Source organism: Phycisphaerales bacterium (genome assembly GCA_035627955.1).
In the GTDB taxonomy this organism is placed as follows: domain Bacteria; phylum Planctomycetota; class Phycisphaerae; order Phycisphaerales; family UBA1924; genus JAEYTB01.
Window position 1 is genome coordinate 230,687 of sequence record DASPKU010000013.1, and the last position, 57,671, is coordinate 288,357.

47 protein-coding genes (2 of these 47 running past the window's edge) are annotated in these 57,671 nt (G+C 68.1%); 18 read left to right on the plus strand and 29 right to left on the minus strand.

Features of this window, described 5'->3' with window-relative positions:
* The 5 genes from VD997_12100 to VD997_12120 form a co-directional block, all read right to left on the minus strand.
* On the minus strand, nucleotides 1-2,507 hold the 5' portion of the coding sequence (locus tag VD997_12100; GenBank protein ID HYE62728.1) for a hypothetical protein. Its footprint begins 82 nt before the window's first position; the window shows 2,507 of its 2,589 coding nt (coding positions 1-2,507); its start codon is at nucleotides 2,505-2,507; the stop codon falls past the left edge of the window.
* 144 nt (nucleotides 2,508-2,651) lie between these two features.
* The gene (locus VD997_12105) at nucleotides 2,652-4,274 is read right to left on the minus strand and encodes a hypothetical protein (GenBank protein ID HYE62729.1); all 1,623 of its coding nucleotides are present in this window, start codon (nucleotides 4,272-4,274) and stop codon (nucleotides 2,652-2,654) included.
* A gap of 149 nt (nucleotides 4,275-4,423) precedes the next feature.
* A complete protein-coding gene (locus VD997_12110; protein HYE62730.1) occupies nucleotides 4,424-5,713 on the minus strand; it encodes a hypothetical protein in 1,290 nt (429 codons plus the stop codon).
* Between the two features lie 100 nt (nucleotides 5,714-5,813).
* Entirely contained in the window at nucleotides 5,814-7,037 is a 1,224-nt protein-coding gene (locus VD997_12115) for a hypothetical protein (GenBank protein ID HYE62731.1), read from the minus strand.
* 133 nt (nucleotides 7,038-7,170) lie between these two features.
* Nucleotides 7,171-9,639 (minus strand): serine/threonine-protein kinase, encoded by a 2,469-nt coding sequence (locus VD997_12120; GenBank protein HYE62732.1) that lies wholly within the window; start codon nucleotides 9,637-9,639, stop codon nucleotides 7,171-7,173.
* 169 nt (nucleotides 9,640-9,808) lie between these two features.
* Between VD997_12120 and VD997_12125 the strand changes: the two genes are divergently transcribed.
* The 3 genes from VD997_12125 to VD997_12135 all read left to right on the plus strand — a co-directional run bounded on the left by VD997_12125 (nucleotide 9,809) and on the right by VD997_12135 (nucleotide 17,114).
* Nucleotides 9,809-15,496, plus strand: a complete 5,688-nt coding sequence (locus VD997_12125; GenBank protein HYE62733.1) for an FG-GAP-like repeat-containing protein — start codon at nucleotides 9,809-9,811, stop codon at nucleotides 15,494-15,496.
* 83 nt (nucleotides 15,497-15,579) lie between these two features.
* A complete protein-coding gene (locus tag VD997_12130) occupies nucleotides 15,580-16,644 on the plus strand; it encodes a hypothetical protein (GenBank protein ID HYE62734.1) in 1,065 nt (354 codons plus the stop codon).
* Nucleotides 16,645-16,739: 95 nt separating this feature from the next.
* A complete protein-coding gene (locus VD997_12135) occupies nucleotides 16,740-17,114 on the plus strand; it encodes a hypothetical protein (GenBank protein HYE62735.1) in 375 nt (124 codons plus the stop codon).
* A 180-nt stretch (nucleotides 17,115-17,294) separates the two neighbouring features.
* Here the strand turns inward: VD997_12135 and VD997_12140 are convergent, their stop codons facing one another.
* The 3 genes from VD997_12140 to VD997_12150 all read right to left on the minus strand — a co-directional run bounded on the left by VD997_12140 (nucleotide 17,295) and on the right by VD997_12150 (nucleotide 20,013).
* On the minus strand, nucleotides 17,295-17,888 hold the full coding sequence (locus tag VD997_12140; GenBank protein HYE62736.1) for a hypothetical protein: 594 nt from the start codon (nucleotides 17,886-17,888) through the stop codon (nucleotides 17,295-17,297).
* Nucleotides 17,889-18,669: 781 nt separating this feature from the next.
* Nucleotides 18,670-19,152, minus strand: coding sequence for a hypothetical protein (locus tag VD997_12145; protein HYE62737.1), 483 nt, complete (start codon nucleotides 19,150-19,152; stop codon nucleotides 18,670-18,672).
* A 339-nt stretch (nucleotides 19,153-19,491) separates the two neighbouring features.
* Nucleotides 19,492-20,013 carry a hypothetical protein gene (locus tag VD997_12150; GenBank protein ID HYE62738.1) on the minus strand — a complete coding sequence of 174 codons (522 nt, stop codon included), beginning with the start codon at nucleotides 20,011-20,013 and terminating at the stop codon, nucleotides 19,492-19,494.
* A 531-nt stretch (nucleotides 20,014-20,544) separates the two neighbouring features.
* Here VD997_12150 and VD997_12155 point away from each other — a divergent pair.
* Both VD997_12155 and VD997_12160 read left to right on the plus strand, forming a co-directional pair.
* A complete protein-coding gene (locus VD997_12155; protein ID HYE62739.1) occupies nucleotides 20,545-21,402 on the plus strand; it encodes a site-specific DNA-methyltransferase in 858 nt (285 codons plus the stop codon).
* Nucleotide 21,403: 1 nt separating this feature from the next.
* Nucleotides 21,404-22,111 carry a hypothetical protein gene (locus tag VD997_12160; protein HYE62740.1) on the plus strand — a complete coding sequence of 236 codons (708 nt, stop codon included), beginning with the start codon at nucleotides 21,404-21,406 and terminating at the stop codon, nucleotides 22,109-22,111.
* A gap of 22 nt (nucleotides 22,112-22,133) precedes the next feature.
* On the opposite strand, the gene VD997_12165 is transcribed toward VD997_12160, so the two are convergent.
* From VD997_12165 to VD997_12185, 5 genes are all read right to left on the minus strand, one after another.
* On the minus strand, nucleotides 22,134-23,204 hold the full coding sequence (locus VD997_12165; GenBank protein ID HYE62741.1) for a Gfo/Idh/MocA family oxidoreductase: 1,071 nt from the start codon (nucleotides 23,202-23,204) through the stop codon (nucleotides 22,134-22,136).
* Entirely contained in the window at nucleotides 23,201-23,536 is a 336-nt protein-coding gene (trxA, locus tag VD997_12170; protein HYE62742.1) for a thioredoxin, read from the minus strand. Before trxA (VD997_12170) ends, VD997_12165 begins: the two co-directional genes overlap by 4 nt.
* Before the next feature lie 243 nt (nucleotides 23,537-23,779).
* Nucleotides 23,780-24,118 carry a thioredoxin gene (trxA, locus tag VD997_12175; protein HYE62743.1) on the minus strand — a complete coding sequence of 113 codons (339 nt, stop codon included), beginning with the start codon at nucleotides 24,116-24,118 and terminating at the stop codon, nucleotides 23,780-23,782.
* Between the two features lie 165 nt (nucleotides 24,119-24,283).
* Nucleotides 24,284-25,174 (minus strand): dihydropteroate synthase, encoded by an 891-nt coding sequence (gene folP, locus VD997_12180; GenBank protein HYE62744.1) that lies wholly within the window; start codon nucleotides 25,172-25,174, stop codon nucleotides 24,284-24,286.
* Nucleotides 25,175-25,328: 154 nt separating this feature from the next.
* Nucleotides 25,329-26,771, minus strand: coding sequence for a Glu/Leu/Phe/Val dehydrogenase (locus VD997_12185; GenBank protein ID HYE62745.1), 1,443 nt, complete (start codon nucleotides 26,769-26,771; stop codon nucleotides 25,329-25,331).
* 276 nt (nucleotides 26,772-27,047) lie between these two features.
* Here VD997_12185 and VD997_12190 point away from each other — a divergent pair, with 276 nt between their 5' ends.
* On the plus strand, nucleotides 27,048-27,476 hold the full coding sequence (locus VD997_12190; protein ID HYE62746.1) for a hypothetical protein: 429 nt from the start codon (nucleotides 27,048-27,050) through the stop codon (nucleotides 27,474-27,476).
* Nucleotides 27,477-27,624: 148 nt separating this feature from the next.
* Here the strand turns inward: VD997_12190 and VD997_12195 are convergent, their stop codons facing one another.
* The 3 genes from VD997_12195 to VD997_12205 all read right to left on the minus strand — a co-directional run bounded on the left by VD997_12195 (nucleotide 27,625) and on the right by VD997_12205 (nucleotide 31,633).
* Nucleotides 27,625-29,181, minus strand: a complete 1,557-nt coding sequence (locus VD997_12195; protein ID HYE62747.1) for a hypothetical protein — start codon at nucleotides 29,179-29,181, stop codon at nucleotides 27,625-27,627.
* Between the two features lie 440 nt (nucleotides 29,182-29,621).
* Nucleotides 29,622-31,235 (minus strand): SLC13 family permease, encoded by a 1,614-nt coding sequence (locus VD997_12200; protein HYE62748.1) that lies wholly within the window; start codon nucleotides 31,233-31,235, stop codon nucleotides 29,622-29,624.
* Complete coding sequence (locus tag VD997_12205) at nucleotides 31,232-31,633, minus strand: DMT family protein (protein ID HYE62749.1); 402 nt, start codon at nucleotides 31,631-31,633, stop codon at nucleotides 31,232-31,234. The genes VD997_12200 and VD997_12205 overlap by 4 nt, the downstream gene beginning before the upstream one ends.
* A 298-nt stretch (nucleotides 31,634-31,931) precedes the next feature.
* On the opposite strand from VD997_12205, the gene VD997_12210 reads away from it, so the two are divergent.
* The 4 genes from VD997_12210 (at nucleotide 31,932) to VD997_12225 (ending at nucleotide 35,424) form a co-directional block, all read left to right on the plus strand.
* A complete protein-coding gene (locus tag VD997_12210) occupies nucleotides 31,932-33,278 on the plus strand; it encodes a hypothetical protein (GenBank protein HYE62750.1) in 1,347 nt (448 codons plus the stop codon).
* A 125-nt stretch (nucleotides 33,279-33,403) separates the two neighbouring features.
* Nucleotides 33,404-34,558 carry a lysophospholipid acyltransferase family protein gene (locus VD997_12215; GenBank protein ID HYE62751.1) on the plus strand — a complete coding sequence of 385 codons (1,155 nt, stop codon included), beginning with the start codon at nucleotides 33,404-33,406 and terminating at the stop codon, nucleotides 34,556-34,558.
* A 119-nt stretch (nucleotides 34,559-34,677) separates the two neighbouring features.
* Nucleotides 34,678-35,106 (plus strand): response regulator, encoded by a 429-nt coding sequence (locus VD997_12220; GenBank protein HYE62752.1) that lies wholly within the window; start codon nucleotides 34,678-34,680, stop codon nucleotides 35,104-35,106.
* The gene (locus VD997_12225; protein ID HYE62753.1) at nucleotides 35,107-35,424 is read left to right on the plus strand and encodes a hypothetical protein; all 318 of its coding nucleotides are present in this window, start codon (nucleotides 35,107-35,109) and stop codon (nucleotides 35,422-35,424) included.
* A gap of 21 nt (nucleotides 35,425-35,445) precedes the next feature.
* Here the strand turns inward: VD997_12225 and VD997_12230 are convergent, their stop codons facing one another.
* Entirely contained in the window at nucleotides 35,446-36,561 is a 1,116-nt protein-coding gene (locus VD997_12230) for a hypothetical protein (protein HYE62754.1), read from the minus strand.
* A 126-nt stretch (nucleotides 36,562-36,687) separates the two neighbouring features.
* Here VD997_12230 and VD997_12235 point away from each other — a divergent pair, with 126 nt between their 5' ends.
* From VD997_12235 to VD997_12250, 4 genes are all read left to right on the plus strand, one after another.
* A complete protein-coding gene (locus tag VD997_12235; protein ID HYE62755.1) occupies nucleotides 36,688-37,509 on the plus strand; it encodes a hypothetical protein in 822 nt (273 codons plus the stop codon).
* A gap of 906 nt (nucleotides 37,510-38,415) precedes the next feature.
* The gene (locus VD997_12240; protein ID HYE62756.1) at nucleotides 38,416-38,718 is read left to right on the plus strand and encodes a hypothetical protein; all 303 of its coding nucleotides are present in this window, start codon (nucleotides 38,416-38,418) and stop codon (nucleotides 38,716-38,718) included.
* A gap of 262 nt (nucleotides 38,719-38,980) precedes the next feature.
* Entirely contained in the window at nucleotides 38,981-40,858 is a 1,878-nt protein-coding gene (locus VD997_12245; protein HYE62757.1) for a cytochrome c peroxidase, read from the plus strand.
* A gap of 72 nt (nucleotides 40,859-40,930) precedes the next feature.
* On the plus strand, nucleotides 40,931-43,765 hold the full coding sequence (locus VD997_12250; GenBank protein ID HYE62758.1) for an immunoglobulin domain-containing protein: 2,835 nt from the start codon (nucleotides 40,931-40,933) through the stop codon (nucleotides 43,763-43,765).
* 177 nt (nucleotides 43,766-43,942) lie between these two features.
* Here the strand turns inward: VD997_12250 and VD997_12255 are convergent, their stop codons facing one another.
* Complete coding sequence (locus tag VD997_12255) at nucleotides 43,943-44,380, minus strand: hypothetical protein (GenBank protein HYE62759.1); 438 nt, start codon at nucleotides 44,378-44,380, stop codon at nucleotides 43,943-43,945.
* Nucleotides 44,381-44,653: 273 nt separating this feature from the next.
* On the opposite strand from VD997_12255, the gene VD997_12260 reads away from it, so the two are divergent.
* A complete protein-coding gene (locus VD997_12260) occupies nucleotides 44,654-46,216 on the plus strand; it encodes a PQQ-dependent sugar dehydrogenase (protein ID HYE62760.1) in 1,563 nt (520 codons plus the stop codon).
* A 506-nt stretch (nucleotides 46,217-46,722) separates the two neighbouring features.
* Entirely contained in the window at nucleotides 46,723-46,998 is a 276-nt protein-coding gene (locus VD997_12265) for a hypothetical protein (GenBank protein ID HYE62761.1), read from the plus strand.
* Between the two features lie 3 nt (nucleotides 46,999-47,001).
* Here the strand turns inward: VD997_12265 and VD997_12270 are convergent, their stop codons facing one another.
* The 3 genes from VD997_12270 to VD997_12280 form a co-directional block, all read right to left on the minus strand.
* Nucleotides 47,002-47,568 (minus strand): hypothetical protein, encoded by a 567-nt coding sequence (locus tag VD997_12270; GenBank protein ID HYE62762.1) that lies wholly within the window; start codon nucleotides 47,566-47,568, stop codon nucleotides 47,002-47,004.
* Nucleotides 47,565-48,047, minus strand: coding sequence for a hypothetical protein (locus VD997_12275; protein HYE62763.1), 483 nt, complete (start codon nucleotides 48,045-48,047; stop codon nucleotides 47,565-47,567). Before VD997_12275 ends, VD997_12270 begins: the two co-directional genes overlap by 4 nt.
* A 75-nt stretch (nucleotides 48,048-48,122) precedes the next feature.
* A complete protein-coding gene (locus VD997_12280) occupies nucleotides 48,123-49,052 on the minus strand; it encodes a CPBP family intramembrane glutamic endopeptidase (protein HYE62764.1) in 930 nt (309 codons plus the stop codon).
* A gap of 129 nt (nucleotides 49,053-49,181) precedes the next feature.
* On the opposite strand from VD997_12280, the gene VD997_12285 reads away from it, so the two are divergent.
* Together VD997_12285 and VD997_12290 are read left to right on the plus strand one after the other, a co-directional pair.
* A complete protein-coding gene (locus VD997_12285) occupies nucleotides 49,182-49,745 on the plus strand; it encodes an NADH-quinone oxidoreductase subunit B family protein (GenBank protein ID HYE62765.1) in 564 nt (187 codons plus the stop codon).
* Nucleotides 49,746-49,956: 211 nt separating this feature from the next.
* Nucleotides 49,957-50,118: a hypothetical protein gene (locus VD997_12290; protein HYE62766.1), complete on the plus strand. Its 162-nt coding sequence runs from the start codon at nucleotides 49,957-49,959 to the stop codon at nucleotides 50,116-50,118.
* Between the two features lie 7 nt (nucleotides 50,119-50,125).
* Here the strand turns inward: VD997_12290 and VD997_12295 are convergent, their stop codons facing one another.
* From VD997_12295 to VD997_12330, 8 genes are all read right to left on the minus strand, one after another.
* The gene (locus VD997_12295) at nucleotides 50,126-50,884 is read right to left on the minus strand and encodes a hypothetical protein (GenBank protein ID HYE62767.1); all 759 of its coding nucleotides are present in this window, start codon (nucleotides 50,882-50,884) and stop codon (nucleotides 50,126-50,128) included.
* A gap of 36 nt (nucleotides 50,885-50,920) precedes the next feature.
* On the minus strand, nucleotides 50,921-51,865 hold the full coding sequence (locus VD997_12300) for a cytochrome C oxidase subunit IV family protein (protein ID HYE62768.1): 945 nt from the start codon (nucleotides 51,863-51,865) through the stop codon (nucleotides 50,921-50,923).
* Nucleotides 51,866-51,949: 84 nt separating this feature from the next.
* Nucleotides 51,950-52,723, minus strand: coding sequence for a cytochrome c oxidase subunit 3 (locus tag VD997_12305; protein HYE62769.1), 774 nt, complete (start codon nucleotides 52,721-52,723; stop codon nucleotides 51,950-51,952).
* A 54-nt stretch (nucleotides 52,724-52,777) separates the two neighbouring features.
* Nucleotides 52,778-54,538: a cbb3-type cytochrome c oxidase subunit I gene (locus VD997_12310; GenBank protein ID HYE62770.1), complete on the minus strand. Its 1,761-nt coding sequence runs from the start codon at nucleotides 54,536-54,538 to the stop codon at nucleotides 52,778-52,780.
* A 51-nt stretch (nucleotides 54,539-54,589) separates the two neighbouring features.
* Complete coding sequence (locus tag VD997_12315; protein HYE62771.1) at nucleotides 54,590-55,900, minus strand: cytochrome c oxidase subunit II; 1,311 nt, start codon at nucleotides 55,898-55,900, stop codon at nucleotides 54,590-54,592.
* On the minus strand, nucleotides 55,897-56,880 hold the full coding sequence (locus VD997_12320; GenBank protein ID HYE62772.1) for an SCO family protein: 984 nt from the start codon (nucleotides 56,878-56,880) through the stop codon (nucleotides 55,897-55,899). The genes VD997_12315 and VD997_12320 overlap by 4 nt, the downstream gene beginning before the upstream one ends.
* A gap of 5 nt (nucleotides 56,881-56,885) precedes the next feature.
* Nucleotides 56,886-57,332, minus strand: coding sequence for a hypothetical protein (locus VD997_12325; protein HYE62773.1), 447 nt, complete (start codon nucleotides 57,330-57,332; stop codon nucleotides 56,886-56,888).
* 47 nt (nucleotides 57,333-57,379) lie between these two features.
* A protein-coding gene (locus tag VD997_12330) for a hypothetical protein (GenBank protein HYE62774.1) crosses the window boundary here: on the minus strand, nucleotides 57,380-57,671 show its final stretch. The gene runs 1,040 nt beyond the window's last position; 292 of the gene's 1,332 nt are visible here — the last part of the coding sequence; its start codon lies beyond the right edge, outside the window — the gene reads right to left on this strand; it ends in the stop codon at nucleotides 57,380-57,382.

The window sequence follows — 57,671 nt, forward strand, 5'->3', positions numbered from 1 at the left end:
CTGCCCTGGCAGAAGCAGGTGTCGCAGCAGTTGCCACCCAGGCATGCGAAGAACGCCTCGATGTCCTGGTCGGTGCCGGCGTCGCCGTCGCCGTTGTAGTCCTGCGGGCCGCACTCGTCGCCCGGGCACCCGCCGCCGGGCAGCGGGATGCGGACGAAGACGTCGCCCAGGTCGGTGTTCGCAGTCGCGCAGCCCACGGCGGTGGCGCCGTCGCGGACCTGCACGATCAGGTACAGGTCGGTATCAGTGACGAACCCGCCCGCGGCGACGAAGGCACGGATGTAGACGTTGTCGTCGAACACCCCGTTGTTGTTGAGATCGACGGGGTCGTTCTCACGGGCGACGACCGTGGTGCCGTTCAGCACCACCACGCTGTCGGTGAGCGTGTTGGCGGAGTCGGTGAAGCCGCCGACCACGTAGTTGCCGTTCGGGCTGCCCGAAGCGAGCACGAAGCAGTTGGCGGTCACGGCGTCGTGCCAGTTCTCACCCGCACCGGGGAAGATGGGGGCGCCCTTGTTGGTCAGGAGCGCGCCGTTGCGGACAACCCAGTCCATGGTGTCAGCATTGCTGCCGTATGCGAACCAGTCGCCATTGGCTTCCATGAACGCGTAGTGGATGGCGAGGATGGGCGACTCGAGGGAGGTGTTGGGAACGCCCGCGGCCTCCTGGAGCACCACGGCGTTGTCGACGACGATCACGCGGTCCTGGGTGGTCGCGTCGTTCACCGTGCCCGTCCACAGGTAGTGCTGCCCGTCGGCGCTGGGGAAGAAGCCCTGGCCGTCGGTCGCGCCCGTCTCGAACGCCTTGACCGTGAAGCTCGCGCCGGCGATCTGGCCGGTGGGCACGGTCGTGCCCTCCTGCGCGAGCATCGAGGCGGCCGTGCGGCTGAAGAGGGCCGTGTCGGTGGTGGTCGTCGCGCCGGTGAAGTTGGACAGGAACGACACCGTGCCGTCGTTCTGGATCGTGGCGTTGGAGCTCGTGGACCCGAAGACGAACGCCGTGTTGGGCACGGCCTGGCCCTCGATCATCGAGAACTCAAACGCGGTCCCGTTCCACTTCACCACGGCCTCGTCGGCGGTGGTGGGGCCGGTGGTGTTGGTCGAGAAGACGAAGTGGCCGGCATCGGTGATGCCCAGCACGTCATCGAAGGCGCCAAAGGCGGAGAAGTCCGGGGCGGTGTCGCCCTCGCGCACGCCCACGGTGATCTCGTTGTTGGCATTGCCGATGAGAAGGACCTCGTCAGCGCTCGTGGTCGCGAAGTCGGTGTCCGCGGCCATGATCCACAGCTGCCCGTTGGGGCTGCGCTGCGGACGCTCGAACACGGTCGTGCTGAAGAGGGTGCCGGGGATGCCGGGGACCTCGCGGTTGGCGGCGCCGGTTACGTTGGAAACCAGCCCGCGCGCGGCCGCGGAAGTCGGCTGAGGCGCGGAAACCAGGGTGCCCCGGGAGGACGTGTTGTTCAGGGCCCGCTCGTCAGTCTCGGAGATGGTGACCGTGGCGGAGCCGGTGGCGACGCCCTGGCTAGGGAGCGTCACCGTGACCGAGAGGGTGGCCGAAGCCGCGGGCGCGAGCGAGCCGAGGTTGACCGTCACGGTGCTGCCCGAGGGCGTCGCCGTGGGGGTCGAGGACACGAACGACGAGCCGCTGGGCATGGTGAAGGTGACGGTGGCGTTGGTCACGGGGTTGGTGCCCGAGTTGACGACGGTGGCCACCCAGGTGCCGGTGCCGCCCGCACCGACCGAGCACTGCGCCGGGCCCGAGAGCGACACGCGGGCGTCGACCGCCGGGGGCGTGGGGCAGGTCGTGGGCACCCAGGCCAGGCCCAGCCAGTTGCCGGAGCCAAGGAAGCCAACGACGGTGGCGGTGCCGGTGTCGACGTTGATGGTGCTCAACGTTTGCGTGTTCGAGCACGCGACGTAGAGCGTGTCGTTGTGAGGCACGTACGCGACGCCGTGGGGGTTGGTCGGGCCGTTGAGGGGACCGACCAGCGTGCCGGCGCCGGTCGCACGGTCGACGATGTACAGCGAGTCGTCGGCTGAGGTCAGGCCGTAGAGCAGGCCGCGCCCGGAGTGGTACCCGAGGTTGAGGAACGAGGTGGTGCCCGCGTTGCCCAGCACGGTCGCGGCGCCGCTGACGGGGTCGATGGTGTACAGGCTGCCGCCGCTGCCGCCGAAGAGCTGGCCCGAGTCATGGTCCCACTCGAGGCCATGCATCACAATGGTGGAATCGCCGTAGCTGCCCACTGGGGTGGCGACGAACGTGGTGAGGTCGAGGCGGTAGAGCATGTCCTCGCTGGTGGAGGTCATGTACATCGTGCCGGTTGCGCAGTCGTAGGCGAGGCCGGCGACGGTGCCACCCGCGCTCACCGTGCCCGCCAGTGTCGTAGCGCCGGTGGCGATGTCGACGGTGTAGATGTTGCGGTTGCTGTTGAGCAGGTACATCGTGCCCTGGCCGTAGCAGGTAGCGGCGAGGACAGTGGCGGCCGTAGCCGCGAGGAACGTCTTCATGATTCAACCTCTCTTTTCTCTCAATGGAGCATCCCCGGGCCCGCCCCGCCCGGCACGCCCATAGAGTAACGAAAACGCCCCGGCTCACAAGAGCCGGGGCGGGGGAAGTCCAAAAGATCGCTCAACGTTCGATAACCTGCCCGATCAGCAGGGGTTTCCGCCGAGGACACGGAAGAAGGCCTCGATGTCCTGATCCGTGCCGAAGTCGCCGTCGCCGTTGAAGTCAGAGCCCTGGCAGAAGCAGGTGTCGCAGCAGTTGCCGCCGATGCAGGCGAAGAACGCCTCGATGTCCTGGTCGGTGCCGAAGTCCCCGTCGCCGTTATAGTCGCTGCTGCCGCAGGCGTTGCCAGCGCAGCCGCCGCCGGGGGAAATGCGTAGCAGTGCGTAGGGCACGCCCGCTGGAGCCAAGTCGGCGCCCGCGGCGGTGCGCAGGTTCGCGATGATGTACGCGGTGCCGTCGGGGGCGAGGCCGGCGCTGCTGTTGGCGCCAAACGCGGCGAGCGTGTTGTTGGACCGCCCGATGAACACTGTCTCGGGCGAACCATCGCCGTCGGTGTCCACCGACACGGGGTCGCCCTCGCGGGCCACGACGTTTCCGTTCACCACAACCACATCATCAACGGCGGGGTCTGGGTTCGTGGTCTTGCCGGCGACCAGCCAGTCGCCGCTGCTGTTGCCGGTGATGGTGAAGAAGGTGGGCGCGCCCCACGTGTCCGAGCCCACGGCGTCCCCGGTCTTGGCGATTACCGTCCCGTTCTTGACCGCCCAGGCGCCGCTGCTGGTCGTGCCGCGGGCGTACCAGTCGTTGTTGCCGGCGATAAAGATCTGGTTGATGGCGAGCACCGTGAGGCTCGAATCGCCCGGGAGCGGCTGGCCGGCCTGCACCCTGATGGCTCCGTCAACAACGACGATGTCGGGGTCGCTGGCGGCGTTGTAGGCGTTGTTCCCGTCCAGGTCGGCGGCGCCGCGGACGACGACGCGCGTCCCGTCGGCCGAGGTCTGCAGGACCGTGAGCGTGCCGAAAGACGCGATTCGGCTCAGGCCGACGGGCCCCGATCCGTCGAGGCGCGTCACCGTGTCGGCGTTGCTCTGGAGGTAACGCACGCCGTCGAGGGCGGCGATCGGGTAGCGCGTCGAGCTCAGGTTGCTGGGGTTGGGGTCGTGCCACAGGATCGCACCGTTATTGCGGAGCGAGAGGTTGCCCGGCGAGTTCCCGATCGTCTCGTTGCCCGCGTTGCCATCGGGGTTGTCGGTCAGGCCGGAGTAAGCGTCGCCCTGCTGGAAGCGCAGCACGCCGGCACCCGCGCTGGTGTACCGCACGATTTTCTGCTGGTTGGCGGCAACGCCGCCGCGGGCGCGGAACGCGAACGCCCAATCGTTCTGTGCGTTGAAGGGGTAGCTGACGGTACTGGAAAAAAACTCGATGACCTCGGACCCCACCGCCCCCGGGAAGGGCCGCCCCTCCTGGAGAACGACCGAGCCGCTGGTGCCGCTGCCCAGCAGCAGGTAAGCGTCCGACTCGGCCGTGGGCTGGCTGGTGGAGCCGCGGAGCAGCCACTTCGAGCCGTCGGGGCTGAGCCAGAACTCGAGCATCGAGTTGAAGCTGGCGGTGGCAGGGTTGCCGGAGAGGTCCACCGCGCCGGGGACGGTCGCGGTCGGCCCGCCCGAGGCACGGCTGTAGATCACCTCGATGGTGGCGGCGTGGCCCGCCAGGGCCGTCAGAACACAACCCGCGGCGAGCGCGGCGACAGCGGCCGTACGTGACATCTCAAGCTCCTGTTGACCCTGGCAAGGGCGGACATCAAAGGCGCCGGTCACCGGACCCGCGCGTACCCACCCCGCACACCCGCCAGTCTGGGAATTTGCCTGTCGCTGTCAATCCCGAACAGCATCCGCCCGGTCAGGCGCGAGGTGGCTCAGCAGGGATTACCTCCGAGAACGCGGAAAAAGGCCTCGATGTCCTGATCAGTCGCGGTGTCGCCGTCGCCATTGAAGTCGGCGCCATTGACCCAGCAGGTGGGGCAGCAGTTGCCGCCGATGCAGGCGAAGAACGCTTCGATGTCCTGGTCGGTGCCGCTGTCGCCGTCGCCGTTGAAGTCCGAGGTGCCGCAGGGGCTGGTGCCCGGGGCGGGGAACAGCGTGGCGATGTAGCCCTGGGTCTCGCCGAGCTCGTTGATCGCCTGGCCGACGACCACGCGCCCGTCGGCGCTGATGTCCCACGCGTGCGTGAGGAACCAGTCGGCGGGGATGGTCGCGCCGCGCGCCACCAGCACGTCCTGCAGCCGACGCATGCCGGTGTTTACGTCGTAGATCATCGCCTCGGGCACGAAGATGTCGTGCCACATGTTGCCGACGATGATCGTGCCGCTCGCGTTTGACCCGTACGCGACCGACCCGTCGTACCCAGCCGGCGCCGGCAGGATCTCCATGCCCGCTTCCAGCGTCCACATCACCGCCTGCTCAGAGAAGAAGTCGGTGCCGAAGGCGGCGCCGAAAACGACCTGTCCGTCGTCGGACACCCCGAACGCCTGCGCTTCCTCCGCGCCCATCGCCAGGGGCAGGGGCTGGATCCCCGAGGCCGCGGTCCACTTCCACGCCCGCAGGTAGTCGTTGCCGTCGTAGCCCGAGCCGACGATCACGCTGCCGTCGTTGCTCACGCCCATCGCCCAGGTCTCGTAGCCGCCCGGGAAGTTGCCAATGACCGTGAGCGGGCCGTCGCCCACCTTGCGCCACGCGACCGAGTACCACACGGGGTTGTCGCCCTCACCCACGATGGTGTTGCCATCCCCCGAGACTGCGTTGGCCATGCAGTACTCCGAGCCGCCGGGCAGGCGCCCCAGGTTCTGCATCACGCCGTTGCGGTAGCGGAACGCGTAGCCATAGTCGAAGAAGTCCATGCCCGAGGCGCCGACGATCGTGCTCCCGTCGCCGCTCACGCCGAACGCGACGGAATCGTCCGTGCCCGGGAGGTGCCCCAGCTCCTGGGCTGTGGGCGTGGGGAGCTGCCAGCGGCACGCCGCGTCCCAGGCGTCGGGGTTGGTCGAGACGATTCGCCCCGCGGCCGTGGTGCCGTCGTTGCTCACGGCGAAGGCCTGGGTGTACCAGTTTTCGAGCGGATAGAACGCGGCCTGCTGGGCGGACACTGATGAAGCAAGGACCAAACCAAACGCCATGCCGGCGGCAGTGGACAGCGTCACAGGGCGCATCACGGGTTCCTTTCCATTCACACGCTACCACCCCCGGCAACCACCTCATGCGCCGCTGCGACGCGGCGCGCCTCACCGGGTCAGCGAAATCTCAGCTCTTTCAGCAGGCGTTCCCACCCAGCACGCGGAAGAACGCCTCGATGTCCTGGTCGGTTCCGGCGTCGCCGTCGCCGTTGAAGTCGGCCCCGCCCGGGAAGCACGTGGCGCAGCACGTCCCGCCGATGCACGCAAAGAACGCCTCGATGTCCTGATCGGTGCCCGAGTCGCCGTCGCCGTTGAAGTCCGACGACCCGCAGCCCCAGCCGATGGGCGTGTACAGCACGGCGGCGTCGCCGATCTCCGGCGAGTAGGCCCGCCCGATGATCTGGCCGCGGTTGTTGATGTCGTGCGCGATCATGATCTGCGTGAGCGGCGGCGTGGTCTGCACGAGCGTGAAGTCAAACCGCCCCTTGCCCGGCAGCCACAGATGCGGGGTGTACAGCGGCGTCGATTCGGTGCCGTCGGCGCCGATGACCTCGTCGCGGTCGTTGATCCCCAGCGGCCTGCTCTGGTGAAACCCGCTGCCCGAGATAATCTCGGGCGCACCGCCCCGCCACAGGGCCGAGTCGCACGGGTCGCGTCCCGGGCGCTCGTCGATCACGCGCCCAGCCACGTGCCCCTGCTGGTTGATGCGCAGGCCCTCCGACCCATCCCACCCCGCGGGCCACGGCAGCAGTTCCAGCCCCGTCGCAAGCGACCACCGGTAGCCCTGCAGCGACCCCGTCATGCCCACGACGAAGCCCGCGTTGTTGATGTCCCACGCCGAGCCCTCGCCCGGTGCGATGTCGAGCACGCCCGTGGCGTCCGAGTAGTAGAACTCTCCGCCCAGCTGCCCCGCGCTCTGCACGATGAGGAAGCCCACCATCTCCCCGCTGTTGTTGACGCTGTACGCCTCGATGCCCCCTGAACTCGGCGGCGGCGTCACGATCACGAACTCGCCGCCCTGGTAGCGGAACGCGTGCGGCGGGCTCGTGAAAGTCGGGCGGATGGACCCGCAGATGATCCCGTTCTCGCTCAGCCCCTCGACGCGGATGTCGGTGTAACCCGGCGGGGGCAGCAACTCCACCATCCCACTCTCGCGCGTCCACACCCACGATCGGACCTCGAGCTGCGGGCCGCGGGCCTGGCCGATGATGGTCTCGGCGTCGTTGATACGCACGACCTGCGTCGCGTACGTGCCGGGCAGCGAGCCCAGGGGTTCGACGCGGTAATGGGGGGGCTCAGTCGCGATCGTGTGTGTGGATGCGAGCGCCAGAACCCCCAGACTGAAAAGACAGTTACTCATCACATCACCCCTCGGACGTTTGAACGGTCCCGAGAGATATGCGACGTACAAGCCCGATGTCCCGCATTCCATGCCCAAAACCTGCTGTGGTGGTGCGCGTCTAAACGCGGCCTCACGCGGCAGCGGGGACGCGTCAGGTGTCCGGTGCCGCCGGGAGTTTGGCCAGCAGCGACCTCAAGGGCTCCTCTTCCAGCCCTTCACCCTTCAGCCCATGCGTCTTGATCAGGTCCAGCGACGCGCCCAGGCACCGCCGCGCGGCCACGTCATCTCGCCCCGCTGCCGCCATGCCCAGGTCCCTGTACTGCAGCGCCAGCGCGCGCCGCTGCGACTTCGTCACACGCTCGAACCGGCTCCAGTGCGCCGCGGCCTGCTCATGCCGCTTGATCGTCGCCTGCGCCTGCGGCAGCTGCCCGGTCAGCAGTTCCAGGTATCCCAGCTTCCCCAGCACGCTCCAATACGTGAACCACAGGCGAGCATCCTCCGGATCGTTCGCCGCCAGCGGCGCGAGAATTCCGGCGGCCTTTGCATACCAACTCACCGCCTCGTCGAACACCTGCTGCTCGGACTTCACGTCACCCATGAAGTCCTGCGTCACCGCCAGATCGCGTTGAAAGGAGACGTCCGCCTTGTCGCTCGCCGCCAGCCACTCGCGGTGCTCCAGCGCTTCCGCCGCGAGCTCGTTCGCGCGGGCAAGGTTGCCGGCCTCCAGCATGCGTTCCGCCCGCCGCAGCTCCGCTACCGCGCAGTCCCGCCGCGCGTCTGCCTTGCCATCGAACTCGCTCAAGAGCTCCCGCCGCCGCTGCGCGGAGAGCTCCAGCGCCTCCGTCGACTGCTGCATGTACCGAGCTGCGCCCTGCTCATCGGATGTCAGCGCCCCCATCCGGTGCAGGATGTCAGACCGGGTTAGCAGCCCCCACGGACGCACCCGCAGCCCCTCGTAGCTCTTTGGCTCCGCCTCGAGGGTGTCCGTCACTGCGAGCGCCGCGTCCACGTGCGCCAGCGCCGGGATGTTCTGCCCGCGCTGCATCTCCAGCACCGCCATGTCCAGCCGCAGCGTGCACCACTCCAGCAGCTGGTCCTTGCTGTAGGTCCCGGGCTCGCCCACAACCTTCCACGCCGCCAGCGCCTTCGCGTAGCACGCCGCGGCCTCCAGTAGATCCTGTTGATTTCCTGACCTCGCGCCGCCGCGCACGTTCCCTAGCAGCCGATAGCCCTCGGCCAGCCGGGCCTGAAGCTCCGGATCGCTTCCTCCGAGCTCCTCGCCCGCCAGTTTGTCCAGCACCTGCACCGCCGAGCTCATCAGGACCAGCTGCGCTGTGGTGGCGCCCTCCAGCCGCCGGACGCTCCTGCTCAGCTCGGGCACGAAGGTGGCTGCGAACTCGCGCAGCTGCACCAGCCGGCGCGCCGCCTCCTGCTCCGCCGCGATCCGCTGCGTCTCCTGCTCACGCGCCTGGCCCCAGTACCACGCCGCGGACAGCCCGCCCGCGCTCAGTGCCAGCGCCACCACCGCCGCGGCCGCCACCCCCACCCTGTTCCGCTGCACGAACTTGGCGAAGAGGTACCCCAGCGTCTCGGGGCGGGCCTTCACCGGCCGCCCCTCGAGGTGGTTGGCCAGGTCTTCGGCGAAGGCCTGGGCCGACGCGTACCGCCGGCGCGGGCTCTTGCGCATCGCCATCAGCACCACGTTGTCCAGGTCCCCCGACAGCGTTCGCTTCAGGCGCGACGCGGGCGCCGCCCGCCGCTTCGCGATCTCATCCGCGGAGTACGTGCGAGTCGTGCCGTCGCGCGTGATGACCTCCGCCGGGCGCGTCACGGCCGTGGAGGGCCGCTCCGGTTCCACCTCGCACACCACCCGCACCAGCTCGTCGTGCAGGCGGCTCATGAGCTGGTACGGCTGCCGCCCGGTGAGCATCTCGTACAGCAGCACGCCCAGCGAGTACACATCGCTCGCGGTCGTGATCGGCAGCCCCTGCACCTGCTCGGGGCTGGCGTACTCGGGAGTCATCAGCCGCTCCCCGGGGAGCGTCGCCATGGCCTGCCCCATCAGGTCCGCGTTGAGCAGCTTGGCGATGCCAAAGTCCAGCAGCTTGGGCTCGCCCTGTGCGTTCACCAGGATGTTGCTGGGTTTGATGTCGCGGTGCACGATCAGGTTCTGGTGCGCGGCGTGCACCGCCGCGCACACCTTTTTGAACAGCTCCAGCCGCTCCTGCGTCGTCAGCTGCTGGGTGTCGCAGTAGTCGGTGATGGGCTGACCCTCGATGTACTCCATCACGAAGTACGGGCGGCCATCGTCGGTCTGCCCCGCGTCCAGCACCCGCGCGATGTTGGGGTGGTTGAGCGAGCTGAGCACCTGCTTCTCGACACGGAACCGCGTCAGCAGGTCCTCGGTGTCGAGTCCCTTCTTGATGAGCTTGAGGGCAACGTGCTTCTTGAGCTGGTCGTCGTCGCGGACGGCCCGCAGCACCGCGCCCATGCCGCCGCGCCCGATCTCGCCAAGGACCCGGTACGGCCCGATCTGCGGTGGGATCGGCCCGGGACCGCTCGAGGGCGGCGCGATCAGCGTTGGTTCCAGTCCTGCGGTGTGTGCGGCCGTCTCGCCCATCGGGTCCCCCCGGGGGGTTCGCCCCCGCGTCCTGCGTCGCCCAGTCTACCGCAGGGCACCGCCCCCTCAAACACTCGGTTGTCCGCCGCCCCGGACGACTTTCAAACAGTTAGGAGTTTTCCTCTCGGCCTGCTACGCTGCCCGTTCGAGTCCAAGACGGGGGAGAACAATGCTGAACCGATTCCGCTGGGTCATGCTGGCCGTGTGGTTGATGTGCGCCTGGTCCGCGCCCGCTCTTGCGCAGAGCATCGTTTACGTTCGCGCCAACGCGCCTGCTGGTGGGAACGGGCAGAGCTGGGCGACGGCGTACAACGACCTGCAATCGGCCATTAGCGCCGCGGCGGCCGTCCCCGCGGTCAGTCGCAATATTCAGATTTGGGTCGCTACTGGCACCTACTTCCCCGGCCCACCCGGTGCCCCTCGATCAACGTCGTTTTCCATGCTCAATGGTGTGACCCTCCTCGGCGGTTTCGCCGGAAACGAGTCAGCAGCCACCCAGGCCAATCCGCGCCTAAACACCACCACCCTCAGCGGTGACCTGGGCCGCAATGACGTGGGCCCGGTGACGGATCCCACACGCGACGACAACTCCTACCACGTCGTCACCGCGGGCGGCGTGGATAACACAGCTCGGATAGAGGGTTTCCTGATCCGGGGCGGCCAGGCCACGCTTCCTTATGGAGGGGGAACCCCCCAGCCCGACTCCGACGGCGGCGGCCTTACCACCAGGGGCGGCGGCAGCCCGGTGATTCATCGCTGCACTTTCATCGGCAACCGTGCTGCCAACTCGGGCGGCGCGATTTTCCTGGGTCAACCGGGAACTCCGGAAGTGACGGGCTGCACATTCGTAGGCAACCACGGCATGTGGGATACGGGCGCCGTCTGCGTCGGTGAGTACTTCGGCACCAACACCCTTCTCGCGGCGACCATCGAGAGCTGTTTTTTCTCAGGCAACTATGGGCGGGACGGCGGCTCGGCCATCCTCGTCGTGGGGACCAGTCATGCCGCGCCGGCCGTGCAGGTCACGGCCAACATCGTCGGGTGCACGTTCTCCGGGCAGACATTCACTCCGCCATCCAACTACGCCAGCTCTGTGTGGGCCCACCGCCGCTCGCTGGTCAGCATCCGCAACTGCATTTTCTGGAATGAACCAGCGACCCCGGTTCATGCTTTCGCCGGCGGATCGGTGAGTGTCCGCCGCTCGCTGGTGCAGAATGGGGCCGCGGGGGTGACCGCCAACAACGGCACGGCGACGTACGGCACAGATAACATCAGCGTCAACCCTTTGTTTCAGGCACTCAACGGTCCGGACGGTGTTGCCGGAACCATCGATGACGATCCCACGCTGACCCCCTCATCTCCGTGCATCGACCTCGCGGACGAGTCATACCTGACTCCCTGCACGGTTGCAGACGTGCTCGGGAACAGCCGCTGGCACGATGGAGATTCCAACGGCACGGTGCTGAGCGACCTGGGCGCAGCCGAGCGCGGCGCAGGTTCAGCGCATCGCCGTCTGTACGTCCGGCCGGGCGGCAATGGGGGTGGCCGCTCGTGGGCGGATGCGCTGGGCAGCCCAAACGGCGCGTCCGCCCAATCAACTTGTCGCGACCCCTGGGAGGTCTGGGTCGCCGCGGGAACGTACAGACCAGCCCCCCCGGGCGGAGATCGCAACGCGTCATTCCAGTTGCGGAGCAGACTCGCACTGTTCGGCGGATTCGCTGGAACCGAGACCACGATCAACCAGCGCGACTTCAACGCTCACCAGACCATCCTCTCGGGCGACCTCCAGGGCGACGACGTCGGCTTCTACAACCGCGCGGACAACGCCCACCATGTCGTCACCGGTGAGAACCTCGCGGCCTCCGCCATCCTCGACGGCTTCATCATCGAGCACGGCGGCGAAGGCATTGCCGACATCGGCGGGGGCGGGATTTATCTCAATGGCGGCGGCGCGACCATCCGGAACTGTCTGATCAGGGACAACGTCGCCGATGCGGGCGCCGGCGTGCAGGCGATCAGTCCGACAGGCTTGCGTTTCGAGAACTGCACGTTCCACAACAACCGCACCGACCGGGTCGCCCCGGATCAGACCCACGCATGGGACGGGGCGGCCTTCCAGGGAAGCGGCGGCAATGGACTGGTGTTCGATGGCTGCATATTTCAAGAGAACCACTCCGACTATCGGGCGGGTGTGATGTACATCACTTCTCAGACCGGCATCCTCATTCAGAACTGCCGGCTGATCCGCAACCGCTCCGAAGACGTCGCTGGAGCTGTCCTCCTTTACCAGTCGCAGGCGTCGATCTACAACTCCGAGTTCTACGGGAACAGGTCCGCCCTCGACCACAATGTGCTCGCTTGGGCCAGCAACACCACTATCGCGGGCTGCGCGTTCGTGGGCAACACCGCTCGATACCACTCTTCTATCACAGGATCCAGCGCTTTCGAGACGGTCAACACCCTTCGTGTGATCAACTCCACTATCGTGGCGAACGAGGGCCTTGAACCCGCTCAGTATCCCGGGGCCATCAGCGCGACGGGCAACGGCACCCAGAACACGCTGTCACTTCAAAACTGCATCGTCACCGGGAACACCAACGCAGGCGTCGAGAGCGAGCACACCAACATCAGCGTGCTTAGCGGCGTGTATGCATGGTCAGTCGACTATACAATCCATCATCAGAGGACCGCCGCAACGCCCGGCACTGGCTCGCATGGCGGAGCCCCTCTCTTCCGCCGTGCCCCCTCGAAGGGACCTAACGGAAGCTGGGGCGACCCCGACGACGACTATGGAGACCTGCGCGTTCAAGCCGGCTCACCCGCGCTGGACTCGGGATTTCTTGGAGCGCTGCCGCCCGACATCGGAGACATGGACCGAGATCAGAACCTGACCGAGGTCCTCCCATTCGACCTCGCTCGTCAGCCCCGCTTCGTCGACGACCCCAACGCTCCCAACACCGGCCCGGGCTCCGCACCTCACGTCGACCGCGGCTGCTACGAGAACAACCTCTCCACCACGGTCTGGTCCAACCCCGCCGGCGGCCAGTGGACGCTCGCGGCCAACTGGCTCAACAGCGTGCTCCCCAACAGCAACACCCGCGTGCTGTTCGACAGCACTGCCGGCGGCAGCAGCAACTCCTACTCTGTTCAACTCCCCAGTGATCAGCACGCCTACTCGATGGAGGTTAGTGCCAACCAGGTCACGTTCAACGCAAGGTCGGGCAGCTTCAACGGCGACCTCTTTCTCGATGCGCCCATCGCCGACCCCAACCCCTCGCTGCTTATCTCGCGAACCGCCCCCGCCGGGGTCAGTCCCGCACTCACCATCACCAACTCCGGCGGCTCGACAACCACACGCCGTGGCCTGAGCGCCGGCAGCACCACCGTCGCCAACGAAACCGGCTCGCGCGGAGCCCTCATCATCGGCGACACTAACCCCACCAACGGCCAGCGCACCCGCTTCACGGCCTCCGGGCGCACACAGATCGGCGGCGCCGGCGCGGGCGTGCTCACCATTCAGTCCCGCGCGCTGGCGCAGGTGGAGTCGCTTGTGCTGGCAGCGCAGCAGACCGCCTCCGCCACCGCATCCATCACCGGCGCCTCCTCCATCCCCTCCACCCTCGCCTACGGCGGCCTCAACGCCGACCTCGTCATCGCCCACCGCGGTCAGGCCACGCTCACCGTCGGCGGCACTCTCGCGAGCGGCCTGCCCGACGCCACCAAGCCCGGCCTGCTTACCAGCGAGGGCAACCCCGCCGACGACGTGATCCTCGGCGAGGTCGCCGGCTCTTCCGGCACGGTCCGCATCCTCGGCCCCGGCTCCGCCTGGGTCAGCGAGCACAGCAACTTCATCCTCGGCAAGGGCGGGCACGCGCACCTCACCATCGATGCCGGACAGCTGCTGACCACCACCTCCAACAACATCATCTTCGCGCAGGAGCCCGGCTCTTCGGCGCTGCTGGAGCTCAAGAACGGCGCATCATGGATTGAGAACTCCGCCGGAGCCGTGATCGGCGGCGCCGGGTTCGCGGAGCTGCGCATCGATTCGACCTCGACGGTGTCCATCAGCGGCGGACCGCTGCGCATCGATCCCGCCGGCACCATGACCGGCAACGGCGCCGTCAGCGGCGATGTCCGCAACCGCGGCACCATCGTGCCCACCGTGGGCACGGCCCCCCTCACCATCGACGGCTCCTACGAGCAGGTCTCCAGCGACCCCGCCAACCCTTACGCGGGCAACATCATCCTCGGTGTCAACGGCACGGCCGCGGGCCAGTACGCCAGCATCGAGATCAACGGCGCCCCCAACCAGATCAGAATCGGCGGGGGCCTGATCGTGCACGCACCTGCCGGCTTCGCGCTCGACCAGCCGCTTCGGCTCATCAGCACGCCCGGCACGCCCGCGCCCTTCGACGTCGCGCTGCTGCCGCGCCTGGTCACCACCCTGGGTCTGCCCACGAACCAGTACCTGCGCATCGAGTACAACGACGGCGGCGCCGACCTGGGGTTCGGGCTCTTGCAGGGTGGCATCGGCTTCGATGCCCCGGTCGACTTCCCCGTGCCCGGCACCGCGACCGACGCCGTGCTTGCCGACATGGACAACGACGGCCTGATCGACCTTGCTGTCACGATCCCCGCCCCCAGCGGCGGCCCCGGGAGCGCCTTCATCTTCTTCAACGCCGGTGACGCGGACAACGACGGCGACTGGGACGGCTTCGCCTCCAGCACGCAGATCACCACCGGGATCAACCCCCTCGCCCTCACCGTCTGCAACTTCGACGGTCAGCGCGGCCTGGACCTCGCCGTCGCCAACCAGGCCAGCAGCAGCGTGAGCGTGATCTACCACCTGAATGACCGCACCTTCGGCAGCACGCAGACGCACAGCGTGGGCGTGAGCCCGGTGGCGATCGCCAGCGCCGCGCTCAACGACCCGCTCGAGCTGCCCGCGATCGCGGTGGCGCTGAGCAGCACGCCCGCCGCGCGCCTCATGCTCAACAACCAGGACCCGCTCAACAACAGCTTCCTACTGCAGCCGCCGATCGTGCTGCCGGTGCCCCCGCGACGGATCCGCCTGCCCGACCTGGATAACGACAAGCGGATGGACATCCTGCTGATGGGCGACGGCAGTGTCATGCCCTTCCACAACGTGGGCAACTCGGTCATGGGGCCGCTGCCGCCCATCCCCGTGGGCGCGGGCACGTTCGACCTGCGCACGGCGGATCTGGACAACGACGGCCGCACCGACTTCATCACCAGCAACCAGGAGGGCGGCTCGGTGTCGATCATCCTCAACCGCACGGCCGACAGCGGCCCGGCGTTGCTGCCCGCGGTCGAGCTGCCGGTGGCCGCTGGCGCAACGAGCCTCGCGTCCATTGATCTGGAGGGTGACGGCGACAGCGACCTGGCGGTCATTGCCGAGGGCGCCGGCGGCACGCGCCAGGTGCGGCTGCTGCGGAACGACCTGGACAGCTCCGGCCTGCTGGTGTTCTCGCAGCTGCCGGCGCAGCCCAGCGGCGAGGACCCCCTGTTCGTGCTGAGCGCGAACGTGGACGCCCGCGGCCTGGACGAGCTCGTGACCGTCAACCAGTCCGGCGGCGGCGGCTTCGTGCCCGGGCCGGCGGTGATCGTCAACCCCAACGCCGGCACGCCGCCCCCGCCCCCCTGCGGTGACCAGGACTTCAACGGAGACGGCGACCTCGGCACGGACGCCGACATTGAGGCCTTCTTCGCGTGCCTGGGCGGCAACTGCTGCGAGACGTGCTACGCGGGCGGGGCCGACTTCAACGCCGACGGCGACTGGGGCACGGACGCGGATATCGAGAGCTTCTTCAGGGTCCTGGGCGGCGGGCCGTGCTGAGCGGGCGCGGTCGGGACGGGTCGCAGAACCGTGGCCCCGCACACGCCGTACTCTGCGGTGTCCTCTCAGTGTCCCAACGCCGCATGGACGCACCCAGCCGCACCAACCTGACGCGCCTCTCCCCCGTTGCCGTTGCCAGCGCGGGCGTGCTCACAGCCATCGCCGCCCTGGTCGTGCTCCCCGCGTGCAGGTCCAAGCCCGCGGCCGCTTCCGGCGTCGCAGCCGCCACAGTGGCCGCGCCGGGCGTCGATGACAACGCGCCCCGCGACTACCGCGGCCTCCACAACGTCGTCGCCTTCCACGACCACTACTACTCCGGCTCCGTGCCCGAGGGTGACGCCGGGTTCGACTCGCTCCAGGCCCTGGGCGTCCGCACCATCATCAGCGTCGACGCCATGGAGCCCGACGTGGCCGCGGCCCGGGCCCGCGGGCTGCGCTACATCCACCTGCCCATCGGCTACAACGGCTTCGACGACGAGCGCCGCCTCGAGCTCGCCCGCGCCACGCGCGACGCCCTGCGAGTCGGCCCCGTCTACATCCACTGCCACCACGGCAAGCACCGCAGTGCCGGCGCCGCCGCGGCCGCCATCGCCACGCTGGGCCTGGCTACCCCCGAAGCGGCCGTGCAGCGCATGAAGGTCTCCGGCACCAGCCCCGCCTACCCCGGCCTGTACCAGTGCGCCCTGGACTCGCGCCCCGTGAGCCCCGAGGCCCTCGCGGCCGTCAACGCCGACTTCCCCGAGGTGAGCAGGCCCGCGACCTTCGTCCGCGCCATGGTCGAGCTCGACCACGTCTTCGACCACCTTAGCGACGCCGAGCGCGCCGGCTGGCAGACCCCCGCCGACCACCCCGACCTCGTCCCCGCCGCCGAGGCCGCGCGGATGGTGGACCTCTTCCGCCAGCTCCAGACCTCCGACGAGGCCGCCCACAAGCCCGCCGACTTCGCGGCCATGCTCAAGGCCGACGAGGCCCGCGCTCAAACCCTCGAGGACACGCTTACCGAACTCGCCACTGCCCGCGCTCACACAGCCACGAGCACCGACAGCACCACCGCCGCCCACAAGGCCACCCTCTCCGCCACCTTCAAGCAGATCGGCGCCTCCTGCAAGGAGTGCCACGTGAAGCACCGCGACAGGGCCCCGTGGTAGTCCCGCGCGTCGATCGCAACGTGCCACCGAGATGTCCTCATCTTGGTGGTCCTCCCGGTGGATGGCGGATCACCCTCGCTCGGTAGACTTCCCCCATGCGCCCCCCGCGCTTCAACGACTACCAGCGCACCGCCCTCGGGCTGGGCGCGTGGCTCGTTGCGGTATTGGTAATGGCCCTCTGGCGCAACCCCTCCCTCGAAGCCCTTGGGATGTGGGCGCAGATCTTCCTGCCCATGGGCGTTGTGTGGGGCCTCTGGATCTACATCGTCTACCGCCACCGCTCCCGCCGCCCCGCGCCGCCCGAGCCGCCGCCGACGGTCCCCGCCGAGTGCCCCGCCTGCCGCTACCCGCTCCAGAGCGACTGGTGCCGGTGCCCCGAGTGCGGCCGCCCGACACTCCCCATCGTGGTGAAGCCGCCCGAGCGCATCCTCGTCAAGGACCCGGGTCACGCCACGAAAACTCACGATTGATCGTGAATGCGGCCCGCCGGTGGCGATCGTCGAGACAACGACTCCCCGGGTACCCGAATGCGTCGCGGACGCGCCCGTCCAGAGCCCCGGCAGGGGCGGCACTCCCGATCACGCCCTACACCACAACGCGACACGCGTGCGCGCACAAACCACTCCACCTACAACCACCGGCTCCCGCGACTATGAACGCCGACGCCTTCCCACCACCCCCAGCACGCCCACGCCCAACGCCAGCGTCCCCGGCCCCGGCACTGTCACGCGGAACGCGGGGTAGTACGCCTGCGGGTGGTCGAAGTACGTCCACGGCCCCGCCCCGATCCACGCGGCCTGCGGGCCGGGCAACTGCGGCGGACCGTAGAGCTGCCACCGGGCCTCCGCGAACTGCGGCAGCTGCAGCGACAGGAAGTAGTCCTGCCCGGGCGCGAGGGTGATCCCGCTCACGGCCGCCGTGACCGGCGCGGAGAACTGCCCGAAGGGCAGCGCCACGCTCGCGCTGCCCAGGCTCGCGCCGACCTGCGTCCCGTTCGCGGCGTAGAGCACGACCGTCGCCGGGGTCGTGGAGCCAGCGATTCTGTACGCCGCGAGCGTCACCGACGCCACCTCGCCGCCCGTCGCGGCCGTGAACCGCCATGCCAGGCGCGTCGGAAACTGCGAGCCGCCGCCCAGCCAATAGGTGCTCGGCAGCGGCGAGCCGTTGAACGTATCAAACGCGACCTGCCCCAACGCCCCCGCGCCGGGCATGCACAACGCAACGACACACGACAGACGCAGCATGCGGTCCCTCCCGGCCCCAGCATACCGGTGGTCCGCCGTGGGACAACTGATTCGTGCCGGGTGCTATAGCCGTCGGGTGCCAGTTGCCGGCTTCCAGCGGCAACTGATGGCGTGATGCGGGTGCGCGCACAAACCGGAGACACAACCCGCGGCCCTCCGGGCTGGGAGTCGCAAGAGGGGCGGCAAGCCCCTTTTGCACGCGCGGAACTTCTTATGCCCAGGGCGCGCCCTGCGCGTCAAGGCGCACGGCATCGCGCCACCGAGAGGGTTTGAGATGGAGGTCGACCGCTCTGGGCAGTTCCTCCGTGCGCTACTCAGGCTTCTGCCTGTACGCAACGGGGATGGGTGGCGGCCGGTCCGGATCGATGGCCCGACGTTTGTGGGGGGACCGCCTCTGTCAGAGGGCGCCTTCGGCCCACGCGGCCGCGCGCCGTCGTAGAAGAACCCGAAAACCAGGTCGGTTCCCGCGTCCATCCACTCCACATGATGGTCGGGGTATCGCGGGTTCCCGGCGCGGAGCTTCGCGAGCATCCGGTCCCGCACCTGCTCGTTGAACACCGTCTCACCCGGCGCGAGCCCGACGTCCCACCGACCCTCATAGCCCTTGAGGCCGTAAACCTCGACGTACATCCGCTGCCATGGTGCGGGCATACGGGCAGCGTACCGGGTTCCGGGCAGGGAGTCGCAAGAGGGGCGGCGAGCCCCTTTTGCACCCGCGGAACCTTCACACGCGCAGGGCGTGCCCCGAGTGACACAAACACGTGCCAGGCGCCAGGCGCGGCTAGCCCTTCCTGATGGTACTTGCGCTGTATCCCTCAACGTACCGCCGGAACGCCGCGCTGCTCATGTGGGCGTGGCGGGCGTCGTATACATCGGGCAATGTGAGGTAGAGTGAGTATTCCGAACACACGAGGAGAGGAGAATCAGGGAGCGGGTGGGCAGCACCCCGAGGCTCCGGTGCGGCGACCTCAATCCAAAGAAATGACCACACCAGGTCCTCATCGATCCGGTGGAACTCGGCACGGGTCGGGCGAAGGACGTATTCGATTCCGGTGTTGAGCCAGAGGTGGTCTCTTTCGAGTGCCCGGGCCTCATAGATGCTCAGGCCGCCGCCTGAAGGGAACAACAAGTGCGATGCGTTCGCGGTCGCAACGATCAGGGCCACGGTCTGTTCCGCGGTGAGTTCGGCACGATCCGGCAGCGGTGTGCCAAGGCACGACCGAAGGCTCCCCACCCACCGCTCATGAACCACTTCGTCTGGCATTCATAGGAGTCTACCCCGTTGTGATCGGTTGCCGGTCCTTGGTGCAATCTGATCGTGCGCAACGCGTGAAGTCCGCTCGCCTGGCCGAGGCCCCTCCGGGCAGGAAGTCGCAAGAGGGGCGGGGAGCCCCTCCTGCACGAGCGGACCTTCTGTCGAGCCAGGCGAGCTCTATGCCCAAGTGCGCACGGGCTCGCACCTCCGAAAGGGCCTCAAGGCCGGCCCTCTCGGGCTCTCCCTGGCCACTCAGTGCTGCGTCAGGTGGCATCACATTCCGTGACGTGCCATCACCTTCGGCTCTGCGAAGGTGATGGTTCCACGCGGTGACCGCGCAAGCCGCTCTCATCGATTCCACCGGGCCGGGTTGCCGCACTCGGGGCAGGATTCGTCTTTGGGCAGCCCGGCGCGGCTGTATCCGCACGCAACGCACGCGCCGGCGGCAAGCCGACGTCGCCGTGGCGTCATTCCCCTGAGCTCGGGCCACCACGCGGCGACGCCGATCGACGCCGCCGCAAGGAGGCCGTACCAGGTGGGGATGCCCCACCCGCGGACCCAGCGCCACGACGGGGCCCCGGTGCTCGCGAGAAACGTGTCGTGCGGCGGCCAGCGAAGGCCGAAGCGAGCACGTTCCGCAACGAGACCGGAGGGGATGTCCGTGACGGGGTGCGCACGCGCCCAGGCGCCGTTCGGGCTTGTCAGCATGAGACGGCCATTGCGCAAGCCGACCTGGTACTGGTTGTCGGGCGCCGTCCAGCGCAGCTCCCACGACAGCGTCGCGAGCGTGCCGAGCAGGGACATCCCGCCGAGCACGCCCGCGAGCAGCTTCAGGACGCGGCGGAAACAGATCACCTTCGGGCGGTGCACACTTTGAGTCTACCAGCGGCCGACGCCTTCCAATCCCGTGCGTGCAAGCGCGGGTATCGAACGGGGCTCGTCCGGGCAGGGAGTCGCAAGAGGGGCGGCGAGCCCCTTTTGCACGCGTGGGACTTTCGGCAGCGCAGGGCGCGCCTCATGCGTCAAGGCGCACGGGCATCGCGCAACCGAGAGGGCCTCAAGGCCGGCCCTCTCGGGCTCTCCCTGGCCCCTCCGTGCTGCGCGGGGCCCGCCGTGCGCACACGCGGAGCGCCGGACACGCCCCAGAGCCGAGCCCGCGGCCAAAGTCAACGGCCGACCTGCTGGTGTGGCGCAAGCGCCCCTCGAACAACGGAGAGCTCTCACGCCACACTTGGGCGAAGCCTCCCGAATGGTCTTTGTGTTCTTCTGCGCAGCCGCGGCCCCCACACTGGCGGGCGAGCCGCCAGTGGCACAGGAGAACCGCCGCCCGTGCCACCCGACCGGTGGGCGCAACCGACAGGCTGTTGCGGATGCGGGCAGGCTGCGCTAAGCTGCCCGCTAATGCTCACGAAGCACGCCGTCTATCTTGGGGATGCCCGCAACCTCTCCTTTATCGCATCGGAGAGCGTGCACCTGGTCGTGACGTCGCCGCCCTATGCCGCGCTCATTCATTACTCCGATGGTCAGAACCAACTCGGGAACATTCAGTCCTACGAAATGTTCCTGGATGAGTTGGACAAGTGCTGGGCCGAATGCCTCCGAATCCTGGTCCCGGGCGGGCGCATCTGCTGTGTAGTTGGGGACGTCTGCCTCTCACGGAAGCGCGCCGGGCGTCACCATGTTCTTCCGCTCTCTGCCGACATTCAGGTCCGCGCCCGCCGCATCGGGTTTGACAACCTCACCCCTATTCGCTGGATGAAAGTCGCCAACATCAAGCTGGAAGCGTCGACTTCGAGCGTGTTTCTTGGGAAGCCCAACCTCCCCAATGGCGTGGTCAAGAACGACGTCGAGAGCATTCTCTTCCTCCGAAAGCCCGGCGGATACCGCAAGCCGACCGCTGCGCAAGAGAAGGCGAGCTTCATCCCCACGGACGAGTACCGCAAGTGGTTCAGTGCGGCATGGTCCGACGTGAAGGGCCAGATCCGCCGCGACCACCCAGCCCCATACCCGCTCGAAATCCCGAACCGTCTCATTCGCATGTTCAGCTTCACAGGCGACACGGTCGTGGATCCCTTTGCAGGGACCGGCACCACCGCGCTCGCGGCAATGCAGGCGGGCCGTAACTCAATCTCAGTAGAGATCGAGACAAAGTACGTGGAGCTCATCAAAAAGCGGCTGGACAGTGCGCCCCTCGGCGCGAACGTCGAGTACAAGCTCCCGGCCTCGAAGCGTCCCGCTGCCACGACTCGGAGCGCGTGACGTGGAATACCAACTGCTCAACGCGTTCCGCGGCGTTTTCGAGGGCAAGAAGTACCTCCATCGGAACGCCAACCTCGGGGACCACGTCGCGGCCTTTCTTTACGAAGACCTGTTGGCGCTCGATCGCTCGCCGAAGCTAATCGCTCGGATCAAGTCTGGGCGTGCGGCCGTCAATGCGGCGAACAAGACCGTCGGCAAAAGGGCTCGGCGGGGGGATGGCACCTTTGGAGAGGTAGTACCCGGAACGCCGGTTGTCGGGGTCGCGGGCTTCCTCGTTCCTCGGGGTCAAATCGCGGCTGTGGAGGTCGGTGCTGAGACGAAGATCCTCGCAAAGGCGATGATGAAGCAGATCGAGCGCGTTGAGACCGCTTTGATAGGGCAGACAGCTCAGTTCAAACGCTCCAATCGCAATGCAATCACGGTTGCCTTCGTGGGGATCAACTACGCTCCCCAGTACCTGTCGTTCGAGGGGACGCGCGAGTTCCCGACCGACGGCAAAAAGTACAAGCATCCAATCCAGGAAGCGAGCGAGGCCGAGAAGCGGCTCATGACGGTGGTGCAGCCGCACTTCGACGAATTTGTGCTACTGAAGTACCGCGTGTCCAACCAGCCGCCGTATCCGTTCGAGTGGATGAACGAGGCGGCGACGAAGCTCGAGTACGCGGCTGCACTCGCCAGGATCAGCAAGGAATACGAGGCGCGCTTCTAATCTGGTCCCCCGAGCATGATCGCTACAACCCCTGCTTGATCGCGTCCACGATCCGCTGCGCCGTCCGCACGTTGGCGAAGCCGGCCTCGGCGTCGATCGCGGGCCTTCTCCCCGTCCGCACGGCCTCTAAAAACTCCTGGATCTCGGCGACGATGGGCTCGGCGTCGTCTACTACTAGCTCTTCGATGTTGACGAGCTGGTCCCACTTGAGGCTGGTGAGGTCGGCGCCCTTGGCCAGGGCCTCCTGCATTTCCCGCCGCTGGATCTCGTTGGCGGTGCGGCGGATCATGTTGCCCTTCTTGGCGCCGTAGTCGATCTTGATGTAGGCGTTCTCGCCGGTGATGCGGGTGACGCGCTCGGTCTTGAGGGCGAGGCGCGAGGCGGTGACGTTGGCGACGCAGCGGCCGTGGGGGGTGTTGAACTCCAGCCAGGCGTTGCACAGGTCCTCGTGGGGGGTGATGACGGAGACGCCGGCGGCGCGGATGAAGTCGGGCTCGCGCCCGCCCATGAGCATGAGCACGACGTCCAGGTCGTGGATCATCATGTCCATGACCACGCCCACGTCCACCGAGCGGAAGGTCATGGGGCTGACGCGCACCACCTGCATGAAGCGGGGCACGATCTCCATGCCGGTGGAGTACGCCCGCTGCACGGCCCGCATCACCGGGTTGAACCGCTCGATGTGGCCGACCATGAGGCAGGAGCCGGTGGCCTCGGCGAGGTCGCGGATGGCGCGGGCGGTCTCGACGTCCCCGGCGAGGGGCTTCTCGATGAGGCAGGCGACGCCGGCCTTGAGCAGCGGCTCGGCCACGGCGCGATGGTAGGTGGTGGGCACGGCCACGGACACGGCGTCAACGCCCGCGTCCAGCAGCTGCTCGACGGTCTCGAAGGCCCCGCAGCCGAACTGCTCGGCGAGGTTGCCGCGGCGTTCCTCGGAGGAGTCCACCACGCCGACGAGCTTGCAGCCCGCGAGCTGCGAGTAGACGCGGGCGTGGTGGCGGCCCATGCGGCCCACGCCGACGACGCCGCAGCGGACGGGGCGGCCGTCGAACTTGTCCGGGGTGCTCGTGCTCGCCTGCACGGAGGTGGTCACGCCGCCCCCGCCTGCTGGAGCGCGGCCACGAGGTCGTCCTTCTTCTTGAGGCCCACGAGCGTCTTCACGGGCTTGCCGTCCTTGAAGATGATCATGGTGGGGATGGCGGTGATGTTGTACTGCATGGCGATGCGCTGGCTGCGCTCGGTGTCCACCTTGCCGACCTTGGCCTTGCCGGCCATCTCGGTCGCGAGGGCGTCGATGACGGGCAGGAGCATCTTGCAGGGGCCGCACCACTCGGCCCAGAAGTCGACGAGGACGGGCTGCTGGCTGCCCAGGACCTCGGAGGCAAAGTTGTCTTCGGTGAACTCAAGCACGTGCTCGCTGGCCATGCCGCAATACTCCGTCGAAGGCTGGAAGGAACCGGACGCCGCCGCCCGGCGGGCGGGGCAAGTGCTCATCCTACGCGGGGTGAGGGTGGGTGCAAAACGGGGGAGGGGAGGCCCACCGCGGAGTGTGCGGAGGGGGCGGAGTTTCGCGGAGACAGACCGGGAGTGGGGGACCAAAAACACAGCCGCCCGCAACGCACGGGCGGCCGCTGACTCAACGTTCGGTTTGATCGAAGGTGTGGCGGGTTACGCCGCGGCGGAGAGCTCGTTGACCGCGCTGAGGAACTCCTCCTTGCGCCGCAGCCCGATCAGCTTCTTCACCGGGCGCCCGCCCGAGAAGATCATGACCGTGGGGATCGAGGAGATGTTGTACTGGGCCGCGAGGATGCGGTTGTCGTCGGTGTTCACCTTGCCGACCTTGACCCGCCCGCCCAGCTCGTCGGCCAGGCTGTCGATGATGGGCGACAACGCCCGGCACGGCGGGCACCACGCCGCCCAGAAGTCGACGATCACGGGCTTGTCGGACTTGAGCACCTCGCTCTCGAAGTTGCTGTCCGTAAACTGGTTCACCAGAGCACTGGCCATCACAGACTCCTTTGGCTTGGCCGTTTCCTGCCGGTGCCGTCGCTCGCCTGCGCGGGCTGTGCACCGGCTCACCAATGACTTCGCCGCCGGCCGCTCACCCGATGCAGCCACCCGGCGCGGGGAATCGTCCTCCCCGCGCTCAGATAGGTACCGCAAACCTCTGGATCACTTAGGGTTCAGGTGAGAAGCTGCCAACCGGCTTGCCGCGTTCAGGGCGGCCACATGCTCCGGCACATCGTGGACCCGGAACACCGAGGCCCCGTGGTGTTGGTGCAGCACGCTCAGCGCCAGCGTTCCCGCCAGCCGCTCCGATGGCTGCGAGTCGCGGTTGAGGCTCACGCGCCCGGTGAAACTCTTGCGCGAGAGGCCGCTGAGCACGGGGTAGCCCAGCGCCGCCAGCGCGCCCGTGCCGCGGATCAGCTCAAGGTTGTGCTCCACGCTCTTGCCGAACCCCAGCCCGGGGTCGAGAACGATCTGCTCGCGCCCGATCCCGGCCGCGAGCGCCGCCTCCGCCCGCCCGCGCAGGAACCCAGCCACCTCGGCGACCAAGTCGTGGTAGTGGGGGGGCTGCTGGTACTGGTCCGAGTACGAATCTTCCGCCGCCCTCCGCGCTCGGTGCATCAGCACGATCCCGCACCCGCGGGCCGCGCACAGCTTCAGCATCTCCGCGTCATCCAGCCCGGCCGACTGGTCGTTCACCGCGTCCGCCCCCGCGCTGAGGGCCGCCTCCGCGACCGCCGCGCTGGTGGTGTCCACCGTGATCGCCACCTCCGCCAGCGCCCCGCCGCGCCCGCGGATCGCCATGATCGCGGGCACCACCCGCTGCATCTGCTCATCGGCCGACACCGGCGCCGCACCGGGACGCGTCGACTCCCCGCCGATGTCCAGCACCCGCGCCCCCGCGCCCACGGCCGCCGCCGCCGCATCCGCCGCCTGGTGCGGCACCATCAACCGCCCGCCGTCACTGAAGCTGTCGGGCGTGATGTTGAGGATCGCCATCACGCAGGGGGCAGTGAGGTCGATCTGTTTGGAGGGGGAGAGTCGCCAGAAGGCCATGCGATGACTCTATCAGCCCATGGCGGCTCATCTTGTCCACGCGAGCACCGTGCCTCAGCCCACCAACGAAAGAGGCTCATCGCCCGTGGTGGGGTGATGAGCCTCTGATGGCACGGGACGAAAGCCCAGGGATCATGATCCCTGGGCTTTGTTGTTACGGGAAGATGCCGCGCACGAGGTACGCCTGCTTGAGCCGCTCCAGCGCCCCGATGTACGCCGCCGTGCGCAGGTCGCACTTGTACTTCTTGCGGGCGTCACGGCAGCGCCGCGCCGCCGCGATCATGTGCTTGTTCAGCTCGCGGTCCACCGTCTCCAGCTCCCACGCGTGGCTGGTCTTGTTCTGCACCCACTCGAAGTAGGACACGGTCACGCCGCCGGCGTTGCACAGGATGGCCGGCAGCACCTCGATGCCCCGCTGCTGCAGGATCCGCTCGCCCGCGGGGGTGGTGGGGGCGTTGGCGCCCTCGGCCACCACCTTGCAGTTGAGCAGCTTGGCCTCGGGCTCCTGGATCATCTGCTCCAGGGCCGCGGGGATGAACACGTCGACCTTGGTCTTGTAGAACTCGTCCTTCGCGATCGCGGTCGCGCCCTTGAACCCCGCCACGCCGCCGGTCTTCTGGCAGTGGATGGCGAGGGCGTGGGCGTCCAGCCCGCCGTCGTTGCGGATGGCGCCGGTGTGGTCCATCACCGCGATCACCTTGGCGCCCTTGTCCTGCACGATCCGCCCGCTCCACGAGCCCACGTTGCCGTAGCCCAGGATGCTCACCTTGCAGTTCTTGATGTCAACGCCGATCTCGGGCAGCATCTCGACCAGGGTGTCAACGACGCCCTGGCCCGTCGCCTTCTCGCGACCCAGCGAACCGCCGATCTCGACGGGCTTCCCGGTCACCACGGCCATGCCGTTCTTGCCGCTGCCCTCGCTGATCGACGAGTAGGTGTCGGCGATCCACGCCATGTGCTGGCTGTTGCTGCCGACGTCGGGCGCGGGGATGTCGTAGTCGGGCCCGATGTCGTGCGCGATCGCCGCGGTGAACCGCCGCACGATCCGCTCCATCTCCGCCTTGCTGTGCTTGTAGGGATCGACCTTGATGCCGCCCTTGCCGCCGCCGTAGGGCACGCCCACCAGGCTGCACTTCATCGTCATCAGGAACGACAGGCTCTTGACGTCATCAAGGTGCACGTCGTGGTGGAACCGCAGCCCGCCCTTGTACGGGCCCAGCGCGTTGTTGTGCTGCACCCGGTAGCCCTTGAACAGACGGAACTGCCCGTCGTCCATGCGCACCGGGAAGTGCACCATGATCTCGTTCTTCGGCTGCGCCAGGATGATCTTCAGCTCGTGCGGCAGGTTCATCAGGTCCGCGGCCTGCAGCATGCTGCCCACCGTCTGCCGGTACAGGTTGTTGGGGTCGGTCGGGAACGCGAGCTCATCGAACACCGAGTGCCGCATCAGCTGCTCAGAGCCCTCCGGCGCCTGCTCGGGCCGCGCGCCCTTACGCGCCTTGGCGGGCTTGGCCGCGGCGGGCTTGGCCGCCTTCGCGGGGGCGGGCTTGGAGGTGGCGGCGGTCCCGTTCGCGCCCTTGGAGGGCTTGCTCATCATTCTGGTCATGATCTCGCCTGAATCCCTTGCAGGGAAGGTTGAGAGGAGAAAAACCCCGCGGCCGCGCCGTGGGAGGGATCACCATAGTACCTCAAACCCCCACAAATCCCACCCACACCCGTGCCACCGAGATGCCCTCATCTCGGTGGTTTCCCACCCACACCCGTGCCACCGAGATGTCCTCATCTCGGTGGTTCCCCCTCACCGGCCGCTGCACTCCCGCTTCCCCCGTTGCCCACTCCCCATTCCCCATTGCCCCTCCCCCTAACCTGCCCCATGCTCCTCTACCTCGCCGCTGACCTCATCTGGGGAACCAAGATCAAGGCCACCGCCCAGGCCGTGGGGGTCACCGCGCGGCCGGTGCGGAACCTGGAGATGCTCGAAGCCCGCCTCGCCGACCAACCCCCAGAAGACCCGGTCCGCGCCGTGCTGCTGGACCTCGAGGTCCCCGAGGTCGCCCTCTCCATGCTCGCGCGCCTCAAGGGTGCTGCCCATGGTGGCACCGGTGTCCCGACCGGTGCGTCCTCTGTCTCTGGTGGCACCGGTCTCCCGACCGGTGTCCCCATCCGCGTCCTCTGCTGGGCCCCCCACGTCGAGCGCGACCTCATGGACCAGGCCCGCAGCGCCGGCGCCGACGCCGTCATGACCCGCGGCGCCTTCGACGCCCGCATGGAACTGATCCTGAAGGAGTGGGACGGCAAGTAGCGCCGCGCGCACACCTCCCGACGACGCCGGGACTGAGCCGCTCGGGGCGAAGTCCCGGGTTGGCGGTGACGCCGCAGCGCGCCCTTCGTGTGTGCACGCACAGACGTCGCGCAACCAAGAGGGCCTCAAGTCTGCCCTGTCCGCGCCACTACCTGCACGGTCCGCCACCCAGCACGCGGAAGAACGCTTCGATGTCCTGGTCGGTGCCGGCGTCGCCGTCGGCGTTGAAGTCCGAACCGCCGCGGAAGCAGGGGCCGCAGCAGTTCCCGCCCAGGCACGCGAAGAACGCCTCAATGTCCTGGTCGGTCCCGCTGTCCCCATCACCGTTGAAGTCCGCGGTCCCGCAGGCGGGGGTGATCACGCAGGCTCCATACATCGTGATCACGTACCTGCCGAGATGGTGGATGTTGTGCGAGTGCTGCCAGTGGTGCAGCGGCAGGGCCGCGCCCGGCCCGTCGGGCGCGCGGAGAGGCGCGCCAGGCCCGCTGAACAAACGCTGCCCGTTCGCGGCCACCGGCTCGGCCCGCGGCTCGCTGATCGCCAGCAGGTACCGGCCCGGCCCCGGGATGTAGGTCGAATCAATGAACGACTGCACCTCGGGGGTGCTGTTGTCTGAGTCGCACAGGGCCACGCCGTCGGGCCGGAAGAGGAACAGGCGCGTGTCAAGTGGGGCGCTGCCGTAGGCCGACGGGCGCGTAGTCGCGATGAAGTGGGCGTTGGAGTCGCACACCTCCACCTCGTACATGTCAACGTCCACCCCCGTGGCCAGCGAGCCGTAGATCGCATCGACCCGCGGCGACACCACCGGTACCTGGTGCTGTCCGGGCAGGTGGCCCGCGTCGTAGTGCTCGAGCCACCCGTAGACGCCCTGCGGCGTGGGCGTCGGCGGGGTGAAGTCCAGCAGCAGCTGGCTCCAGTACTCGCGCATCATGCGGCGGTGCAGGTGCCCAACCTGCACGTAATAGGTGCGCCCCTGGATCACCTGCACCGCCGACAGGCTGCGGGTCTCCGTGCTCGCCAGCTCCACCAGGCTGTTGCAGGTCCCGTCCAGCGATTCGTACCACGTGACGCCCATCTCCTCGGGGCGGCGCGGATTGTCCTCGGTGGTCGCGCTCGCAATCGAGAGCGTCCCCGATCGCGCGGCGGTGTGCTTGTACCACACCGTCGCCATCGCCCGCACCGAGGTCGGCCACTCGGGGTCGTCGTCGCACCCCAGCAGCTCGGCCGCAGTCATGCGCACGGGGCCGCCATCGGGGATCTCGATGGCCCCTTCGCACAAGTCGTTCACCGGCGGCGCAGGGCGCGGGGCCGCGCTGGTGGTCAGGCGGTAGGCGCGGCAGGCGGCCTGCATGTACACGCCCACCGCGTACTCGCCCGCGGGAAGGTAGTTCCGGTAGGTGGAGGTGTTGCAGCTCAGGCCCAGCCCGAGGGCGATGTGCTCCAGGCCGCCGGCCTCGGGCGCGCAGGGCCGCTCCGCCGGGCCCACCCTGTCGATGAAGATTTGGATCGTGTCGTGCTGCCCCGTGGAGGACGCGGTGAACGCGACCTGCAACAGGGTCTCCTGCGGCAGCATGAACCTGTAAAAGTCGCCGGTGTAGGCTCCGTTCCCTCCCCCCATCCCGCACACCGTGGACGGGAAGGGGACCGCCTGCGCGTAGAACGGCCCAGTGGGGTCCGCGAGGCGGTCGACACACCCGCTGTTCACCCCGTCATGGAACGGCGCACTGCACGCCGCCTCCTGCTCCACCATGGACCCGGCCGGGCACGGCGGGATCGTGCATTGAGCAGTGGCGGAGCCGGCCGAGAGAGAAAGGCTCAGGCCAGCGCACGTTTGAAGGAACCAGCGCATCGATATCTCCCGGTGTGCAGAGCGGGAGGGGGCTCCGACCCCCGTGGGTTCAATGTACACCCGGTCCCGCATACTGCTCATGAAACCAAGGGGGGCGTCGGGCACCAGAGGGCCGGGTGCGGCGCTCGCGGTGGACTCGTGTCGCGCGCCATCGGCAGTGAGCACACGGCGAGGTGGGTGACGAGCCCCGAACGCAGCGAGCGGGCCTCTCGGGCACCCGGCGCTCACCGCATCAACGCAAGGCCCGTCACTCACGTTCCGGGCTCGTTACCAACGGCGACTGCGCGCGACAGCGCTCAGCGCCACCCCAACCCCGGCAACCACCCCAGCGCGCGCAGAACCAAAACCAAACCCACCACCACCACCGCGCACGCAAGGTTCATCCACAGCCCCGCCCACGCCATTTGCCGGATGGTGATCAGGCGTGAGGAGAACACCACGGCGTTGGGCGGCGTGCCGCCCGGGAGCATGAAGGCGAGGCAGGCGCCCAGCACGCCGGGGATCAGGACCACGCCCGCGGGGGCATTGACGCTCTGGGCGAAGGCGGCGCCGACGGGGAGCATGATGGCGGTCTGCGCGGTGTTGCTGGTGACCTCCGAGAGGAACGTCGCGGCCACCACGGTGAAGGCGACCACGAGCTCGCTGGGCCAATCGGTGAGTGCGCCGCCGAACCCCGCGAGGTACTTGTCGAACCCCGTGACCTCGATGGCCTTCGCCAGTGCAAGCCCGCCGCCGAACAGCAGCAGCACACCCCACGGCACCTGCGAGCCCTCCGCCCACGTGAGCAGCGGGCGGGGCGGGGCCACGTCGGCGCGAGTGGCCGCGTCGCCGCGCCTCTCGCGCGAGCCCGCAGGCACCCCGGCAGGCACGATGAACAGCAGCAGCGCCCCCGCGATCGCGATGGCGGTGTCGCTCGCCCGCGCCCACTGGGCGATCACGGTGCCGTCTTTCGAACTCTCGACCCACACCAACGCCGCGCGGAACGGCTCCACGCTCTCCAGCATTGGCACCGCGATCCACGCCGCGGCCGTGGCCGCGAAGATGACGAGCACCCGCCACTCCGGCGAAGACATCCGCCCCAGCTCCCGCCGCCGCTGCATCAACACCGGGTGCACGCTCGCGAGGTTCGCCCCGCGCACGGGATAAAGAAACCGCGTCAGCAGCACCCACGCCACCCCGCAGCACAGCACCACCGCAGGCACACCCACCACCAGCCACTGCGCGAACGTGAGCGAGCCCGCGCCGTAACGCGAGTTCGCGAACGCGGCGATCTGCGCCGTGGGCGGCGTGCCGATCAGCGTGCCCACCCCGCCGATGCTCGCCCCGTACGCCACCGCCAGCACCAGCGACAGCCCCAGGTTCCGCGTCAGGCGCGGGTCGGCGTCACTTGTCTCCGCTTTCACCGCGCTCACAACGCTGGTCGCGATCGGCAGCATCATCACCGCCGCGGCGGTGTTGCTCACCCACATGCTCATAAAGGCGGTCGCCGCCAGGATCGCCGCGACCAGGCGCGACGGGCTGCTCCCCAGCAGCGCCACCGCGCTCAGCCCGATCCGCCGGTGCAGCCCCCAGCGCTCCAGCGCCTGCCCCAGCAGCATGCCGCCCAGGAACAGCAGGATGATGGGGTCGGCGTACGCGGGGGCGACGCGCTTGAGGTCCATCACGCCCAGCGCCGGCAGCAGCACCAGCGGCATCAGCCCCGCGACCTCCAGCGGGATCACCTCCGCCAGCCACCACACCGTCATCAGCACCGCCACCGCGGCCGTCGCCCGCCCCGCGTGCGTCAGCGCCTCGGAGTGGGGGAGCAGGAAGTAGACCAGCAGCGCCAGCGCCGGCCCGAGCATTAGGAACAGCGCGTGACGGAGCCGCGTGGGCCGCCCTCCCACCGGCCCGCCCACGGGCGAGTTCACTGCCCCGCCCCCACCCCATTGATCCACGCCAGCCCCTTCCAGTGCGGCCCCATGAACGCCACGATCACGGCCGCGAAGATCAGGCAGAACGCCAGCAGGTCCGTGTTCCGCAGCTTCTCATTCAGTACCGTGATCGAGAAAATCGCGAACACCACCAGCGTGAGGGCCTCCTGCAGCACCTTCAGCTGCGGGGCGGTGAAGGGCCCCCCGAAGTTGACGTGCCCCAGGCGGTTGGCCGGAACCTGCAGGCAGTACTCCACCCCCGCGATCGCCCAGGAGATAAGGATGGCGGTCCACAGGGCCCACTGCTTCTGCTTCACGTGGTAGTACCACGCGTAGGTCATGAAGATGTTGGAGGCGGTCAGGAGGAGGACGGCCAGGAGCCAGCGGGGTGCCATAAGGGCTGGAAGATAGCGGGATTGGGTGATGCCGGCCCCACCCGCCCCCCGCCCCCTCGCCCGCCCGGGCGGGCCGGTCCCCCGATGGCGGGGTCTTGGCTTGACGGCGGCGCTGCGATCGTGGACACTGATCGACCCGTCCGGAAACCCGGGCGGGGGCGGATGCGTACCGTCGGTGCCGGCGCGGCGTGGAGTACCACCACGTAACTCCCACGCTCGGGGCAGTTTGCCCCCCGCCGCACCCCCAACCTTTGGAGCGTTTATGGCCGGTCGGACCAGCACAAGTGTCGGAATGGGCGTGGCTGTCACGATTCTCAGCCTCACCACGGTGGGGTTTTTCGTGGCCTTCGCCGTGTACTTCGGCAAGCACAGCGACAAGACCCGCCTGCTCGCCCAGGCCAACGACACCAACAGCGAGATCATCCGCGACATCGAGCGCAACCGCGATGACATCCGCAACCTCGTCGCCGACGCCAAGAAGAACAACAAGTCGCTGACCCAGCACCTCCTGGACAGCCAGGAGGCCTCCATGCAGCTCGTGACGGGTAACCGCCGCGAGAAGGCCTCCGACCTCGCCGAGAAGATGAAGGCCGCGGGCCTGGAGAACACCAACCTCATGGCCAAGCTCAACGAGCGGGCCACCGAGATCACCACCCTCCAGACGCAGCTCGAGCAGGAGCGCAACGCCAAGGCCAAGGCCATGGCCGACCTCAAGAACGAGGTCGACCGCGTCACCCGCCTCCGCGACGACCACCAGAAGACGGTCGACACCCTCACGGCCGAGCTCAACACCGTTAAGGGCGAGTACACCGAGTACCGCGCCGGCATCGAGCAGTACAAGAAGCAGCTCGACGCCCAGCGCGAGCGTCAGCTCACCGAGGCCGCCGAGAAGCTCAAGCTCGCCCAGGACAACCTCACCAAGACCAGCGAGCAGCTCCTGATCGCCAACAACCAGCTCGCCGACCTCCGCAAGCAGAAGTCCGGCGAGATGTTCCGCGCCGACGACGAGTCCGCCCTGGTCGACGGCAGCGTCCTCAACACCAACCCCGCCGACCACCAGGCCTTCATCAGCATCGGCTCCCGCCAGAAGGTCGTCCTGGGCATGACCTTCAACGTCTACCCCACCAAGGCCGCCGTGCAGCCCGACAAGGAAGGCAACTACCCCCGCGGCAAGGCCCTCCTCGAGGTCGTGCAGGTCGGCGAGAACTCCGCGACCTGCCGCATCGTCTCCGAGGTCAAGGGCAACCCCGTCGTCAAGGGCGACGTGATCGCCAACCCGCTCTACGACCCCAACAAGTCCTACAAGTTCGTCGTTTTCGGCAACTTCGACGCCAACCGCGACAACGTGGCCACGGCCACCGAGCGTGACGACGTCGTCGTCATGATCCAGTCCTGGGGCGGCGGCGTCGCCGATGACCTCACCGGCGATGTCGACTTCCTCGTGCTCGGCGAGCGCCCCGTGGTGCCCCCGCGCCCGACCGCCGACTCTCCCATGGAGATCGTGCAGGAGTTCATCCGCCGCCAGCGCGAAGTTGAGCGCTACGACGAGCTCTACAAGCGTGCGAGCAGCACCAGCGTGCCGATCATCAGCGAGAACCGCCTCTACACGCTGATCTCCAAGAGCCCCCGCCGCGCCGGCCGCTAAAGCCCGCGACAACCCTGCCCTTCAACGGCCGGCCCCCACGGGTCGGCCGTTTTCTTGCGCTCACCCCTATGAGTCCCATGACTCGTATGACTCCTATCAACAGCACCCCAACTACCATCCCACCCTTGCCCGACGCCCCCCCCAAACACCGCCCCCCGCGCACCCGCAAAAGGAAGCCCCGCGCCATCCAGGTCGCGCAGGCCGTGGTGGCCCGCTCCGCCATGGGCCTCCCCCTCATCCTCGGCCTCAACCCCTCGATGAACGCCGCCCGCGCGCTCGGCCGCTGGATCCCCCCCAACCTCCTCAAGAAGCACTTTGGCCGCGCCGTGCAGAACCTCTCCGAGGCCTTCCCCGACTGGCCCCAGGAGCGCGTCCACCAGTACGCCATCCACAGCTACCAGCACCTCGCGCAACTCGGCGTCGAGATTGCCTTCGCCCCCCGCCTCATCACCCACGAGGGCTTCGCCCGCCACCTCGTCTTCACCCGCATCGAGTCCGCCCTCGCACACCTCCTCCGCGATGGCCCCGTCATCCTCATCACCGGCCATGTGGGCAACTGGGAGCTCATCGGCTACGCCATCTCGATGCTCGGCTTCCCCATGCACGCCGTGTACCGCCCGCTCGACTCCGAGCCCCTCGACCAGTGGCTCCGCGACACCCGCGAACGCCGCGGCCTCACCCTCGTCAGTAAGTTCGGCGCCGTCCGCGCCCTCCCGCCCGTCCTCCGCGCCGGGCACCCCGTCGGCCTGGTCGCCGACCAGTCCGGCGGCGACCGCGGCCTCTTCACCCCCTTCTTCGGCCGCCTCACCTCCACCTACAAGTCCGTCGGCCTCCTCGCCATGCAGACCAACGCCACCGTCGTCTGCGGCATGGCCCGCCGCATGCGCCAGGGCGAGCCCCCGCCCCCCGGCTCATGGCTCGAAACCCCCGGCCAAGGCCGCCAGTTCACCTCCACCCCCGAGCAGCCCAGCCTCCGCTACAGCGTCGAGCTGGTCGACACCTTCAGCCCCAAAGACTGGATGTCGCAGCCCGACCCGCTGTTTTATCTGACCGCCCGCTACCGCAAGGCCATCGAGACGATGGTCCGGATGGCCCCCGAGCAGTACTTCTGGATGCACCGCATCTGGCGCAGCCGCCCCGCCCACGAGCGGCTCAACAAGCCCTTCCCCGCCAACCTCCGCGACAAGCTCCTCAGCCTCCCTTGGATGTCCCAGGCCGACGTCGACGCCGTCATCGACCGCAGCCGCCGCGACACCCTGGAACTCCACCCCAGCTCCTGAGCCCCGAACCTCCCACCATGTGGCCGCGTCATAGCATCCGCCCGCCGAATCGCGCGGTACATTGATGCAGCGCCCGCAAAACCGCCGGGCCGACCACCAACGAGCCCGGGAGGGCAACCATGATGACCAAGGACCAGGAGACCGGACGCCTCACCGATGTGAAGGTCCTGATCGTCGACGACGACCGCGACATCCTCGAGTCCATCGACGCGGCCTTCCAGGCCGAGGGCGCCCTCACCCAGTGCGTCATGGACGGCAACGAGGCCGTCCGCGTCTGCCGCGAGGAGCCGCCCGACATCGTCATCCTCGACATGATGCTCCCCAAGCGCTCCGGCTTCCTCGCCCTCGAGAAGATCAAGGGCTGCGAGGACAGCCCCATCGTCATCATGGTCACCGCCAACGAGGGCAAGCGCCACCAGGCCTACGCCGAGAGCCTCGGCGTTGACCGCTACCTCCAGAAGCCCGTGCCCCTGGGCAAGCTCCTCGACACCGCCGTCGAGCTCCTCAAGGCCGTCGAGGAAGAAGAAGGCACCGAGGGCGCCGAGTAAGTGGCCCGCAAGCGCCGACAACTCGTGATCATGGCCGAGCAGGCCGGCGCCCCGCGCCCCCTCGGCACCCGCCGCGAGGTCAGCGCCGCCCTCGCCTGCTTCAACACCGCCCCCGACGGCGCCCTCACCAGCAACTCCGGCACCGAGTTCCTCTATGGCCCTGGCATGACCATCGAGATCCCCACCTCCACCGAGCAGGTCAACCAGGCCATCGCCAACATCTCCGACGACGAGATCGCCCTACCGGTCCTGATGAACATGTGCAAGAAGCTCTCGTGGAAGCTGATGGACATCGAGAGCGGGCGCGTGTTCGGGTAAGCGGTCGTCCCTGAGTGGCGGTCAGCGGCGGCGTCGTGAGGCGAGAAGAGCCCCCAAGGCGAGCGGGACGATAGCGCCGGGCGCAGGGATCACCGCGTAGAAGCCTTCGATGCGGCCCTCAGGGTTGACGCCCGTTCCAACGATCACGCGCCCGTCATCCGACACGTCGAAGTTGTCGTAGAGGGTCCACCCTGCGACCTGCGAGAGGCCCAGCTGCAAGAAGTAAGACTTCATGTCGGCGACGCGGCCCGCAGGGGTCCAGATGAAACCGAAGTCACCTGCCGCGGTTCCGACGATCACATTGCCATCGGCACTGACGCCGGTTGCGACTGTCCCGCCGCCGCTCGGGTGTGCACCGAGCGCGACCATGCCATCAGCTGCGGTCCAGCGGAATGCGACTTCGGCAAGACTCGAGTGGCTGACGGACCCAACAACGATGCTGCCATCCGTCGTCACGCGATAAGCCACAGAGCCTCTGGGGTGACCACTAAGCGACCCAAGATTGACCATCCCCCCCGATTCAGTCCAACGGAAAGCTTCCGTGAGGACGCCTGGACTCGACGGCAGTACCGAGGAGCCAACGATGACCGATCCATCGCCGTTGACCCCTCGGGCAGTCGCGCTCTGACTGCCATCGATGAACCCGAGTTCCTGCAAGCCGCCCGCCTCAGACCATCGGAACGCCCGGCGCGCAAACGGCAACTGAGTGTCCGTCACTTCTCCTACGAGGTACTGACCATTGCCACTCACGCCCCAAATGTTGCCATTCAAGGTGCCGGGAACCGACTGAGTGCCCGTCGACGAGGTCCAGCGGAAGCCATCCGCGAGAGTGATCCCGCCGATCACAGAACCATCCGCGCTCACTCCTTGAGCCATGCTCCGAAACCTTCCGTCTGGAATGCCAAGTCCGGTCATGCCTCCGGCGAGCGTCCATGAAGTTGCCTGTAGAACGGGCCCGTCTTGGCCTGTGTACACACTTTGTCCGACCACAACGCGTCCGTCGCGCGAGACCGCAGCGACCTGGCTAGGCCGCCCGGACTCGAGAGCGCCGATGCCTACGAACACCGGCTCGGCGAAGGCCTGCGCCGCGATCGTGACAGCGGCCAATCCCAGCATCAGTGAACGTTGCAAGTCCATCAGCGTGGCTCCCTTGGCTATTCCAAGGTAACGCATCTTTTCAGTCGGATACAGCAAACTCCGCAAGCGGCTGACGGGACCGCGTTTATCCAATGTGACTCGGCCACCTCCCGCTAGACTCCCCCCTTGCCCGCCCACCGCCTCCTCAAGTGGCTCCGCCACCCCAAGGTCTTCACCCTCGACGACCGCGGCCGCGCCGTCCCCCTGTGCGGCACACCCAGCCCTCATGAGTTCCCCAAGCTTCCATGGTGGGCGACCTCATCCACAGTCGCTCGCATCGGCGACCCCTGGGTCACCGAGCTGAAGTTCCAGAGCAGGCACCAGGTGTGGGACCAGGTCGCCTGGTGGGCCGTGTTCATCCTTGTCGAGCTGTGCTTCACACTCTGGTGGCCCGGGCGCGAGTGGTGGATGCGCCTCCTCACGGCCATCCTCGTCTCTCTCCCTGTCGGCCTCGTCGTGCACGCCCGCCTCGAGCGAACACTGCGACGCAAGGCCCGCCGCACCATCCGCGAGGCATACCTGATCGCGAGCCGCTGCCCCTCCTGCCGCGCTTTCATCGACATCAACCCCGGCGCGGACGGTTGCAGCGAGTGCGCCTGCGGCGCCGCATGGCGAGTCCCTGACGATGCCCGTCGCGACGCCGCGCCCGAAAACCTCCCGCTGCTGCCCAGCAGCGCCGACACCCGCCTCCTGCGCGGCGAGTGCCCCTGGTGCGGCTACTCACGCATCGGCCTGCCCGAGGACACGCTCTGCCCCGAGTGCGGCAGCGCCAAAGAGGGCCAACTCGCCGGCCCGCCGCGACCACCCGTCGGCCGCCCGGTCTGCGCACGCTGCCGCGCCAGCATGCGCGGCCGCGAAGTCGGCCGCACCTGCCCCGACTGCGGCGCAATGTACGGCGTCGAGTGGGCCCCCGAAGATGAGGAAGTCACCCCGCAAAGGGCGCCGTGACGGGCGCGCACTTCAACCATCGCGCAACCAAGCGCAATCGTTGTCACCCAAACCACGCACACTCCCGCCCCCACAACACGCCGCTCCACAACCACTTCCAACCCATCGGCGACGTTTGTGCGCACAACTCCGCCCGCGCACCCAACCCACCCCGCCATTTTCGCAAGTTTTTTCATCACGAGAATCACAGCCCCAACCCACCACCATCCCCGCGCACAACCCTGAAAAGCGCGCACAAACGTGACCCACCCCGGAAGAGGTAGAGGGACCCCCACATGCCCGACACCTCATCCACCCTTCCCCAGACCTCCCACGTTGATCACTCCCATGCCTCCCATGACTCCCATGAGTCCTATCGCTCCACCGCTCCCCCCACATCTAACGTCCCAAATCCCACATCCGACATCTCCCCCCTCCCGCCTCAGGACCGCGCCACCCTCACCTCTCTCCTCCTCAACGACTTCGACCCCCTGACCACCGCCAGCGACACCCGCTCCACCCCGCTCGACATCGTCGCCTTCAGCGCCCGCGCCGACATCCAGCCCTACATCTGCGCCCACAAGGAACTCACCTACGCCCGCCTCGAGGCCCAGGCCCTCGAGACCCTCGCGCGACTCCTCACGCCGCCGCTGCACACCACCAAGCAGCAGGAGCACCACAACACCGAGTCCCGCCGCGCCGCGAGCACCATCCTCCGCGCCATCGCCCACGCCCGCGCCGCCCTGCAAGCCGCCGACCTCCGCAACCCCCAACCGCCCCGCCTGCTCCGCCGCACGCGCAGGCCAAACCACCCCATCCCCACGCCCGCCCCTCTCCCCGAAAAACCCCCGCACCGCCCCACCGATAGGCACTTGTCCCCACGCCCGCCCGCAGCGCATCACCACGCCCCCGACGTACCATCACCTCATGCCGACCTACGTCTACGAAGTGCTGGACAAGCAGGGCAAGCCCACGGGCGAGACCTTCGAGACCGTGCAGTCCATGAAGGAGGACGCACTGACCAAGCACCCCCAGACGGGTGCCCCGGTCCGCCGCGCGATCGTGGCCCCGGCCATCGCGGGGGCGTGGTCGCCCATCAAGGCGAAGTCGACCCTCAGCAACAAGAACCTGGAGCGCATGGGCTTCACCAAATACGAGCGCAAGGGCAACGGCTACATGGAGCGGGTGGCGGGCAAGCAGGGCCCCAAGACCCTCGGCGGCGGGGAGTAACTCCCACAGCCCCCCCCGCACCTATAGGACCTCCCGCCCCAACCACACAACCCAGACCGCACCCCGAACGCTCGCGCTAACGCTGACTTGCTGGGCCCCGGCGCCGGGTGGTTGTACGTTCCCGCTGTCCTCGCGCTGGCCTCGCACCGCTGCGCGAAAGCCGGAACCCGCCGTTGCCGCGTCCGAAAAATCTGGTACTTTCCTGCAATCGTTTCTCAAGCTGGTACGTTCACACCCCCCGACACCGGGAAGGAATCTACAAATGACAAAGTCGCGGCCGGGGCGTGTGCTTCTCACTTCTGTCTTCGCTGGTCTCCCGCTCGCCGCGGCCGGCCTGGTCGGCGTCGCCTACTACGCCTTCGCCGCCGTGCCGCCCGTGCCCGTTCCGCCGCAGAACCTCATCACCGAGCAGAAGCGCGTGCTCGGCAAGATCCTCTTCTTCGATGAGCAGCTCTCCACCAGCAATACCGTCGCCTGCGCGACCTGCCACGTGATGAGCTTCGGCGGCAACGACCCTCGTATCGGCGCGACCAACCCTGGCCCCGACAACATCATCCCATCGCCCGACGATCGGCGCGGCTCGCCCGGCGTCGCCCGCATGGACGCGTCCCTGAACTACGTCCGCGACCCCCAGTTCAACTTCGCCGCGCAGGTCACCGGCCGCAGCGCCAACTCCCCGGTCAACGCGGCGTACAACATCGACAGCTTCTGGGACGGCCGCGCCCGCAGCACGTTCCGCGACCCCATCACCAACGCCGTGCTGATCCCCGCGGGCGGCAGCCTTGAGAGCCAGGCCGTCGGCCCCATCATGAACAGCGTCGAGATGGGCCACGACGGCATCAACTGGGACCACATCGTCACCAAGCTCCCGCACGTGCAGCCGCTCCAGCTCGCGACCAACCTGCCGCAGGACGTCGCGGCCGTGCTCGCGAACAAGCCCAGCTACCCCGAGCTGTTCGCCGCGGCCTTCGGCGACGGGCAGATCACCCCCGCCCGCATCGGCATGGCGATCGCCACCTACGAGCGCACGCTGATCTCCAACCAGGCCCCGTTCGATCTTGGCACGATGACCGCGCAGCAGATCGCCGGTCGCCAGACGTTCGTCAACAACTGCGCCGTGTGCCACGACATCCAGAACGGCCTGTTCACCGACAACACCTTCCGCAACATCGGCCTGCGGCCGCCAGCGGAGGACCTTGGTCGGCAGGCCGTGACGAATGCGCCCAACGGCGCCGACCGCGGCCGCTTCAAGGTGCCCGGCCTGCGCAACGTCGGCCTCAAGCGCTCGTTCATGCACACGGGCCGCATCGCGTCGCTCACCGATGTGGTGCGCTTCTACGTACAGGCGCCCGGTTCGGCGCCGCGTTTCCTTGACAACATCGACCCCGCGGTGCTGCAGATCACCCCGCAGAGCCTGCCCCAGCAGCAGGAGGCCGGTCTCGTCGACTTCCTCGCCAACGCCCTGACCGACCCGCGCGTGGCCAACCAGCAGTTCCCCTTCGACCGGCCCACGCTGTTCACCGAGCGCCCTGCCGACCGCGCGAGCCTCGAGGGCGGAACGGGCGTGGCCGGCACCGGCGGCGTCATCCCGGGTGTGCTGCCCGCGGCGGTGCAGCCCCCCGCGTACGTGGGCAACTCGGACTACCGCTTCGCGGTGTTCAACGCCCGCCCTGGCGCAACCGCCCACCTGTACGCCTCGTTGACACCCCCGATCGCCGGCCGCATCAACACCGACATCCTGGTGGGCACGACCGTCACCGGGACCGCCGGCCAGACTTCTGGCGTGGCAACCGTTCACTGGCCCCTGACGCCGCTGAATGTGTCCAGCGGACAGGTCTACTACCTCCAGTGGGTTATCGAAGACCCCGTGGCTGCGGGCGGCCAGGCACGGTCGGTCGCCACCCGCGTCCCGATCTTCTGCGGCGCCCAAGGCTGCCCGCTCGCCTGCGGCACCAGCGACTACAACGGCGACGGCGACTTCGGGACCGACCAGGACATCGAGGCCTTCTTCGCATGCCTGGGCGGCACCTGCTGCCCGACCTGCTACTCCATGGGCAGCGACTTCAACGGTGACGGCGACGCCGGCACCGACCAGGACATCGAAGCCTTCTTCCGCGTCCTCGGCGGCGGCAGCTGCTGAACGCCTCATAACCGAGGAAACCGCTCTTTTTAGACTTGAAAACCCCGGTGGGCCCCGTGGTAGGCTCTGGTCATGATGACTCCACGGGGGCGCTGGGCGGCGGTAGTGAGCGGGGCGGTGGCGGCGGGCGCAGCGCACGCGCAGTGCCTCCAGTTCAACCCGACCTCCGGCGAGGCCGGCGTGGCGGGGACCGTGACGAGCATGACCCTGCACGACCCCGACGGCGGTGGTCCGATGCCCGCCCGGCTGGTCGCGGCGGGCGCGTTCGATTACGCGGGCAGTACCCGGGTGGACCGGTGCGGGCTGTTCGACGGCATCGGGTGGGAGATGGTCGGCCCGGGGCTGACCACCAGCTTTACGGGGCCCACGAGCGTGTGCTCGCACGACTTCGATGGCGACGGGCCACTGCCGGCCCGCGTGGTGGTCGGCGGCTCCTACAGCGACGCGCGCGTCAAGTACTGGGACGGCGCGTCGTGGGCGGGACTCGGACCCGGGCTGCCGGCGGGCGTCGGGCCGTCGTCACTGGCGTCTTTCGATGCCGACGGCGACGGCCCGGAACCGGCGCGGCTGTACGCGATCAGCGGGCAGCTGTACCGCTGGGAGGGTACAGGCTGGGTGCAACTGGGAGTGTTCAACTTCTCCGCGACGACGCTGCGGGTGGTGGATGAGGACGGCCCGGCGCCCATGCCGGCACGCCTGTTTGTGCTGGGAACGTTCACGACCATCAGCGGCCAGCCGCACGCGCGGATCGCGGCGTTCGACGGGAGCGCGTTTCACGCGGTAAACCCGCCCACTGGTACGGCAGTAAACGACGTGATCGCGTTTGACCCGGACGGGCCGGGGCCGCTGGACACCAGGCTGTACCTCGCCGGCGCCTTTACAGACGGGGCCGTCACGCGTCCGATCGTGGTGCGCGAGGAGGCGGGCTGGCAGTTCATGGGCGAGACCGGGACCGGGAGCGGGCTCGCGGTGGCGGATCATGATGGAGCGGGGCCGGGCCTCGCGCGGTTGTACCGGGCCGGGACCACGACGGGCGGCGACACGGTTCGCGTGTGGACGGTGAGTGGCTGGCAGAGCACGGGGTTCATCTCGGGCGCGCCGAAGCTCACGGCGTTCGATCCGGACGGGGCAGGAGCGGGCGGCGACCTGCTGATTGCGGGCGGCGGTTTCATGGCCGTGGGGCCGACGAGCCCGGACACCCGGAAGGGCAGCCGCGGCGTGGCGGTGTACGACGGGGTGTCGTGGCGTGCCCCGAACCGTGGCGGCATCGGGGTGCAGACCTTCCAGTCAACGGAGGTCATCCGCTGGGACCACGACAGCAACGTTGCGACGCCGCCGCAGCTGCTGGCGGTCGGGGACGCGTTCACACTTGATGGGGACGAGTGCGCGTCGATGTCGGTGGTTGGGGCGGACGGGCACTGGCAGGGCGTCGTCAGTGGACGGGGTTCGAGCTACAACGGGCGGATCATCGCGTTTGATCGTGATGGGGCGGGGCCGCTCACGGGTCAGCTGATCTTCGGGGGCAACTTCAGCACGTTCCTGGGGGTGCCGGCGCGGAGCGTGGCATTCTGGAGCGGGTTCGGGATCGCTCAACTGGGGACTGGGCTGCCGGTGGGCAGTGGCAACTCGCCCGCGCAGGTGTTCGACATGGTGGTGTACGACCGGGACGGGCCCGGCGTGGTGCCGCCGGAGCTGGTGTTCGCGGGGGTGATCGGGAGTGCGTCACAGCTGCCGTTCAACGGCGTGGTGAAGTGGACGGGGAACTCGTACGCGGCCCTGGGCCAGGGGCTGGACGGGACGGTGACGCGGTTGCTGGTATGGGACCGCGACGGCGCGGGGCCGGGTCAGTCCCTGCTGGTGGCGGGCGGGTTTTTCCTGACGTCGGGGAGTGTGTCATTGCCGCGGGCGGGCCTGTGGAATGGGTTCGCGTGGTCGCCGCTCCCGCCGGGGCCGCCGACGAACAACCAGATTTACCTCCTGACGGTGTGGGATCGCGACGGCGCGGGGCCGGAGACGCCCTCGCTGCTGGTGAGCACGCCGGGAACGAGCGGCGGGTCCGCCATCTGGCGGCTCAACGGCGACACGTGGTCGCAGATGAGCACCGTGCAGAGCTTCAACCGCTTGTTCGTGATCGACGAGGGCGGCGGGCGGGCGCCCTCGCTGTGGCTGTACGGGAGCAACCCCAGCGGGAGTGTCACGCCGGACCGGCAGTTCGCGCGCTGGAATGGGCAGGTGTGGGTGTGGAGCGACATCGGCGTGCGCGATGAGTTCCAGGCTGTCGCGGTGTCGGGCTCTGGCGCGGATACGGTGATCGACGTGGTTGGGCAGATCATGTACGGGCCCGACTCGGGCTCTCTGGCGAGCGGGGTCTCGTCGGTGACGATCGCGGGGTTGTCGCCGTGGGGTGTGCCGCAGCAGGCGACGCTGAACGTCACCCGCGGAGCCGATGTGCAGCTGGGCGTGGAGGTGACCGGCGGCGCGCCGGTGTTCTACCAGTGGCGGCGCAACGGGGTGGCGGTCCTGAACGGGCCGGGCGGGGCGGCAGACGGGGGCGGTTTTGTGGCGGGCGCGAGCGGCGTGCTGTCGAGCGCGGGGCCGGTGGTGCTGACGATCACGGGCGCGGGTGTTGCGGACAGTGGCGTGTACACCTGCGGACTCTCAAGCGCGTGCGGGGAGTCGGAGAGCTCGGGCGTGATGCTGGGCGTGAGCGGGTGCGGCACGAGCGACTTCAACGGCGACGGCGACATCGGTACGGACCAGGACATCGAGGCGTTCTTCGCCTGTCTGGGCGGGAACTGCTGCCCGGGCTGCTTCGAGGGCGGGGCGGACTTCAACGGCGATGGGGACGTCGGCACCGACCATGACATTGAGGCGTTCTTCCGGGTGCTGGGCGGGGGGAACTGCTGAGGCGCTTGAGTTGCGTGCGAGATTGGGTCTTGCGGCTGCGTTTGTGACGAGCCCCGAACGAAGTGAGCGGGCTCTCCGTGATGGGCCGCGCGAAGGGTTGCTGGAGTGACCCGTCACTGCGTTCCGGGCTCGTTGCGAACGTCTTCGCGCCGTGCGCCGGCCGCGGTTTCGTGCTCATCAGTTGGGTTGTCCGGGCATGTTGCGGGGAACGCGTTGAGAGCGGGCGGCGAGGACCCAGCCGGAGAGGCCTTGCGAGGCGTCGATCGTGAATGCCCGCACGTCCATTCCCGTCAGGGTGCTGAGGAGCTCAGTGGTGTCATTGCACGCGTTGGCGGGCGGCCAGTCGTGCCGCCATGAGGCTTCGAAGTGGTCGGCGTGCTCGCCGATGAACTGCGCGAGGTCTACCTCGTGGACGTCGAAGAGGGTGCTGGGCTGGTGCACGCGGCGGAACTCGTGCGCGACGACGTCGGTGAAGACAATGTCGGTGAACTCGTGCGGCTCCTTGTCACGGAACGCGGTGTGGAGGATGACGCGGCGGTTCTCGCGGTCGACTGTGTAGGCGTAGACGGTGGTGTCGTGGACGGAGGGGGTGTCGTCGTTTGCGGGCGGTGTCATTTCCGGGCTCGTGCGGAAGGGGCTGGCGGGGGGGCCGCGAGTGTAGTTGTAGCTCTGAGGCCAGGCCGTTCGTTGCGGATGGCTGCCGACGTCGTGGTCCGCTATGCGTCCGCAAAATCCCGCATCCCTTGTGCGGCGGGGTGCGTAGGGGGGTGGTGCCTTCTGCGGGCCGTGGGTGTCTCGTCGGGTTCTCGGTGGGTTCTCGTCTGGGTGTGTTCCTGAGATAATGCGTTCCGCATCGACCGTCGCTTCACCGCAAGAGAGGAGACAGAGATGTTGAGGAGTGGCTTGGCCGCGATGGCGGGCGGGGTGTTGCTGCTGGGTGCTGGGGACGCGCGGGGGCAGACGCTGGCGTCGCAAGCGGTGGTGACGGGGATGAGCAACCCCTTGTGGTGCGGGCACGCGCCGGGGGATGCCTCGCGGCTGTTTGTGGTGGAGCAGCGGCGGGGGGTGCGGATTGTGGACCTCAACGCCGCGGGCACGGGAACGCTGCGGCCGACGCCGTTCCTGGACCTGACGCAGCCGGCGCTGGCGACGCTGCTGGGCAACAACGGGCTGGAGTACGGGATCCTGGGGATGGCGTTCCACCCGCAGTACGCGAGCAACGGGTACTTCTACATCGTGTGCACGCCCTCGCAGGTGGGCAGCTCGGTGAATGATTATGCGGTGGTGCGGTTCCGGGTTGATCCGGCGAACCCCAATTTCGCGGACCCCAACTCGCGGCAGACGGTGATCTTTATTGATTACGATATTGCGAACCACCGCAGCGGCTGGATCGACTTCGGGCCAGAAGGCCACCTGTACTTCACCACCGGGGACGGCGGCGAGGGGGACCCGCAGAACACCGCGAGCAACCGCGCGGTGCTCAAGGGCAAGATCCTGCGGCTGGATGTGGACGGGGCGGACAATATCCCGGGCAACGCGGATGACGACGCGTTCCCGCCCGCGACGGACCAGAAGAACTACTCGATTCCCGCGGACAACCCGTTCATCGGGCAGGCGGGGATGCAGCCGGAGATATGGGCGTACGGCCTTCGGAACGCGTGGCGGGCGAGCTTTGACCGCGTCACCGGCAGCCTGTGGGTGGCGGATGTGGGGCAGGTCACGCGCGAGGAGGTGACGGTGATCCCGGCGGGGCTGCACGGGGCGTTCCTCGGCTGGCGGTGCATGGAGGGGACGGTGCCCACCGGCTACGCGGGGTGCGTGGCGCCGCTGCCGCCGTCGCTGCCGCCGATCATCGACTACCCGCGCTCGGGGGCGACGGTGTCGGGGGCGTCGGTGACGGGGGGCGTCGTGTACCGCGGGTGCTCGATGCCCAGCCTGCGCGGGAGCTATATCTTCGGGGACTGGGCGGCCAAGTGCTGGACGGGCACGCCCAACGCCGCGGGCACGGCCCTCACGAACATCGTGGACCGCAAGGCGCAGCTGGGGCTCAGCGGCACGCTGGTGCACTTCGGCGAAGACCCCTGGGGCGAGATGTACTACGTGATCTGGAACTCGACCAACGGCGGGGTGTACCGCATCCGCCCCGCGAGCGTCGCGGGTAACGACTGCAACAGCAACCAGCAGGCGGACGGTTGTGATATTGCGAAGGGCGTGAGCCCGGACCTCAACCTCGACAGCGTGCCCGACGACTGCCAGGGCTTCCCGTGCACCGCCGACTTCAACCACGACGGCGACACCGGGACCGACCAGGACATCGAGGCGTTCTTCGCCTGCATCGGCGGGACGTGCTGCCCCACGTGCTCGAGCGCGGACTTCAACGCGGATGGGGACACGGGGACGGACCAGGATATTGAGAGCTTCTTCCGGGTGCTGGGGGGGAATGCGTGCTGAGGAGTTCGGGCGGATAACTGGTGGGCGTGCGGCCGCGCAGTTCCGCGCGTCGCAAGTAAGAGCCGCGTTTGCGGAGCCGCGGCGGGAATCATTCGGGGTGGGTTGGAGGCGCTCCATTCACACATGCGAATGGAGCTCACGCACGCGCGAATGCTGCTTATGCACGTGCGTTTAGCCCGCGGTCACGTGCGTTTGGTCCTCAGCCACGTGCGATTTGCTCCTGAGTCACGTGCAAGTGCTTCTCAATCACCTGTGAACGCTCGTGGAGCAGGTCCGGGAACTCCGACATCACCTGCGGGGCCCGATGCCGCGGTTGCGTTCGTAACGAGCCCCGAACGCAGTGAGCGGGCCCCTTGTGCCGCCCTGAGTGCAGGGTGTACCGCAGACCCGTCACTGCGTTCCGGGCTCGTTGCGAACGGTTGCCGCGGGCACTGCGCCATCCGGCGAACCAGCGGGCCGCCGCGTCGGTACTGTGGGGCGTGCGATCGGGCAGGACCATCGCGGCAGTGGGCGTGCTCATTTGCGGGGCGGCGCTCTTTACGTTGGGGCCAGCCCTTGAGGTCTATTCACTGCAGGTGATCGGCTGGTACACCGCTCTGGTTGCACAGTTGCTCGGCGCGGCCATGTGGTTTGTCGGCGTGATGCTGCTGCCGCTGCCGTGGCGGGTGCGCGGGCTTTACGTTGCGCTGTCTGTGTTCCTTGGGGCCGCGCTGTGGATCGTGGTTGTGATCGTGTGGTTCTTTGTGTCGATGGACGTGCATGGGTTTGACGGGGTGCAGTGACGGTCAGTGGGTGTCGATAACGGCCATGAGTCGGTCGCGGTGCTCGGGCCAGAGGAATGCTTCGAGCTCGAGGACAAACCCGTTGGTTGCCAGCACCATCGTCTGCTCGGCGAAGTCCTTGAGGGGCGGCACTGGCTGCAGCTGTTTGAGGGCAACCTGCATTTCGCGGGGGAGCGGGATCCGCCTTGACTCGAGCCACTTCTGGCGGTCGCGCTGAGGGATAGCGTCGAACCAGCGCTCGGTGATGCCGAGGAACTTCCACGTGGCGCCCGCGCGGGTCAGCAGCTCGGCGGCGTTGAACGCGGCGATGAGGCCGTAGGGGCTCAGGTCGGAGAGGACGTGCACGATTGGGGCGTTCGCGAACACGGAGGCGAGCGGTTCGATGGATCTGCCGGTGCCGTCGTCCCAGGCGGAGGTTGTGGTGATGTGGGGGCGTGCCGGCGCGTCGTAGAGGCACTCGAGCGCGGCGTCGACGGCGCGGCCCATCTTGCAGACGTGCAGGACGACGCGCTCGGCCTCGGGAGAGGGCGAATAGGTCATCAACGGGGTGATGGGGAAGCGGGGTTTCATGCGCCGCATTCCGGGCAGGGCGCATCGATCGCGAGGCCGGTGGTGTCGTACCCGCAGCGGTCGCAGCCGCCGTGCGTGGAGCGCTTGGTGAGGGCCCACCAGGCGGGCACGCTTACGGCCAGCGACAGGAGTGTGAGTGACCACAGTGGCAACGACCACAGGCGTGTGCGCACGATGACCGGCGGGGAGCCGATGAGCATCGCCGGGCCGGCGCGGCCCGGGAGCCAGCGGCTGCCGCCGTCGTGGCGGATGCGGCCCTCCTGGCCGTTGACGCTAAAGGCCCAGTCGGCGCGGGAGCGGGTCATCGGGTGGGTGGCGGTGATGAGCGTCATGCTGCCGCCGCTGAGTTGAATGCCTGCGCGATTGACGGCGAGTCCGATATTGCCAGCGTGGCTGGCGAGGAGCGCGGCGACGCAGGTGCCGGTGGTGGCGAGCAGGAGCCAGCGGGCGCGGCGGCAGCGGGCGCGGGTCCAGAGCATGTGGGCCAGTGTACTGAAAGGTCGTGGAGCGCCCTTCCCGGAGAGACGGGATACCCAAGAAGGACTGCACAACCGTCAGAGCACGGTCGTTGCACGTTGGTGGCGCTCAAGAATCAACACGGCGGGGATGATGCAGAGGCAGCTGATGACGAAGACGGCCCAGGCGAAGACGGCGAAGGCGGTATGGTCCTGGAGGGAGCGGGGGAGGGTGTAGAGGCCGATGCCGTAGAGGTCGATGAGGATGTGGGTGGTGATGGCGAGCGTGATGGAGCGGGTGCGGACGGCGAGGTAGCCGAACCACATGCCGATGGGAAGGACGCTGATGGCGTAGAGCGGGTCGAAGTGGGCGGCGGCGAAGAGGAGGCTGCTGGCGAGGATGGCTGGGAAGGGGCGCCAGGAGCGGAGCAGGCCCTTGAGGATGTAGCCGCGGCAGACGATCTCTTCGCCGATGCCGGCGGTGAGGGCCATGACGAGCACGGCGAGGATGGCCCAGGGTCCCTCGTAGCGGGCGACGGCGGCGTAGTGGGCGTCGTAACGCGGCGAGGTTTCGGGGAGCAGGCCGAAGTAGCTGAGCCACTGGGTGGCGTAGCCGGAGACGTAGAGCACGCCGAGGGAGCCGAGGATGACGATGGGCCAGAGCGCGGGGCGGAGGGTGGTGGGGGTGATCCAGAGGTCGGCGGGGGTGGGGCGCTCGGGGTTGCGGGCCTGCACGAAGACGAGGGCGAGCATGACGGCGCTGCCCTGCATCACGAGCGAGGAGAGGATGGTGGCGCTGGGGGACTCTTCGAAGACGCGGCGGTTGGCCTCGTGCGAGAGGGCGTGGTCGTAGTAGCCGATGCTCCAGGTGTACCAGTGCAGGAGGCCGGCGATCCAGGCGCAGAGCCAGCTGCCCGCGATGATGGCGACGCCCAGGGCGAGGATGCCCCAGGGGCGCTGGTGCCAGGGGAGCGGCGGGGGCGCGGTGATGGCGGGGGCGGGGGGTTCGAGGGTGGGGGCCTCGGGCATGCGGGGAGTGTGGCAGAAACGCGGGGTGGGTGCGAGAGGCTTTGGCGAGGGGAGCCGCGCCCAATCCGGGACTTCGCCCAGAGCGGCTCAGTCCCGGCTTCGTGTGTGTCTTCTTCCTACACTCTGTGCATGGGTATTGAAGCTGCTCTGCCGGTGGATGGGTTTGTGACCACGCAGCTGCGCCATGTGATCAACTGGGCGCGGCGGTCGAGCTTGTGGCCGATGCCGTTCGCGACGGCGTGCTGCGGGATCGAGCTGATGGCGACGGCGTGCTCGCGGTATGACCTGGCCCGGTTCGGGGCCGAGGTGATGCGGTTCAGCCCGCGGCAGGCGGACCTGCTGATCGTGGCGGGGCGGATCGCGGTCAAGATGATGCCGGTGCTGCAGCGGACGTACGAGCAGATGCCCGAGCCCAAGTGGGTGATCTCGATGGGTGCGTGCGCCAGCACGGGCGGGGTGTTCGACACGTACGCGGTGGTGCAGGGGTGCGACCAGTTCATCCCGGTGGACGTGTATATCCCCGGGTGCCCGCCGCGGCCGGAGCAGCTGATCGAGGGCGTGATGGCGATCCAGCGGCACATCGATAAGGAGGGCTTGCCGCCGCCGGGTGGGAAGCGGGTGCCGCTGGGGGTGGTGGTGCAGCCGACGCACACGCCGCGGGCTCAGCCGGTGGGGCTGACGATGGGTGTCTAAAGGGCAAAGGGCAAAGGGCAAAGGTTCAAAGGGCAAATCAGGACGGACTGGCGCGGGTGCGCTGGCCCGTCTTCATTTGCGATTTGCCATTTGCCCATTTGCCCTTTCGTAGCAGTGATCAGGACGGGGTGGCGCGGGGGCGCTGGCCCGTCTTCATTTGCGATTTGCCATTTGCCCATTTGCCCTTTCGTAGCAGTGGGGGAGGTTCGCCATGATGGAGTATGTGGACTGGGGCATGTTCATCCTGCTGCTGGGTGTGCTGGCGATGATCCTGATGCTGATTGCGCTGTGCATCGGGGATGATGATGTGACGGTGCTGGCCAGCGGGCACACGCTGGGGGATGAGCGGGAGTGGCGCGAGGAGCACCGGTAGGCAGCGGTCACGCCTTGCGCTTGCGGGGGGCGAAGGCGAAGGCGAGGCCCAGGGCGGCGGCGAGGCCGGAGAAGGCGGCGGCGGGGAGTGAGATGCCCGCCGCGCGGAGGGCGTCGCCGTAGAAGTTGCGGGTGGGGCCGGTCTGGCCGGCGTTGGGCATGAGCTGGAGGGCAGCCTGGTGCTGCCAGGTGTTCTCCTGCAGCTCGCCCTCGCGGGGCTTTTTGAGGCCGCTGGCGCTGGGGTACTTGAGGGTCTCGTGGGTGAAGCCGCCTTCGGGTTTGAACTCGTAGAAGTCGAAGACCCAGGCCTTGCGCCAGACGGTGCCCCAGGTGGCGGGGTCGACGCCGGCGGGGGGCGTGCGGGTGACGATGGCGAGGCGGTCCTTGCCTTCCTTGAGCGTCTGCTGGAACTGCTCCTCGGTCATGCCGCTGAAGGGGGCGAAGCGGAGGACGCGGAGCCAGTCCTCGTGCTTCTTGAGGCCGGGGAGTTCGTAGCGCGGCGGGATGGCGACGTCGAGCGTGAGCTTCTCGCCGGCGTAGTCGATGACGAGCTTCGGTTTGGCGGGGTCGGTGGTGTCGTCGGTGATGGTGACGGGCTTGCCGGCGGCGCGGAACTCGCGGTCGTCGATGCGCTGGAAGGCGAAGAGGACGCGCGGGTTGTCCTTGTGGAACTGCTGCACGCGCCGGACCATGACCATGGAGCTGACGCCCAGGCCGACGAGGCCGGTGATGGTGACGGCCCAGGCGATGCGGCGGGAGCGGTCCATGATGGTGCGTTTGTGCGGGCGGTGCGCTGACGCGGCTTAGTGGCTGTGGTCGCCGGCGGGGTGAGTGTCGTGGTCGTGGCCGTTGTGATCGCCGTGCGGGGCGTGGGGGGCGGCCTCGCTGAGGGCGCCGGTGGTGCCGGTGCGGGGCATGGTGCGGTTGGGGCCGGGGAGCGGGGCTTCTTCGTGGTGGGCGGTGGCGCCGTGGCCGGCGACGTCGAGGTGGATGCGCTCGAACTCGGCCTGGGCGGCGGCGAGGATGGGCTCGGGCATGGTGCCGGTCACCTGCTGCTTGACCTGCTCGAAGGCGGGCGTGCCCTCGCCAATGCGCTCGGCGAGGAGGGAGACGAAGCGCTGGCGGGCGTCGCCGCCGCGGCCTTGACGCTGGAGGGTGGCGGCGGCGTCGGTAAGGGCGCGGGCAGTGTTGGCGTCGGTGGCGGTGAGCTCGGTGGACTTGGCCTTGGCGTACTGGAGGACGGCGAGGTAGTCGAGGAAGCGCTCCTTGGCGCCCAGGGCGACGGCCTGGTTGGGCTTGGAGGTGATGCCGCTGCCGGTGCCGCCGGCGACGACCTGGTTCTGCTTGATGGGGTCGACGGCGCCGCGGCTGAAGAGGTCGAGACCGGTGAAGAAGAGGAAGATGGCGAGGGCGCCGAAGGTGAAGAGCATGAGGACGGTGTTGATGGGGTTGTCGTACTTCAGCTGCATGAAGTAGGCCATGACCATGATGGCCTTGACGGTGGCGATGGACATGGCGACGGCGACGTTGACCCACCAGGGGAGGGTGATGTCGAACCAGCCCATGATGGCGGTCTCGAGCTGGGCGGTGGCGACGGTGAGGGCGGTGAAGAGGAGGAGGAAGGCGAGCACGGTGCGGAGGGTGAAGGGGCCCACGATGACGTGGGAGGCGTGCTGGCCGTGGCCCTCGAAGCCGTGGGGGTCGAGCTCGTTGAAGCCGTGGGAGTCAGCGGCGGGTGTGTGGGCCATGGGGGGAGCGTCCTGAGTGCCGGGGGCAGAGAGCCGAAAGCGGAAAGCGGAAAGCGGAGAGGGAGAGCGGAGAGCGGAAAGAGATCAGTGAATCAGGTAGAGGAGCGGGAAGAGGAAGATCCAGATGAGGTCGACGAGGTGCCAGTAGAGGCCGGAGACTTCGACCATGGTGTAGTGGGTGGGGCCGTAGTAGCCCTGGCCGACGCGCTTGAGGACGCGGGCGATGAGGACCATGCCGATGATGACGTGGAGGGCGTGGATGGCGGTGCCGCAGTAGTAGACGGACCACCAGAGGGGCATGTTGGGGTCGTTGGCGAAGGGGTAGTCAAAGAGCATGCCGGGGCGCTTGCCGCCGTAGCCCTCGACGTACTGGAAGAGGCCGGCGAGGGCGGTCTTGCCCTCGACGATGGTGGCGGTGTGGTGGTGCAGGGCGGGGTCCAAGACGAAGAAGTAGCCCGACCACTTGGGGGTGTACTCGAAGGTGAACTTGATGAGGAGGAAGAGCAGGCCGCAGATGAGGGTGATCCAGAGGTTGAGCTTGGCGCGGCTGAACTGGGCGGTCTGGACGCAGTAGATGCTCGCGGCCATGGTGTAGCTGGAGACCAGCAGAACCACGGTGTTGAGGGCGCCCCAGCGCCAGTCGAGGGCGTGGGACCCTTCCATGAACGCGCCCGGGTAGAGGGAGCGGAAGATGAAGTAGGCGCAGAAGATGCCGCCGAAGAGCAGGACTTCGGTGGAGAGGAAGAGCCAGAAACCGAACTTGCAGGAGTCGAACTCCTCGGCGGCGGAGCGCCAGTGATGGCCGGGCATGTAGCGCTGCCAGTAGGGCCGGCTGTCGCGGGTGTCGAGGGTGGTCATGCGTGATGCGTCCTGGTCGGGAGGCGGCAGGAAGTCGGCCGGATTTCAGCGCGGTCAGTGGTGGTGGGCGACGACCTTGTTCTCTTCGGGGATGGGGTAGTCGGCGGGGTTCCAGTGCGGGGGCACGGTGGTCTCGAAGTCGTAGGGCCCGTGCGTGACGATGGGCTCGTGGTGGAAGTTGTGCTCGTCGGGGGGCGAGTCGGCGACCCACTCGAGGGTGAGGCCGCCCCAGGGGTTGGCGGGGGCCTTCCTGCCGGTGGCGAAGGAGGCGAGGAAGACGAAGAGGTGGACGAGGAAGCCCAGGAGGATGACGAAGGAGCCGATGGTTGAGATCTGGTGCCAGATCTGGAACTCGTCGACGTAAGAGGCATAGCGGCGGGGCATGCCGCGGGAGCCGAGGAAGAACTGGGTGAAGAAGGTGATGTTGAAGCCGATGAAGACGAGGAGGGCGCCGAGGATGGCGCCGCGCTCGTCGTACATGCGGCCGAACATCTTGGGCCACCAGTGGTGGAGGCCGGCCATGAGGGCCATGATGGTGCCGCCCATCATGACGTAGTGGAAGTGGGCGACGACGAAGTAGGTGTCGTGGAGGTGGAGGTCGGTGGAGAGGGTGCCCAGGGGCAGGCCGGTGAGGCCGCCGATGGAGAAGAGGAAGAGGAAGATGAGGGTGTAGACCATCGGCGCGTTGAGCACGATGGAGCCCTTGTAGAGCGTGGCGATCCAGTTGAAGACCTTGACGGCGGTGGGGATGGCGACGAGGAAGGTGAGGGCGGAGAAGACCATGCTGGCCAGCTCGGACATGCTGGCGAACATGTGGTGGCCCCACACGATGAAGGAGACGCCGGCGATGCCCAGGGAGGCGAAGGCGATGGCGCGGTAGCCGAAGATCTTCTTGTGGCTCTGCACGGCGAGGACGTCACTGATGACGCCCATGCCCGGGAGGATCATCACGTACACCACGGGGTGGCTGTAGAACCAGAAGAAGTGCTGGAAGAGCACGGGGTCGCCGCCCAGGGCGGGATCGAAGATGCCCACGCGGAAAATGCGCTCGAAGGTGAGCAGCAGCAGGGTGATGCCGATGACGGGCGTGGCGAGGACCTGGATGATGGCGGCGGCGTACACGGCCCAGATGAACAGGGGCATGTCGAACCAGCCCATGCCAGGGGCGCGGAGCTTGTGCACGGTGACGACGAAGTTGAGGCCGGTCAAGATGGAGCTGAAGCCCAGGATGAACGCGGCCATGGTCATGATCGCGACGCGCGAGAAGCCTGGGTCAGTGGTTGTTGAGTAGGGCGTGTAGAAGGTCCAGCCGGTGTCGACGCCGCCGAGGATGATGGCGGTGACGGCGAAGATGGAGCCGATGACGTAGATGTACCAGGAGAGGAGGTTGAGGCGGGGGAAGGCGACGTCCTTGGCCCCGAGCATGAGGGGCAGGAGGAAGTTGCCCAGGGAGGCGGGGATGCTGGGCACGATCACCATGAACACCATGATGGCGCCGTGGAGGGTGAAGAGCCGGTTGTAGATGTTGTTGCCCGGCTGCATGTTGGCGGCGTCGACGGCCTCCTTGGGCGCGAAGAACTGGCCGGTGAGCTCCTTGGTGCCGTTGGCGAGCTCCTGCACGCGGACGGGCTCGAAGAGCTCGAGGCGGACGGCGAGGGCGGCGAGGCCGCCGATGAAGAACATGAAGAGGATGGCGAAGAGGTACATGACGCCGATCTTCTTGTGATCGACGGTGGTCGCCCAGTCGAGGACGGTGGTCCAGAACCCGCCCTTGGGGGTCAGGTAGTTGCCGTGGTGGTGTGCGTCGTGTGCCATGGTGACTCCAACGGATCGGTCGAGCGCCGGTGGGCGCGGGGCGTGTGAGGGTTACTGCTTGGGGGCGGGGGTGGTGTTGGCGGGGAGGTTGCCCGCGGGCTGGTTGGCGGGCGGGGTGGAGAGGGCGGGCTGGCCGCTCGCAGGCTGGCCTTCAGCCGCGGGCGCCGCGCCCTCAGCGGGGGCCTTGTCGCTGAGCGAGACGATGTAGGCGATGAGGGCCTGGATGTCGCGGTCGTTGAGCTTGCCCGCGTACGGGGTCATCTGGTTGGGGTAGGGGGAAACGATCTTGACGGCCGGGGTGAGCACCGACTCGCGGATGTAGTTGGAGAACGTGGCCATGTCGGTGCGCTGCTCGGCCGTCATCGAGGTGCCGTCGGAGAACGTGACGGGGTAGCCGTAGAGGTTCTTCCACGTGGGACCGGTGGACGGACGCCCATCGGTGGTGTGGCACTGGCCGCAGCCCTGGATGGTGAAGAGGCGCTTGCCGAGCTCGAGCGGGGGGAGGCTGCCGGTGCCGATAGTGTCGAGCCACTTGTTGAACGCGTCCTCGGGGACGATGCGCACGATCGCGGCCATCTCGGAGTGCTCGGCGCCGCAGTACTCGGCGCAGAAGAGCCAGTGGTCCTCGTAGGGAACGCCCTCGAGCTCCTTGATGTAGGCGGCCCCGGAGTACATGCCGCCCTTGCTCTTGGCGGAGTTCACGCGGCTGTCGTAGTCGGCGACGGAGGTGGGGTGGGTGTCCTTGCCGGAGGGGGCGTTGGCCTTGAACCAGGTGGTGGTGTAGCGGTTGGGGAAGATGTCCTGCTTGGTGCGGAAGGCGGGGACGAAGAAGGAGTGCATGACGTCCGAGCTCTGCATGCGGAGCTGGATGGGGCGGTCGGCGGGCATGTAGAAGACGGGGATGCTGCGGGCGCCGATGACGGTGGTGGCGCTGCTGCGGGAGCCGTTGGGGTAGACGATGTCCCAGTTCCACTTGGAGGCCGTGAGATCGAGGGTCACGGCGTCGCCGGGGGCCATGACCTTGTCCATGTAGGTCCAGAAGCCCTTGAAGAAGATCCAGACGAGGAAGAGGGTGGGGATGACGGTCCAGGCGATCTCGAGGGGGGTGTTGTGGCTGGGGCTCTTGGGGGCGATCTGGCCCTTGCGGCGGCGGTACTTCACCACGAAGTAGAACATCAGCGCCATCAGGAAGACGAACCAGAGGGTGCAGAACCACCAGAGCCACATGCCGGTCTCGTCGGTGGTTTTGGCGAGGCTGGTGGCGCCGTCGGCGCGGAACCAGAGCTTGTGCCACCAGTCGTTGGTGAAGATGTTGGCGAGGGTGGGGGTCATGTGGGTCATGGCCTGCTGGATGGAACTCATTGGGGCGCTCCGGGCGGAACACCGCGGGAGGGGTCGGTGTGAGTCGTGGCGGCGCCGGCAGTCGTGGCGGCGGTGAGGCGGTAGGCGCGGTTGCGGCGGAGGCGCTCGCCGATGAAGAGGCCGCCAATGAGCGTGCCGATGGCGACGACGGTGAGGACGCCGCCGATCTGCATCACGCGGGTGGCCTGGAGGGTGTAGGACCCGGCCTTGGGGTCGTACATGTAGCAGCGGAGGAGGAGGCGGTCGCCGATGGTCTTGACGAGCTTGCCCTCGCTGGCCTCCATGAGGGCGAGCTTGACGTCACGGGCGGGGTAGACGAAGCCGTAGATGTAGCGGCTGACCTTGCCGTCGGGGGTGATGACCGCGAGAGCCACGGGGTGGCTGTAGGCGCCGGTGTCGAGCTTGCGGAACTTGAAGCCCAGGGCGTCGCCAAGGCGGCGGGCGGCGTCCTCGTCGGTGACGTGCCAGGCCCAGCCGGCCTCAACCTCGGGGGTGACGTCGCGGTTGTAGCCGCTCATGTAGGCGAGCTTGGTGGAGGCCGCGAGCTTGGTGCCTTCGCTGGGGTCCATCGAGAAGACCAGGGTGCGGTAGTCCTTGCCGACGGTGAAGTCGAGGTCGTTCATCGTCTCCTGCAGGCGGTTGAGGACGACCGTGCAGACGATGGGGCAGTTGTAGTAGACGACGGCGACGATGGCGGGCTTGTCGCCCTTGAAGTACTCGCCGAGGCGGACGACCTTGCCGGTGGAGTCGGTGAAGCCGATGTCGGGCGGCAGGGTGTTGCCGATCTGCTCTTCGACATCGACGCCCTGGGCCTGGGTGGGGAGCTGCTCGGCGTTGCCGCCGGCGCTGGGGGGCGTGACGGCGGGCGGGGCCTGGGCGATGGACACGGACGCGGCGAGGCACAGCCCGGCCAGCGCGCTGAGCCACTGGCGGCACGATTGCGCGGCAGTGGGGGCGGGGTTGGGGCGTGCGGGCGTCACGTGGTTCAGGGGCGGTTGGCGGGGGTGTTCTGCGGCTGGTTGTTCTGGGGCTGCTGCTGCTGGTTGCCGCTGTAGCGCTCGACGGTGCGCTTGATGGCGGTGTCGATGGGGAGCTGCACGGTGCGGGCCTGCTTGTTGGCGACCTTGTAGGTGAAGGGGCGCCCGTCGGTGCCGAGGGTGGCTTCCGCGGCGGCGAGGGCGGTCTTGGCGCCCTGGGCGATCTCGGTGGTCTCGACGTAGGTGCGGCGCATCTGCGTGGTGAACTTGGTGAAGTACATCTTCAGCGCAAGGACCACGACAACGAGCAGCACGGTGATGCCGATGAACCACTTGATCAGAGCGCCGGAGTCGACCTTCGCGGCGTGCTCGTGCTGGGGCATGCCTTCCTCAGGGATGTGGTGGTGCCACGCGTCGGCGTGCTCGTGGATTTCGGGGGTGTGATCGTGGGCCATCCCGGTGTCCTTCCGGCGCTTGGCCGGTGTGCAAATCTAGAGGCTGATCAGACGTAGTTCTTGTGGGCGAGGGCCTCGGCGAGGCGGGGGTCCTTGATTGCGATGAGGTTGCTCTGGGGGATCTTCTGGATGATGTAGCCGGCGAAGATGGCGACCACCCCGAGGATGGCCAGGGCGTCGACGAGCATGGGCATGAGGCCGCGGGGCCCGCCGCCCTCCACCCCGGCGTAGGCCATGGGGCGGACGATCCAGTAGAGGTCGGAGAACTCCATGAGGATCGCCCACAGGCCCAGGAGGACGATGGCGCCCGTGGTGCGCTTGATGGGGCGGAAGAGGAGG

Bases quoted from the DNA above. Each gene is read 5' to 3' on its own strand.
- VD997_12105 (HYE62729.1), bottom strand. From the start codon at position 4,274: ATGTCACGTACGGCCGCTGTCGCCGCGCTCGCCGCGGGTTGTGTTCTG.
- VD997_12110 (HYE62730.1), bottom strand. From the start codon at position 5,713: ATGCGCCCTGTGACGCTGTCCACTGCCGCCGGCATGGCGTTTGGTTTG.
- VD997_12115 (HYE62731.1), bottom strand. From the start codon at position 7,037: ATGAGTAACTGTCTTTTCAGTCTGGGGGTTCTGGCGCTCGCATCCACA.
- VD997_12120 (HYE62732.1), bottom strand. From the start codon at position 9,639: ATGGGCGAGACGGCCGCACACACCGCAGGACTGGAACCAACGCTGATC.
- VD997_12125 (HYE62733.1), top strand. From the start codon at position 9,809: ATGCTGAACCGATTCCGCTGGGTCATGCTGGCCGTGTGGTTGATGTGC.
- VD997_12130 (HYE62734.1), top strand. From the start codon at position 15,580: ATGGACGCACCCAGCCGCACCAACCTGACGCGCCTCTCCCCCGTTGCC.
- VD997_12135 (HYE62735.1), top strand. From the start codon at position 16,740: ATGCGCCCCCCGCGCTTCAACGACTACCAGCGCACCGCCCTCGGGCTG.
- VD997_12140 (HYE62736.1), bottom strand. From the start codon at position 17,888: ATGCTGCGTCTGTCGTGTGTCGTTGCGTTGTGCATGCCCGGCGCGGGG.
- VD997_12145 (HYE62737.1), bottom strand. From the start codon at position 19,152: ATGCCAGACGAAGTGGTTCATGAGCGGTGGGTGGGGAGCCTTCGGTCG.
- VD997_12155 (HYE62739.1), top strand. From the start codon at position 20,545: ATGCTCACGAAGCACGCCGTCTATCTTGGGGATGCCCGCAACCTCTCC.
- trxA (HYE62742.1), bottom strand. From the start codon at position 23,536: ATGGCCAGCGAGCACGTGCTTGAGTTCACCGAAGACAACTTTGCCTCC.
- trxA (HYE62743.1), bottom strand. From the start codon at position 24,118: ATGGCCAGTGCTCTGGTGAACCAGTTTACGGACAGCAACTTCGAGAGC.
- folP (HYE62744.1), bottom strand. From the start codon at position 25,174: ATGGCCTTCTGGCGACTCTCCCCCTCCAAACAGATCGACCTCACTGCC.
- VD997_12185 (HYE62745.1), bottom strand. From the start codon at position 26,771: ATGATGAGCAAGCCCTCCAAGGGCGCGAACGGGACCGCCGCCACCTCC.
- VD997_12190 (HYE62746.1), top strand. From the start codon at position 27,048: ATGCTCCTCTACCTCGCCGCTGACCTCATCTGGGGAACCAAGATCAAG.
- VD997_12205 (HYE62749.1), bottom strand. From the start codon at position 31,633: ATGGCACCCCGCTGGCTCCTGGCCGTCCTCCTCCTGACCGCCTCCAAC.
- VD997_12220 (HYE62752.1), top strand. From the start codon at position 34,678: ATGATGACCAAGGACCAGGAGACCGGACGCCTCACCGATGTGAAGGTC.
- VD997_12230 (HYE62754.1), bottom strand. From the start codon at position 36,561: ATGGACTTGCAACGTTCACTGATGCTGGGATTGGCCGCTGTCACGATC.
- VD997_12240 (HYE62756.1), top strand. From the start codon at position 38,416: ATGCCGACCTACGTCTACGAAGTGCTGGACAAGCAGGGCAAGCCCACG.
- VD997_12245 (HYE62757.1), top strand. From the start codon at position 38,981: ATGACAAAGTCGCGGCCGGGGCGTGTGCTTCTCACTTCTGTCTTCGCT.
- VD997_12250 (HYE62758.1), top strand. From the start codon at position 40,931: ATGATGACTCCACGGGGGCGCTGGGCGGCGGTAGTGAGCGGGGCGGTG.
- VD997_12255 (HYE62759.1), bottom strand. From the start codon at position 44,380: ATGACACCGCCCGCAAACGACGACACCCCCTCCGTCCACGACACCACC.
- VD997_12260 (HYE62760.1), top strand. From the start codon at position 44,654: ATGTTGAGGAGTGGCTTGGCCGCGATGGCGGGCGGGGTGTTGCTGCTG.
- VD997_12270 (HYE62762.1), bottom strand. From the start codon at position 47,568: ATGAAACCCCGCTTCCCCATCACCCCGTTGATGACCTATTCGCCCTCT.
- VD997_12275 (HYE62763.1), bottom strand. From the start codon at position 48,047: ATGCTCTGGACCCGCGCCCGCTGCCGCCGCGCCCGCTGGCTCCTGCTC.
- VD997_12280 (HYE62764.1), bottom strand. From the start codon at position 49,052: ATGCCCGAGGCCCCCACCCTCGAACCCCCCGCCCCCGCCATCACCGCG.
- VD997_12285 (HYE62765.1), top strand. From the start codon at position 49,182: ATGGGTATTGAAGCTGCTCTGCCGGTGGATGGGTTTGTGACCACGCAG.
- VD997_12290 (HYE62766.1), top strand. From the start codon at position 49,957: ATGATGGAGTATGTGGACTGGGGCATGTTCATCCTGCTGCTGGGTGTG.
- VD997_12295 (HYE62767.1), bottom strand. From the start codon at position 50,884: ATGGACCGCTCCCGCCGCATCGCCTGGGCCGTCACCATCACCGGCCTC.
- VD997_12300 (HYE62768.1), bottom strand. From the start codon at position 51,865: ATGGCCCACACACCCGCCGCTGACTCCCACGGCTTCAACGAGCTCGAC.
- VD997_12305 (HYE62769.1), bottom strand. From the start codon at position 52,723: ATGACCACCCTCGACACCCGCGACAGCCGGCCCTACTGGCAGCGCTAC.
- VD997_12310 (HYE62770.1), bottom strand. From the start codon at position 54,538: ATGGCACACGACGCACACCACCACGGCAACTACCTGACCCCCAAGGGC.
- VD997_12315 (HYE62771.1), bottom strand. From the start codon at position 55,900: ATGAGTTCCATCCAGCAGGCCATGACCCACATGACCCCCACCCTCGCC.
- VD997_12325 (HYE62773.1), bottom strand. From the start codon at position 57,332: ATGGCCCACGATCACACCCCCGAAATCCACGAGCACGCCGACGCGTGG.